At 61.8% G+C, this 56908-nt stretch carries 50 protein-coding genes and 1 pseudogene (1 of these 51 cut by a window edge); 27 read left to right on the top strand and 24 right to left on the bottom strand.

Features of this window, described 5'->3' with window-relative positions:
* The 4 genes from JKL45_RS17155 to JKL45_RS17140 all read right to left on the bottom strand — a co-directional run.
* Positions 1-436: the start of an OpgC family protein gene (locus JKL45_RS17155; protein WP_201862800.1), read on the bottom strand. It extends 731 nt beyond the left edge of the window; the window shows 436 of its 1167 coding nt (coding positions 1-436); the start codon lies at positions 434-436; the stop codon falls past the left edge of the window.
* A 574-nt stretch (positions 437-1010) separates the two neighbouring features.
* Positions 1011-2543, bottom strand: a complete 1533-nt coding sequence (locus tag JKL45_RS17150) for an acyl-CoA carboxylase subunit beta (RefSeq protein WP_201862799.1) — start codon at positions 2541-2543, stop codon at positions 1011-1013.
* Positions 2544-2745: 202 nt separating this feature from the next.
* Complete coding sequence (locus JKL45_RS17145; RefSeq protein WP_201862798.1) at positions 2746-3528, bottom strand: ATP12 family chaperone protein; 783 nt, start codon at positions 3526-3528, stop codon at positions 2746-2748.
* A 77-nt stretch (positions 3529-3605) separates the two neighbouring features.
* The gene (locus JKL45_RS17140) at positions 3606-6776 is read right to left on the bottom strand and encodes a tetratricopeptide repeat protein (RefSeq protein ID WP_201862797.1); all 3171 of its coding nucleotides are present in this window, start codon (positions 6774-6776) and stop codon (positions 3606-3608) included.
* 259 nt (positions 6777-7035) lie between these two features.
* On the opposite strand from JKL45_RS17140, the gene JKL45_RS17135 reads away from it, so the two are divergent.
* A complete protein-coding gene (locus JKL45_RS17135; protein WP_201862796.1) occupies positions 7036-8814 on the top strand; it encodes a glycosyltransferase family 2 protein in 1779 nt (592 codons plus the stop codon).
* Here the strand turns inward: JKL45_RS17135 and JKL45_RS17130 are convergent.
* Together JKL45_RS17130 and JKL45_RS17125 are read right to left on the bottom strand one after the other, a co-directional pair.
* Positions 8811-9128 (bottom strand): STAS domain-containing protein, encoded by a 318-nt coding sequence (locus tag JKL45_RS17130; RefSeq protein ID WP_201862795.1) that lies wholly within the window; start codon positions 9126-9128, stop codon positions 8811-8813. The two genes, JKL45_RS17135 and JKL45_RS17130, sit on opposite strands and share 4 nt — an antisense overlap.
* 8 nt (positions 9129-9136) lie before the next feature.
* Positions 9137-9922, bottom strand: coding sequence for a PIG-L deacetylase family protein (locus JKL45_RS17125; protein ID WP_201862794.1), 786 nt, complete (start codon positions 9920-9922; stop codon positions 9137-9139).
* Between the two features lie 329 nt (positions 9923-10251).
* Here JKL45_RS17125 and JKL45_RS17120 point away from each other — a divergent pair, with 329 nt between their 5' ends.
* The gene (locus JKL45_RS17120; RefSeq protein WP_201862793.1) at positions 10252-10716 is read left to right on the top strand and encodes a hypothetical protein; all 465 of its coding nucleotides are present in this window, start codon (positions 10252-10254) and stop codon (positions 10714-10716) included.
* 8 nt (positions 10717-10724) lie between these two features.
* Here JKL45_RS17120 and JKL45_RS17115 read toward each other — a convergent pair whose 3' ends face one another.
* Genes JKL45_RS17115 through JKL45_RS17105 form a run of 3 tightly spaced genes read right to left on the bottom strand, consistent with a single transcriptional unit; the run spans position 10725 to position 13517 of the window.
* Positions 10725-11168, bottom strand: coding sequence for an ATP-binding protein (locus JKL45_RS17115; RefSeq protein WP_201862792.1), 444 nt, complete (start codon positions 11166-11168; stop codon positions 10725-10727).
* A gap of 32 nt (positions 11169-11200) precedes the next feature.
* Positions 11201-11536 (bottom strand): STAS domain-containing protein, encoded by a 336-nt coding sequence (locus JKL45_RS17110; RefSeq protein WP_201862791.1) that lies wholly within the window; start codon positions 11534-11536, stop codon positions 11201-11203.
* Positions 11523-13517 carry a PP2C family protein-serine/threonine phosphatase gene (locus JKL45_RS17105; RefSeq protein ID WP_201862790.1) on the bottom strand — a complete coding sequence of 665 codons (1995 nt, stop codon included), beginning with the start codon at positions 13515-13517 and terminating at the stop codon, positions 11523-11525. Before JKL45_RS17105 ends, JKL45_RS17110 begins: the two co-directional genes overlap by 14 nt.
* Before the next feature lie 69 nt (positions 13518-13586).
* On the opposite strand from JKL45_RS17105, the gene JKL45_RS17100 reads away from it, so the two are divergent.
* Positions 13587-14612, top strand: coding sequence for an endo-1,4-beta-xylanase (locus JKL45_RS17100; protein WP_246498612.1), 1026 nt, complete (start codon positions 13587-13589; stop codon positions 14610-14612).
* Positions 14613-14786: 174 nt separating this feature from the next.
* Entirely contained in the window at positions 14787-15287 is a 501-nt protein-coding gene (locus JKL45_RS17095) for a GAF domain-containing protein (protein WP_201862788.1), read from the top strand.
* Between the two features lie 28 nt (positions 15288-15315).
* On the opposite strand, the gene JKL45_RS17090 is transcribed toward JKL45_RS17095, so the two are convergent.
* The 3 genes from JKL45_RS17090 to JKL45_RS17080 all read right to left on the bottom strand — a co-directional run bounded on the left by JKL45_RS17090 (position 15316) and on the right by JKL45_RS17080 (position 18116).
* The gene (locus JKL45_RS17090) at positions 15316-16173 is read right to left on the bottom strand and encodes a PCC domain-containing protein (RefSeq protein WP_201862787.1); all 858 of its coding nucleotides are present in this window, start codon (positions 16171-16173) and stop codon (positions 15316-15318) included.
* A 49-nt stretch (positions 16174-16222) separates the two neighbouring features.
* Positions 16223-17026, bottom strand: a complete 804-nt coding sequence (locus tag JKL45_RS17085; protein WP_201862786.1) for an SDR family NAD(P)-dependent oxidoreductase — start codon at positions 17024-17026, stop codon at positions 16223-16225.
* A gap of 79 nt (positions 17027-17105) precedes the next feature.
* On the bottom strand, positions 17106-18116 hold the full coding sequence (locus JKL45_RS17080) for a TRAP transporter substrate-binding protein (protein ID WP_201862785.1): 1011 nt from the start codon (positions 18114-18116) through the stop codon (positions 17106-17108).
* Between the two features lie 411 nt (positions 18117-18527).
* Here JKL45_RS17080 and JKL45_RS17075 point away from each other — a divergent pair, with 411 nt between their 5' ends.
* From JKL45_RS17075 to JKL45_RS17050, 6 genes are all read left to right on the top strand, one after another.
* On the top strand, positions 18528-19337 hold the full coding sequence (locus JKL45_RS17075) for an IclR family transcriptional regulator (RefSeq protein WP_201862784.1): 810 nt from the start codon (positions 18528-18530) through the stop codon (positions 19335-19337).
* A 40-nt stretch (positions 19338-19377) separates the two neighbouring features.
* Entirely contained in the window at positions 19378-21003 is a 1626-nt protein-coding gene (locus tag JKL45_RS17070; protein WP_201862783.1) for an acyl-CoA synthetase, read from the top strand.
* A gap of 124 nt (positions 21004-21127) precedes the next feature.
* The gene (gene hydA / locus JKL45_RS17065) at positions 21128-22585 is read left to right on the top strand and encodes a dihydropyrimidinase (RefSeq protein ID WP_201862782.1); all 1458 of its coding nucleotides are present in this window, start codon (positions 21128-21130) and stop codon (positions 22583-22585) included.
* Positions 22586-22654: 69 nt separating this feature from the next.
* On the top strand, positions 22655-24103 hold the full coding sequence (locus JKL45_RS17060; RefSeq protein WP_201862781.1) for an amidohydrolase family protein: 1449 nt from the start codon (positions 22655-22657) through the stop codon (positions 24101-24103).
* Positions 24104-24110: 7 nt separating this feature from the next.
* Entirely contained in the window at positions 24111-24782 is a 672-nt protein-coding gene (locus JKL45_RS17055; RefSeq protein WP_201862780.1) for an aspartate/glutamate racemase family protein, read from the top strand.
* A 51-nt stretch (positions 24783-24833) separates the two neighbouring features.
* Positions 24834-26285, top strand: a complete 1452-nt coding sequence (locus JKL45_RS17050; RefSeq protein WP_246498611.1) for an amidohydrolase family protein — start codon at positions 24834-24836, stop codon at positions 26283-26285.
* A gap of 80 nt (positions 26286-26365) precedes the next feature.
* Here the strand turns inward: JKL45_RS17050 and JKL45_RS17045 are convergent, their stop codons facing one another.
* A complete protein-coding gene (locus JKL45_RS17045) occupies positions 26366-28003 on the bottom strand; it encodes an amidohydrolase (protein WP_201862779.1) in 1638 nt (545 codons plus the stop codon).
* A 224-nt stretch (positions 28004-28227) separates the two neighbouring features.
* Between JKL45_RS17045 and JKL45_RS17040 the strand changes: the two genes are divergently transcribed.
* From JKL45_RS17040 to JKL45_RS17030, 3 genes are all read left to right on the top strand, one after another.
* Positions 28228-29229, top strand: a complete 1002-nt coding sequence (locus tag JKL45_RS17040; protein ID WP_446685710.1) for an amino acid ABC transporter substrate-binding protein — start codon at positions 28228-28230, stop codon at positions 29227-29229.
* Between the two features lie 66 nt (positions 29230-29295).
* Entirely contained in the window at positions 29296-30468 is a 1173-nt protein-coding gene (locus JKL45_RS17035) for an amino acid ABC transporter permease (RefSeq protein WP_201862777.1), read from the top strand.
* A gap of 3 nt (positions 30469-30471) precedes the next feature.
* Positions 30472-31584, top strand: coding sequence for an amino acid ABC transporter permease (locus JKL45_RS17030; protein ID WP_201862776.1), 1113 nt, complete (start codon positions 30472-30474; stop codon positions 31582-31584).
* 27 nt (positions 31585-31611) lie between these two features.
* On the opposite strand, the gene JKL45_RS17025 is transcribed toward JKL45_RS17030, so the two are convergent.
* The 3 genes from JKL45_RS17025 to JKL45_RS17015 all read right to left on the bottom strand — a co-directional run bounded on the left by JKL45_RS17025 (position 31612) and on the right by JKL45_RS17015 (position 34317).
* Positions 31612-32907 (bottom strand): NAD(P)/FAD-dependent oxidoreductase, encoded by a 1296-nt coding sequence (locus JKL45_RS17025; RefSeq protein ID WP_201862775.1) that lies wholly within the window; start codon positions 32905-32907, stop codon positions 31612-31614.
* Positions 32908-33206: 299 nt separating this feature from the next.
* Positions 33207-33887 carry a TetR/AcrR family transcriptional regulator gene (locus JKL45_RS17020; protein WP_201862774.1) on the bottom strand — a complete coding sequence of 227 codons (681 nt, stop codon included), beginning with the start codon at positions 33885-33887 and terminating at the stop codon, positions 33207-33209.
* A gap of 208 nt (positions 33888-34095) precedes the next feature.
* A complete protein-coding gene (locus JKL45_RS17015) occupies positions 34096-34317 on the bottom strand; it encodes a hypothetical protein (protein ID WP_201862773.1) in 222 nt (73 codons plus the stop codon).
* Positions 34318-34573: 256 nt separating this feature from the next.
* On the opposite strand from JKL45_RS17015, the gene JKL45_RS17010 reads away from it, so the two are divergent.
* Positions 34574-35647: an SDR family oxidoreductase gene (locus tag JKL45_RS17010; protein WP_201862772.1), complete on the top strand. Its 1074-nt coding sequence runs from the start codon at positions 34574-34576 to the stop codon at positions 35645-35647.
* 54 nt (positions 35648-35701) lie between these two features.
* Complete coding sequence (locus JKL45_RS17005) at positions 35702-36106, top strand: nuclear transport factor 2 family protein (protein ID WP_201862771.1); 405 nt, start codon at positions 35702-35704, stop codon at positions 36104-36106.
* A gap of 57 nt (positions 36107-36163) precedes the next feature.
* Here JKL45_RS17005 and JKL45_RS17000 read toward each other — a convergent pair whose 3' ends face one another.
* Positions 36164-36511, bottom strand: coding sequence for a hypothetical protein (locus JKL45_RS17000; protein WP_201862770.1), 348 nt, complete (start codon positions 36509-36511; stop codon positions 36164-36166).
* 9 nt (positions 36512-36520) lie between these two features.
* Positions 36521-36769, bottom strand: a complete 249-nt coding sequence (locus tag JKL45_RS16995; RefSeq protein WP_201862769.1) for a hypothetical protein — start codon at positions 36767-36769, stop codon at positions 36521-36523.
* A 145-nt stretch (positions 36770-36914) separates the two neighbouring features.
* On the opposite strand from JKL45_RS16995, the gene JKL45_RS16990 reads away from it, so the two are divergent.
* The 3 genes from JKL45_RS16990 to JKL45_RS16980 all read left to right on the top strand — a co-directional run bounded on the left by JKL45_RS16990 (position 36915) and on the right by JKL45_RS16980 (position 41400).
* Complete coding sequence (locus JKL45_RS16990) at positions 36915-38759, top strand: adenylate cyclase (protein ID WP_201862768.1); 1845 nt, start codon at positions 36915-36917, stop codon at positions 38757-38759.
* A gap of 206 nt (positions 38760-38965) precedes the next feature.
* Positions 38966-40405, top strand: a complete 1440-nt coding sequence (locus JKL45_RS16985; RefSeq protein WP_201862832.1) for a DUF1254 domain-containing protein — start codon at positions 38966-38968, stop codon at positions 40403-40405.
* Positions 40406-40590: 185 nt separating this feature from the next.
* Positions 40591-41400, top strand: coding sequence for a hypothetical protein (locus JKL45_RS16980; protein ID WP_246498609.1), 810 nt, complete (start codon positions 40591-40593; stop codon positions 41398-41400).
* A 266-nt stretch (positions 41401-41666) separates the two neighbouring features.
* On the opposite strand, the gene JKL45_RS16975 is transcribed toward JKL45_RS16980, so the two are convergent.
* Complete coding sequence (locus tag JKL45_RS16975) at positions 41667-42164, bottom strand: DUF4142 domain-containing protein (RefSeq protein ID WP_312896979.1); 498 nt, start codon at positions 42162-42164, stop codon at positions 41667-41669.
* Positions 42086-43221 (bottom strand): IS3 family transposase gene (locus tag JKL45_RS16970; protein ID WP_201862765.1). Its coding sequence is split into 2 segments (ribosomal slippage): positions 42086-42957 and positions 42957-43221, totalling 1137 coding nucleotides; the frame shifts between segments, so codons are not numbered across the junction. The genes JKL45_RS16975 and JKL45_RS16970 overlap by 79 nt, the downstream gene beginning before the upstream one ends.
* Between JKL45_RS16970 and JKL45_RS16965 the strand changes: the two genes are divergently transcribed.
* The gene (locus JKL45_RS16965) at positions 43220-43804 is read left to right on the top strand and encodes a fumarylacetoacetate hydrolase family protein (RefSeq protein ID WP_201862764.1); all 585 of its coding nucleotides are present in this window, start codon (positions 43220-43222) and stop codon (positions 43802-43804) included. The two genes, JKL45_RS16970 and JKL45_RS16965, sit on opposite strands and share 2 nt — an antisense overlap.
* 596 nt (positions 43805-44400) lie before the next feature.
* The gene (locus JKL45_RS16960) at positions 44401-44793 is read left to right on the top strand and encodes a tetratricopeptide repeat protein (RefSeq protein ID WP_201862763.1); all 393 of its coding nucleotides are present in this window, start codon (positions 44401-44403) and stop codon (positions 44791-44793) included.
* Between the two features lie 336 nt (positions 44794-45129).
* On the opposite strand, the gene JKL45_RS16955 is transcribed toward JKL45_RS16960, so the two are convergent.
* Both JKL45_RS16955 and JKL45_RS16950 read right to left on the bottom strand, forming a co-directional pair.
* The gene (locus JKL45_RS16955) at positions 45130-45858 is read right to left on the bottom strand and encodes a transporter substrate-binding domain-containing protein (RefSeq protein WP_246498607.1); all 729 of its coding nucleotides are present in this window, start codon (positions 45856-45858) and stop codon (positions 45130-45132) included.
* 92 nt (positions 45859-45950) lie between these two features.
* On the bottom strand, positions 45951-46796 hold the full coding sequence (locus JKL45_RS16950) for a lactonase family protein (RefSeq protein ID WP_246498605.1): 846 nt from the start codon (positions 46794-46796) through the stop codon (positions 45951-45953).
* 220 nt (positions 46797-47016) lie between these two features.
* Between JKL45_RS16950 and acnA the strand changes: the two genes are divergently transcribed.
* The 7 genes and pseudogenes from acnA (at position 47017) to JKL45_RS16915 (ending at position 54208) form a co-directional block, all read left to right on the top strand.
* Positions 47017-49686 carry an aconitate hydratase AcnA gene (acnA, locus tag JKL45_RS16945; RefSeq protein WP_201862760.1) on the top strand — a complete coding sequence of 890 codons (2670 nt, stop codon included), beginning with the start codon at positions 47017-47019 and terminating at the stop codon, positions 49684-49686.
* Between the two features lie 98 nt (positions 49687-49784).
* Entirely contained in the window at positions 49785-50705 is a 921-nt protein-coding gene (locus JKL45_RS16940; RefSeq protein ID WP_201862831.1) for a Bug family tripartite tricarboxylate transporter substrate binding protein, read from the top strand.
* Between the two features lie 68 nt (positions 50706-50773).
* Positions 50774-50920 carry a hypothetical protein gene (locus tag JKL45_RS16935; RefSeq protein WP_201862834.1) on the top strand — a complete coding sequence of 49 codons (147 nt, stop codon included), beginning with the start codon at positions 50774-50776 and terminating at the stop codon, positions 50918-50920.
* A 119-nt stretch (positions 50921-51039) separates the two neighbouring features.
* On the top strand, positions 51040-51246 hold the full coding sequence (locus tag JKL45_RS30825) for a tripartite tricarboxylate transporter TctB family protein (RefSeq protein ID WP_376771046.1): 207 nt from the start codon (positions 51040-51042) through the stop codon (positions 51244-51246).
* 11 nt (positions 51247-51257) lie between these two features.
* Positions 51258-52756: pseudogene (locus tag JKL45_RS16925) on the top strand (tripartite tricarboxylate transporter permease).
* Between the two features lie 112 nt (positions 52757-52868).
* Positions 52869-53789 (top strand): GntR family transcriptional regulator, encoded by a 921-nt coding sequence (locus JKL45_RS16920; protein WP_201862758.1) that lies wholly within the window; start codon positions 52869-52871, stop codon positions 53787-53789.
* 32 nt (positions 53790-53821) lie between these two features.
* The gene (locus JKL45_RS16915; RefSeq protein WP_201862757.1) at positions 53822-54208 is read left to right on the top strand and encodes an acyl-CoA thioesterase; all 387 of its coding nucleotides are present in this window, start codon (positions 53822-53824) and stop codon (positions 54206-54208) included.
* A gap of 453 nt (positions 54209-54661) precedes the next feature.
* Here the strand turns inward: JKL45_RS16915 and JKL45_RS16910 are convergent, their stop codons facing one another.
* Both JKL45_RS16910 and JKL45_RS16905 read right to left on the bottom strand, forming a co-directional pair.
* On the bottom strand, positions 54662-55717 hold the full coding sequence (locus tag JKL45_RS16910) for an IS110 family RNA-guided transposase (RefSeq protein ID WP_201862756.1): 1056 nt from the start codon (positions 55715-55717) through the stop codon (positions 54662-54664).
* Positions 55718-55850: 133 nt separating this feature from the next.
* Entirely contained in the window at positions 55851-56702 is an 852-nt protein-coding gene (locus JKL45_RS16905; protein WP_201862755.1) for a sulfite exporter TauE/SafE family protein, read from the bottom strand.
* Positions 56703-56908 lie beyond the last annotated feature (206 nt).

Raw genomic sequence — 56908 nt, 5'->3', positions numbered from 1 at the left:
GGGGCAGGATGTTGAAATAACCCAGCTGATGGCCGAGCAGGAGAATACCCGTAATGCCGCGCGCCGTATCGTCGAACACGGCGCCGCGGCCATGAACCTCAAGCATCCCGACATCGTTGCTGGCCACATAGCCGACAGAGAACAAAGCTACTGCCGCGCCGGTCATGATAAGATGCATGCGGTAGAGTTCGAACGACCGCCGGAAGCAGCGCCTGATGACGCCGAGAACATCACCCTTTGGTAGCCGTGGATAGTAGACGAGCGCAACAGAGAGGCCCGAGATGAACACGAAGGCTTCGGCCGCGTCGGAGAAACCGTAGTTTCGCGGCGTCAGATGCTCGAGGATGTTCCCCGGAATGTGATTCACGAAGATGATGACGAGGACGAGTCCGCGCCAGAAATCGATCACTGTACTGCGGCCGCCCTTGGCGTGCATTCCCGATCCTCTTAGTTTTTAGGTGACGGCAGAACGCCGGAAACGGCCATGGGATCCGAAGATCGTCATCAACTCTTCGAGACAGATTCGGCCCGCTAACGCGGTATCACAAATCCCCGACTCCGAGGCAAGCGTGACAGAGCACCGCGCGTGATCGCTTTGACGAGCAAGGACCTGCGCGCTAACCTTCAACTCTGCTCCTGCTTTCCCCTTTCAAACTCAAAAAGGAATAACCGTGCGAAGCTGCATTGTCGCGCTATTCGTCGTCACGTTCATGGCTGCTGTGGCAGGCTCAATCGGCATAGTGCGTGCTGAGGAAACGCGCTCTCAGCATCAGGAATGGATCCGCAAGCTGGAGACGCCGGGCGGCACATTTCCCTATGTTCTTGAGGTGGAGGCAGAGCCTGCCGACTCATCGATAACGGCACCGAACGGAACAACTCTGCAGCACAGGAACTGGCTGAGAAAGCTGGAGACGCCGGGAGGGACGTTCGGTTCCTCCCTCTAAACAGCAAGGCAGCCCTGGAACAATCTTCCGGGGCTGCCTCGGATCGTGAGCGGAAGCTCTTGGCTCTCAAAGTGGAATGTTGTCGTGCTTCTTCCAGGGCCGCTCGGTCTCCTTGTGCCGGAGCATCGCCAGAGCGCGCGCAATCCGCCGCCTCGTCGAATGCGGCATGATCACCTCGTCGATGTAGCCGCGCTCGGCGGCAACAAACGGTGACATGAAGCGGTCTTCGTATTCCTTGGTGCGGGCTGCGATCTTCTCCGCATCGCCAATGTCCTGGCGGAAAATGATCTCCACCGCACCCTTGGCGCCCATCACGGCGATCTGCGCGGTGGGCCAGGCGTAATTCACGTCGCCGCCGATGTGTTTTGAGGCCATCACGTCATAAGCGCCGCCGAAGGCTTTGCGCGTGATCACCGTCACCAGCGGGACGGTTGCTTCCGAATAGGCGAAGAGCAGCTTGGCGCCGTGCTTGATCAGGCCGCCATATTCCTGTGCGGTGCCCGGCAGGAAGCCCGGCACGTCCTCGAAGGTGACGATCGGGATGTTGAAGGCATCGCAGAAGCGCACGAAACGCGCGGCCTTGCGCGAGGCATCGGCATCGAGCACGCCAGCCAGCACCATCGGCTGGTTGGCGACGAAGCCCACCGTGCGGCCCTCCACGCGCCCGAAGCCCGTGATGATGTTTTTCGCGTAAGCTTCCTGGATCTCGAAGAAGTCGGCTTCATCCACGACCTTCAGGATCAGCTCCTTCATGTCATAGGGCTTGTTTGGGTTGTCCGGGATCAGGGTGTCGAGGCTGTCGTCGGTGCGATTGGGCTCGTCGAAGCTCGGGATCTCCGGCACGCCGTCCATGTTGTTGGCGGGCAGGAAGTCGATGAGGCGGCGCACCTGCAGCAGCGCTTCCACGTCATTGTCGTAGGCGCCGTCGGCGACCGACGACTTGGTGGTGTGGACCTTGGCGCCGCCCAGTTCCTCCGACGTCACGGTCTCGTTGGTGACGGTCTTCACCACGTCGGGACCGGTGACGAACATGTAGGAGCGGTCGCGCACCATGAAGATGAAGTCGGTCATGGCGGGCGAATAGACGTCGCCGCCGGCGCAGGGGCCCATGATGACCGAGATCTGCGGGATCACGCCCGAGGCGATCACGTTGCGCTTGAACACCTCGCCATAACCGCCGAGCGCCGCCACGCCCTCCTGGATGCGGGCGCCGCCCGCATCGAACAGGCCGACGATGGGCGCGCGCATCTTGAGCGCCATGTCCTGGATCTTGGTGATCTTCTGGGCGTGGGCCTCGGACAGTGAGCCGCCAAAGACGGTGAAATCCTTGGCGAAGACGAAGATCGTGCGGCCGTTGACGGTGCCCCAGCCGGTGACGACGCCGTCTCCAGGGATCTTGGCTTTATCCATGCCGAAATCGGTGGAACGGTGCTCGACGAACATGTCGAACTCCTCGAAGGAGCCCTTGTCGAGCAGGAGCTCGATGCGCTCCCGGGCGGTCAGCTTGCCGCGGGCGTGCTGCGCCTCGATGCGCTTCTCACCGCCGCCGAGGCGGGCCTGCGCGCGCCGCTCCTCAAGCCGTTCGAGCATGTCTTTCATGGCTGGACCCTGACTCCCGGAAAAAATGATCCCCCGCTTAGCACAGCCGTGCCTGTGTCAAAATCCCACTATGGGTGTGCGCTCCACAGCACTTCTCAGATCAACCGGCGCGAGTCGGGAGCGATGTGTTTCTTTATTACAGAAACAAGCGCCTGACAGAGCAGGCCTGAGCCGCCGTTGCCTGTCGCGCCGGCGGCTCTTTTCATGCCTGCGCCAGGCGATAGACCAAGGATGCGGCCCGGAAATCGGCCTCACGCCGACGACGGCGCTCCATGGCCTCGTAGTCCTCGCCCCAGACACTTTCCTGGTAAAGCTCGTCCACATGGGCGGCTGCCCAGGCGTGGTCCGTATCGAGTTGGCCTGCCGCATGGGCAAGCGCGATCAGCACCGAGCCGGATAGGGTCGTCATGACGTGCAGCGCGGCAAGCGCAAACGGCGATCGGATTTGCTCGATAGCCCGGCGGATGGCCGCGATTGCCTCCTCCGGCTGCGCCACATGCATTACGCCCTCGCCTAAGGCAAAGCGGGCGCCATGGGCGTCCCTCGCCCAGTCGAGCACTGGGCTCCAGGCCTCGTCCTGAGACTTGGCCAAACGCTCGGGCTCGCCGGCTCGGTAATAGACGAGGTCCGATCCGGCATAGCGGACGAGATCGTCGACCACCTCAGCCTTTCGAGGCGCGACGCCATCGATGGCGGAGTTGACGATGCGGGTGACCGGCATGGTGGAAGGGTCAATCTCGCCACCCTGCCCCTGCCATTCCGCCGCCAGGGCTTCAGCCAGCGCCCGAGAGGGCGCGGCTAGGGGCTGCTTGCTCGGCGTCTTTGCCGTTCGGCCATCGAGGGTGAGATGGAACAGGCCGTCCCGCTCCTCGACGCCGGCTTCCTTGTAGAAGCGCTTTGGCAGGGTGGGTTTCATGCCGGCCTGAGCGGCCCGCATGGGGTTGGGCTCCTCGTCGGAGGGGAACCAGTCGCGTGAGTCTGTCATGTGGGCAGAAATAGTCTTTCACGCCGCAATCTGCGAGGGATGCTACGAAAATTCCTGAGGGTTGACGCGTAACCCGCCTACCACCGGATCCTCAACTCCCCACCCAAGGACCAGCGGCTGAACGGCTCGTCGTCCTCTCCGGTATCGAAGTTGCCATCGTTTTCGGACGAGCGTGCGTAGGAGACGAGGTGGCTTGCGTAGAGGGCAAAGGTCGCCTGCGAGGTGAAATCGTAGTTCAGGCGCGCGGCGGCGTAAGACACGAAGCCTCCTTCGCCGGGCTCGCTCCAGCCATATCCGGCAGCCCCCTGAAGATCGAACCACCATCTCTCGGCCAGGGGGCCGTAGAAATGGACGCTTGCTTCCAGGGACTGGTAGCGCTTGGGATTCCAGTAGCCGTTATCGACCACCTCCGCGAACTGGAAGGCCGTGTAGCGTGCGCCCAGCCAGAGATAGGGATTGGCCGTGAAACGCTTGGCGAATTCGACCTGACCCCAGGCGCGCTCATTGCCATCGGAGTAGTGGCTGTAGATCGCCTGAGCGGCAAAGCGAGTCGCATTGTCCGGCGTCACGATCGCCTTGAGGCCGAAATCGTTCGCCAGGATATCTTTCACGATCGAATACGTGTTCTCATCCGCGTAGCGCCGCGTCAGGTTCAGGTCGAAGCGGAGCAGATCGGATGGAATGAGGCTTAGAATCGTGTCGTATGTCAGCGTGACGTCCTGATCGTCGTCCCCGTCGGAAAGATTGCGTTGAGACTCGTCTTCAACGTTCAGGAAGATCGATGACTTGAGCTCGACATGATCGCCGAACCTGTGCTGACCCGCGATGCCGATGCTGGCGATGTCGACGCTCGGAAAATCGCCGCCCCGCAAGCGCAGAAATCGAGCCTGAGGGCCGAGCTTCGTCAAGCCGTCATTGAAGGTCAGTTCGTGGGAGCCCTGCAGCGACCAGATCGCGAGGTCGTCCGAGCGGCGGGCGTACCAACTCTCGATGCGCGTCAGGGGCCGGCGTTCTTGATAGAGCTGATCGAGCAGCGCCTGGGCGCCTGCGTCACCAGGCTTCTGCGCCAGAACAGCCTTCGCATAGTCCTCGGACAGATCCGGGCGCCCCATCTCCCGCCGCGCCTGAGCGGCGATGAAGAGCGTGGCGGGATTCTGGTCGCCGCTGGCCAGAAGAGGCTCGAGCCGGGCCAGGGCCGCCCGCGGCAAGCCCATCGACCTCTCGGCGGTCGCAGCGCCGCGGATCGCTTCCACATTGCTGGGCTGGAGTGAGAGCACTACCTCGAAATCGGCTAGGGCCGCCCTGTGCTCAGTAATGTCGTTGAGGGCGTTGCCGCGGCCGATAAGGGCATCGACATCGTTTGCGTTCGACGCGAGGATTTCGCTGAAGACCGGGATTGCAAGCTTCTGCTGACCGCTCCAGGCCAACGCACGGGCGAGGCCGAGTTGGGCGTCCCGCCGCTCCTGGGCGGTCAGGTCAGCGCGCTGAAGCACCTCCTGGAAAAGCGGAATCGCCCGCAACGGCTGGCCCGCATAGAGCATCTGCTCGGCGTATTCCCGCAACAGTTCCCGGCGACGCCCCGGCATGACGGTCAAGGCGCGCTCGAAGAGGTTCACCGCTTCCGCGTTGCGGGTCTGCCCTGCGGCCTGGCGCGCGGCACCGACGAGGGCATCCGAGAACGCCTTGCGGGCCTCCTCGTCGCGTGGATTTTCTCGGAACAGCGGCTGCCAGGCGGCGATAGCCTCGCGGAACTGGTTGCTCCAGAGGAGCGCGAAGGCAAGGCCGCGCCGCACGCGCCGGCGCTCCGCCTCGGGGCGCTGGCCATCGCGCAGCGCCTCGCGATAGAGCGGGACCGCACCGGCCGGATTGCCGGAGTAGGCTGTCTGATCGGCGTATTCCGGCAGGAGTTCCTGGCGGCGCTGCGGAGCGGTCTCGATGGCTCTTCGGAAGAAGGAAGCGGCATCGGCATTGCGTGTGCGCTCAGCTGATTGACGGGCGGCACCCACATAGGCGTCGGAGAGCGTCTTGCGGGCCTCTGCATCGCTCCGGTCGGCCTGCAAGATGCCGCCCCAGGCCTCGATTGCCTGCTCGAACTTGCTGCTCCACAGGAGCGCGAAGGCCAGCGAGCGGCCCGTCTGCTGACGCTCGGTGGACGAGAGATCCCGACGGGCGAGAACCTCGCGATAGACCGGAACCGCTCTGGCCGGCTCACCGGAAAAAGCGAGCTGGTCGGCATATTCCCGAGCGATCTGGCCGCGCTTTGAGGGATCGAGCGAAATCGCCCGCTCGAAAAGTGAAGCCGCCTCCTTGTTAGCGCCGCGGCCGGCAGCCTCGCGGGCCGCCGCGATCGCCGCATCGGCCGGCGAGGCTGGAGCGGCGGGTGCTTGGGGTTGCGTTGGAGATGGGATGGGCTGCGAAGGCTGCACCGCCTGTGCGCGGCTCCTCTCGGCGCCGGCTCGGGCTTCCGCCAGCCCCTGCCGGACCTGAGCGTCATCGGGAACTGCCCGGAGCACATCCTCAAGGGCCGCCACAGCAGCCGGAAACTGGCCGCTCCATAGCAGCGCAAAGGCCAGCCCTCGCCTCAGGCGGCGCTGCTGATCCTCGGAGCGGCTGCCATCTCGCAGGGCTTCCTGATAGAGCGGCACGGCCTGCGCTGGCTGGCCAGCATAGGCGGTTTGATCGGCCAGTTCCGGCAGCAGCTCATGGCGGCGTTGCGAGGCGGTCTCGATGGCCCGGCCGAAAAGCGTCCTGGCATTTGCATTGTCGGAGCGTTCGCCTGCCTGTCGGGCTGCTCCGACCAAGGCATCGGACAAAGCCTTCCTGGCCTCGTCACTGCCGGAATCAACCCTGAGACGAGCCTCCCAGGCGGGAATCGCCTCCTGGAACCGGCTGCTCCACAGGAGAGCGAAGGCCAGGCCCCGGTCGGCCCTTTCACGGTTGGTAGTGTCGAGGGCCGGATCTGCCAGGCGCTCACGGTAAAGCGGCACGGCATCGGCCGGGCGGCCTGCATAGGCAACTTGATCTGCATATTCGAGCAGGAGTTCGTTTCGGCGTTCGGGAGCAAGTGTAAGGGCCTGCTCGAAGAGACGAGCGGCTTCACGGTTGTCATTAGTGGAAGCAGCCTGCCTGGCCTGCTCCACGACCTCCTGGGCCGATTGGGCCAGAGCGGGTGATGCGGCCAGCCCGAACCCACAGAGGAAAACGAGGCTTGCGAACCGGATACGAAGGGCAAGCCTACGCTTATGCATCGTCTCAGAATCTCGAATCACAAATTCAGGAGGGGCAGTATCTGGATTTTGCCCTTATGGCAGGTAAAGATCGGATCTGGCGAGGGCTTCGCCGCACCTAACTTTCTTTCCTAGAAAATAGCCTATTCTTATCCCCAGACCAGAGGCATCTTGCCTCCAGCCTATCTTCCCGGAGCCGTCTTTCTTGTCCCGTCCCTTGTCCCGATTTCAGAGTCAGACGCCCTGGACTCCGCTTCCGTATTCGCCCTGGCATGAAACAGTGTGGCAGTTTCTCTGCACGGCGAGCCTCGTCTTCGGCACGTGGTATATCGGCTGGCGATGGTTCTACTCCATCAACTACGATGCTCTCTGGTTCTCGATCCCTCTTCTGATCGCCGAGACGGGCTCCTTCATCGGCCTTGTTCTCTTCACGGCAAATCTCTGGAGTGCCCAATCTCCCGTGCGCGCTCCTCTTCCGGTGACTGTCCGCGATTGCACCGACGATGCGGACGTGACCGACAGGCCTGTGTCCGTCGACGTTTTCTTCGCCACCTACAGCGAGGATCCTGAACTCGTTCGCGTCGGTCTGCAGGCCGCCAAGAAGCTCACCTATCCTCACCCGATCGATCTGCGGGTTCACGTCCTCGACGACGGCAAGCGCCCGGCCATGGAAGCGGTCGCGCGGGAAGAAGGGGTGAATTATCTCACCCGCTCCGACAACGTGGGCTTCAAGGCCGGCAACCTCAGAAATGCCATGGCGTCCACGTCCGGGGATTTCATCCTGATCTGCGATGCCGACATGCATCCGTTCCCTACCTTCCTAGAAGAGACGCTCGGCTATTTCCGGGATCCGAAGGTTGCCTGGGTGCAGACTCCGCACTGGTTCTACGACATTCCACCCGGAATACCGCTGCCAGCCGCACTCGGACGCCGGCTCGGTGGTTTCGGGAGGGGCATTGGACGAGCTTTCGAGCGCGTGTTCGGGCCGGTTCAGGTCGGGGAGGATCCGTTCGCAAACGATCCACAGCTTTTCTTCGACGTGATTTTGCGCCGGCGCAACTGGGCGAATGCGAGCTTCTGTTGCGGCGCGGGTTCGATCCATCGGCGCGAAGCGGTCATGGAGGCGGCACTTCGCCAATGGTCCGATCAGGTCGCCGCCGCAGCTGGGCGCAACGAGAAGGCCGCCCGCCAACTGACCGGCGAGCAGGCTATCACCGATTCCATCAGCGATGTAATGCGCTGGCAGAGCGCCCTGGAAGAAGAGTTCCAGCCCTACAAGTTCCACGTTTCCGAGGACATCTACACGTCCATCGTCCTGCACAGCGACCGCGAGCGCGGTTGGAAGTCGGTTCTGCACCCGGTCGTTCAGGCAAGGATGCTGTCGCCCAACGACCTGCTCAGCTGGACGATCCAGCGCTTCAAATATGCCGGCGGCACCCTGGATATTCTCGCCCATGACAACCCTCTGTTCCGGCGCGGACTGACGCTGCCGCAGAAGCTCATGTACGGGTCGACCTTCTACTCGTACCTGGCTCCACTCTGGAACATCATCTTCCTCGTTTCACCCATAGTTTTCCTGTTCTCTGGGGTCGCTCCGGTCTCAGGCTACTCGCTCGATTTCTTCGTGCATATCGCGCCGTTCCTGCTGCTCAACGAGCTTTCCCAGCTCGTCGCCATGTGGGGCAACTCGAATGCCAAGGGCCGCGCCTGGTACCTCGCCATGTTCCCGCTGAATATGCAGGCGTTATGGGCCGTCGTGCGAGGAAAAAAGATCTCGTTTCCAGTCACGCCCAAGGACAGGCAGGTCGGAACCTACGGTCGTCTCGTCAGGTGGCAGATTGCCTTGGTCGTCGTCACCATGGCGGGTCTCGCCTGGGGCTGGCTGGCCTATGGGACGGGACGCGAGGGCTATACGCTTGGGGCGATGATCGCCAACACCCTCTGGGGATTCAGCAACGCCCTGTCGATGCTCCCGGTAATCCGGGCGGCCTATTGGCAGCCTGATCCTGAATTCGAGGCCGCTATTGTTGAAGGCGCTCTGCCGTCGCAGGCGTCTTAAGCCCATACCTCATCAAGCGTGTCGGACGTGACGAAAACGCGATCGAGGGTCGTGAGGCGCAGCAGACGCTGCGCCTGGGGGCTAGGCGCGACGAGGCGAAGATCGCCCTCGGCTTTGCGAGCAGCCTTGAGGCCGGACACCAGGGTGCCGAGCCCGGTGCTGTCGATGAACGAGACTTCGGACAAGTCAACGGCAAGACGGCTTTTCCCGTCAGCCACGGCATCCTTCAGGTGAGCCAGGACACGAGGAGCTGCGGCGGCATCCAACCGCCCTGACAGGCGAGCCAGGGCAATCCCCTGCTCCGTGTGTTCCATTTCAACAATCATCTCGAGCCACCATACGCATGAACAGGCCAGAATCGCTCAGCGGGTCCGGCATCGCCGCCCGTCTTTAGCGCAAAGTTTGTAACGGCAGCCCTGAAATCCGATGTGAACCGGAAGATCACAGGAACCTGGGATCGGTAGCAGGCGATCGAATCGAGGCGTTTCTGCAGGGTCTTGGCGATGGGCACAATGACAGGTTCGCCAACCGCATCACCCAGCGTCGTCAGTCGTGCCTCGACTCCGGCAGGTGTGTGGATCGCATAGGGGCAATCCTCATAAGCATAGACCTTGACTCCAGCGGATGCGAGGTGTCGGCCGGTCTCGAACACCAGCTGATGGTCTACGTGTAAGCCAATGCCCAAGGGAACAAAGACCTGCATGTCGCTACGCCATTCCGGCAGCTGGCGCATTTCCTCTGCCAGATGAGCGGCGAGTTCCAGCTCTTCGGCCTTCAAGGCCCCGAAAAGCTCGGGATCGGACTTGTAGCGCTGTCCGCGGTAGATGGCATCCGGCAACCCGAGCCAGCGGACGGAGGAGCCAAGAGCCCGGGCAGCCTCCGCGTCCTCGGCACGGCGAACGGCCAAGACCTGCTCCGCATCCTTGACCTGCCACCGCTCATGTTTCCAGGCGGCGAACTCTCCAATCATCTCATCGACCAGTTCGCTGGCGAACACCGTGACCATGCGTGGCTCATGCCCGCCCTCGGCCAGGAGGGCCAAGGTCCCACCGCAGGAGAGCGGAACGTCATCGTAATGCGGTTGGATGAAAAGGGATGGTCCAAACATACGACCGCTCACAGGCCTCCTTCACTCGATCTGTCCGACCCTTCCGCCTCACCTGAGTTCAGAGAACTCTCCAACGGCTGGGCGACGACTCGTCCCTAACGGATTAACCCGATTTGAGGAGGATCGCACCAGAATGCCGCTGCCGGATCATGGCATTGTGACCGGAGAATAAATGTTACTATGTTTCAAAAGGACAAGGGATGCTCGCCTGCCCATCTCTGGCGACCGCATCTCTCTTGCCTTGTCAGGTGCAGGGCGATTAGGTTTCGGGCCTCTTCTCACGGCAGAGCCGTGTCGTATCGCGTACCAAGCTTACCGGAGGCTAAACGTTGACTTTCAGAGAAGGCCTCCTCAAGGCCCGAGGGCAGATCACCTTCATTGCGGCACTGACGATCTCGACGGGAATCATCATCTATCTCGAGTCCCTGGATACGGAGGAGCGGATCCAGGGTCGCGTTTCGACCGAGCTCGCTCGCCAGCGGAATGCTCCTCCGAGCATTTCGCCTGCGGTCGAGGCAAGGGTGAAGGCCAACCTTCAACGGTCGGAAGAGATGTATTCCGCCGAGCCGAATGCCGCAGCCTCGCGAGCGGCTTTGCTGACATCACTCGCGTCTGCCGTTCAACTCAGCATTCTGAGGCCCGAGGACGGCCTGACGCGGGCCCAGAGGGTGATTGCCGACATGGAGCGCCAGACAGGCGAGGTCACGCCCGTTCTCGTCTCAGCGCTGGGAGCAACGGCGGTCGCCTTCCCTTCCCTGCAGGACAGGATCGCAACCGTCGCCTCCGCACCGTAGGTCAGGGCTTATCGCGAGAGTGGGGCAATCCGCTTGACCATGCGCAGGCGGTTCTCGGATTCGCTTGAGTGATACTCGACCTCATCCATGTTCATGCGGATGAGGGCCAGACCCATACCCCCCTCGGGGATATCGGCAAGATCGGTTTCGTCGAAGTCGAAACGATCCTCCGAGGCGTTGTCCAGGACCTGGGTCGGCATGGGGGGAGCATGATCGATGACCTCGATCATAACCTGGTCGGCCTGAAGCCCGACCGCGACCTGGACGTCCTTGCCACGCTCCCCATGGTAGCCGTGCTTGATGACATTGTTGATGGCCTCGACGAGGCTGAGTTCAACGGCATCCTGGTCGTCTGGGCTGAGCAGGTCCTCGCATAAGGCACGAACGGCCCGGGCGAGGAGCGACACCTTGTCGAGGTCGCTGTCGATGGAGAGGCTGATGGAGGAGACCATCGTGGCTCTTTCTGCGCTCTGGCGGCGAGGGATCAGGCGGAAAGCTGTTCGACCGCAGTGTCCACATTCGGGTGAAGGGCAAAGACCCGGTCCATGCGGGTCAGGGTAAACAGGCGGCTGACAGCGCCTGTGGCGCCTGCAACCGCAAGACTCCCCTTTGGGCCGAGACGCTTGAGGCAGGTGACGAGAGCCCCAAGGCCGGAGCTGTCGATGAAGTCGACTTGGCTCAGGTCGAGGACGATCTGGTTCTGTCCGGCCTCGATGCACCGTGTTATCTCATCCTTGAATTTCGGAGCCTTGCTGGCATCGATCCGCTTTTCCTCAACTCGGACGACGAGAACATTATCGCGTAGATCAGTGGACAGCATTCGCAGGGATCCTTTCGGCTAAGCGTTCCAGCATGAGAACGCTCAAGTCATCGTCCAGGGTTTCAGAGCCCCGCCAGTTCCGCAAGACATCATCGAGCTTGCCCAGCAGCATGGAGCTTGGCTCCCCGGCAGTGTCGTGCACGAGGGTGCGCAAGCGAGCCTCAGAAAATTGCTCGCCGTCCTGATCTTCAGCCTCGACAAGCCCGTCAGAGTAGATGAAGAGCCGATCGCCGGGCCCGAGATCGAACTCAAGCCTTTCGTAAGACGCAGCAGGGAGCATCCCGACGGGAAATCCGCCCTCGCCTATCATCTCGACAGCGCCATTGGAACGGATCACCAGCGGCGAAGGATGCCCCGCCTGGACAATGCTCGCGCGCTGCGAACGGGAATCGATCTCTCCTAAGATCATCGTGAAGTACGGCAGATCCTCCGGCCATTCATCGTTAATCTGGACGGCGATCTCCTCCAGGGGCGTACCTTGCGTCCGAGTTAGGATGGCCTGCGAAAGGGCATGGTGGCAGGCAACCGACACCAGCGCGGCGGCCGCTCCATGGCCGGCGACATCGACCTGGAAGAACCCAACAGCGCCGTCTGTGCGTCGCACCACGTTATAGGTGTCGCCGGCGATGAGGCTCGATGGGCGGAACAGGCCGTGATACTCCACTCCGTCGATCCGCGAGGACAGGGGCAGCATCGTCTGCTGGATCACGGCTGCGGCCTCCAGATCCTTCTGAAGCTGGCTATAGGCTTCACGAAGGCGGGCATGGAGCACCTGCTTTTCGTTCTGTGTCCTCTGCCGCTGAATGGCATTGGCCTTGAAGACCCGAAGCGCATCGTTCATTTCACCGATCTCGTCAGCCCGGGCGAGACGCGGCAGGGGAATCTCCAGGTCATTGTCGGCCAGCCTGAGCATGGCCTGACTAAGGCCTTCCAGAGGCCGAACCACCCTTCGGCGCACGACCAGGATGCTCGTGAGAACGGCGGCAGCCCCCAGCAGGAGCAGGGCCGACCACAGGGTTAGCGACCGTTGAGTTCGTCTGAGCTCAGCCTCAAGCCGTTCCCGCGTACTGCCAAGGAGTTCCCGCTGCATCAGAGCGATGTTGCTCAGCGTCCGCCCGGTCAGGTCATACCATTCAGCGGGAGCCAGCGTGGGCGGCACCTTCCCAATAAGCGCCGCAAGCAAGGACCTTTGAAGCGGCGCGAAGGTCGAGCTGTAGTTCTCATGGGTCCTTGAAACAACGTCCTTGACGCCCTCGCTTAACGGCACAGTCATTTGGCCGTCTATGAGTTCCCAAGCCAGTGCCGCACGACCGGCATTCTGACTAATTGCGTCAATCTCAAATCCTCCGACTCCGGACGAATTCTCGAGGGCTCGGCTCATCAAGGCCTGGTTTCGGGCGATGCTCTCACTCAGGATGGCACCAAATGCTCTCAGATTAGCCTCGGTTCTGAGAACCGGGTCGAGCGGCCTCTCCCGCTGCAGAATGGTCATCCGGGACGATTGCAACTCCTCCACGAGGCGATTGGCCTCTTGGAACCAACGCGGGGCGAACTGATCCCCTCTTGTGCCCTCTGCAAGTCCGAGAGACTGATCTGCCTGCTGCCGCAGGGTCCCGATTTCCTGACGGATGCGCGACACGGTTGCGAGGCTGTTGTTGGTGTTGCTAAGGGACGCCTGGGTGGCTGTAATCTCGTTCTCGGCTGCGTTCAGCAGGTCGTCCACCTGTCGCCGCACGTCGCGGAGTTCCGCAATACCACCGGCCTCGTTCCTCTGCCCGATCAGCAGCACGTATGTCTGGCTGCGCTCATTCGCGAGAGCTTCCGTTCCAAGCAGAAGCCGCTCCCGTACCGTATTCGACGCCACCATCCTTTCCGCCGTCTGATATCCGAGGAGTTCGTCACGAATCTGGAACGCGACGGCAACCAGCAAAGCAGCGCCGAGGAATGCCGTCAGGATCAACAGGATGTGGCGGATCTTCATCGATGGGGTCTATAGCGGGATCGTGTTGGACGGAAGTTTTCTGTGATATCATTCAAGGAGAGGAATGAAATGCACCATGGGCCAAGGAAGAGCAGCTTGTCGAGCGCTGCTGCTCAAAATGGCCTGCTTTTCGGCACCGCTCTTTGCACCTCCCATCTTCTATCGCAACCTCTCACCCGGGCAATTCTTCGTGAGTGTTCTATAGTTACGTCAGAATACGAGATGAAATGGGACGCCATATGCCAGGTTCCGGAACTCCCTGACTACGCGTCCGCCGATGGCTTGGTGTCCTTTGCATCCGACAATAGTCTGGCCCTTCATGGGCACACCCTTTGGTGGCATGAAGCCATTCCATCAGCCCTTCGGAATGCGGCCGACAATCGCTTCCGGGAAGCCGCACTGGAGCACCTGAGAGCAACGGTGACACGATATGCCGGGCAGATGCATTCCTGGGATGTGGTGAACGAGCCGCTGGAACCTGCCCACGGGCGGGGAAATGGTTTGCGGGAAACACGCTTCGCCGCGGCCTTTGGTCCCGATTATATCGAAACCGCCTTTCGCGAAGCCGCATCCCTGGACCCGAGGGCCGTTCTCGTTCTCAACGAAATGGGGCTCGAATACACCTCACCAGCGGCCGAGCAGAAGCGCCGACAGATGCTCGCCCTGCTCGAGCGGGAAAAAGCCAGAGGCACCCCGATCGCTTGCCTCGGCATCCAGTCTCACCTGACCGCCCTGGAGCAGCCCAGGGACCATCAGGAGCTTCGAGCCTTCCTTCGCGAGGTTCGGGCCATGGGCCTGAGCGTCATGATCACCGAAATGGACGTGTCGGATCACCTCTGCCCCCGAGACCGGAAGCAGCGCGATACCATCGTGGCCGAAACTTACCGAGCCTATCTCGATCTCGTCCTCGACGAGGCCGAGGTCCTCGCCGTAAGCACATGGGGGCTGTCCGACGACCGAACTTGGCTGAATGGCTTCCGACCTCGGCCCGACGGCGCTCCGCAGCGGCCGCTGCTTTTCGATGGTGCGATCCGAAGAAAACCGGCTTGGCACGCGGTCAAGGATGCACTTGCGACGAACCGAACTGTGACCTGAGATCCCACGGGCTCCATAATAGGACCTGATTAACCCCAATAGGGTACTGGTAACGTCAGCGCGTTACGTTCAACTTAGACTGGGCGTCTCACCGCCTGAATACTCCAACTCCCGTCCGCCAATAACCCTTCCAATAAGTATGCTTCAGGAATGGAGCACTTGAGACCACGAGCAATGTCCTTCCCGATCGGCCCGAACGAAGCAGAGCGCCTGAAGACCCTTCTTGAGACCGGTGCGCTCGATGCTACAGTGGATCCGGCGCTAGACAGGATCTGCCAGGAGGCTCGACAATACTTCGACGCTCCCATCTGCACACTCACTCTGCTGGACAAGGCCCGGCAGCGCATCAAGGCGGCGCAGGGCCTGGAGACGGGCGAGACGCCGAGGGACGCGGCCTTCTGCAACTATACGATCCTGAGCGATGAGGTCTTCGTCGTCGAAGACGCCTTGGCGGATGAACGCTTCAGGGATAATCCCTTCGTCACTGGAACTCCCTTCGTGCGGTTCTACGCCGGGGCTCCCTTGATCTTCCTGAAGGATATCAGGCTGGGCGCCTTGTGCTTGATCGACACGAAACCCCGCTCCTTCTCGCGAGGCGACAAGGCGGAGCTGAAGCTCTATGCCGACAGGGCTGTCCGGCACATCGCCACATCCGAATTCGAGAAAATACGCTGATCCCGCCTGGGAAAACACCTCCCAGGCTTCATACCTCAACTGCCTCGATGACGAGTTCGAAGGTGACGCACACGGGATTGTCGCCTCGGACGATTTCTCCTGAGGAGATACCGCCCTCCAGATCGACAACATCGACCACAAGCCGCGCGTGAGCCTGCCCATCGTTACTCTGCACTGCGCCATGGCGGATCAGCACCTCGGTCGCGTGTGAATTCACGCGAGTTCCACCGACAAAGCGCACCTCGTTCAGGCTGCCGATGCCATAGACATTGGCTCTTGTAATTCCATGCCGCGAACAGATGTCTTCGACGGCGAGGATGATGTCCTGATTGGGCCGGACCTTTGCAACCAGCGCGCCTTTTCCTGCCATTGCAGGATCTGCCCCGGCCCTGTGAGCCGGCTCGAACAAGGTGAAGTTCGTCTCCTGATCCGGAACAGCCTCAAAGGTGGCATCCTTGAACCCGATGCCCGTTACCTCGATGGGTTCCGCGACCACGGACAAGGGAGCAAGCATGTGGCCCATACGCGTTCCCTCGGACGTGTCCCAGACGCCGTGGCAATGGAGGAAGGTTTTGCCGTCCCGGATTCCGACGACGGCACAGGCGCGAGTCACATTTACCAGCCCGGCCGGTTCGAAGGTCTCGCTGTACCAAGCGACATAACGCGGATCAGAGGATGTGGCCGGCTTCACATAGCGGAACGGCTCGCATCGGCCGCCCCGGAATTCAACGAAGCCGCCGATACAGTCGGCACCGTTCATGCCTGCGGCAACGGCCTCATCGACCGTCAGGCCTGGCTCCAGCACGAAACGGAGCGGAACGGCAGACCCGGTGACGGCAGCAATGCGCTCCGATGCAGCGGGCCCAGGATGATCGATGCGCCTCATGGTCAATCAACACTCCCGCAGCATCATTCCGCACCTATAACCTGTTCCGTCAACGGAACTCGGAGACGGCGCAGCTCTGTCCGCCGTCCACCGGAAGGCAAACGCCTGTGATGAACTGCGCTTCTTCTGACGCGAGGAAGACCGCCGCGTTGGCCACATCCCAGGCCGTTCCCATCCGGCCCATCGGCACGGCCGCATTGCGCGCAGCCACCATGTCCTCGACGGAGGCGTATTGGTTGGAAATCTGCCGGTAGATCAGCGGCGTGTCGATGAGACCAGGCATGATGCAGTTGGCCCGAATTCCTTGACGGGCGTATTGCATCGCAAGCGCCACCGTCGCCTGGTTCACTGCCGCCTTGGTGGCGTAGTAGGCGAAATAGGGATAGCCCGTCCATCGGATCGCCGCGAGGGAAGAAATGTTGACGATGGCACCGCCTCCCTGGCGAAGCATGTGCGGGATCACCGCCTTGGCGGTGCGATAAACAGGCCCGATATTGAGCTTCAACGCTGCCTCGAACTGCTCCTCGGTCAGCTCGACCGGTCCACCCATATGGGTCACGCCCACATTGTTATGCAGGATGTCGATGCGACCGAAACTCGTGATAGCCTGAGCGACCGCATTCTCGACCGAACTCGTTGCGGTGACGTCCGCAGCAAGCGCGACAGCCTCGCCGCCCTCCTGTGCAATGAGCGATGCCGTTTCTTCCGCCGCCTCCTGGACGAGATCGATACAGGCGATGCGGGCTCCCTCGCGGGCATAGGCAACCGCCGCCGCCTTGCCGTTGCCCCAGCCGGCTCCTGAGGATCCAGCCCCGAAAACGATGGCCGCTTTTCCCTTCAGACGGTCGACCATGCAGTTCTCCAACGCGTCCGATCAGGTCCACAGGAAGCATGATACGACCGGCGGAACCCGCCGGTCGCGACGGTGGAGATCAGGCGAGGCTGGTGCCCACGGCTTTCTCGAGGATGGCCCAGGCCTCGTCGCCATACTTCTTCTTCCACTCGGCATAGAAGCCCGCCTTGCGCAGCGCCTCGCGGAAGAGGGCCGGATCAGGATCGTTGAATTGCATGCCCTTGGAGACGAGTTCGTCCTTAAGGCCGGCATTCAGCTTCGCCACGTCGGCGCGCTCTTCGACGGCGGCAGCATTGAGGTGCTTGGCGACGATCGGGCGCAGCTCCTCCGGCAGCCGCTCCCAGGCGCGGCGATTGGCCAGGAACCAGAACCCATCCCACATGTGGTTGGTCATGGACGTGAATTTCTGCACCTCGAAGAGTTTTGCAGTCGATATGATCGCAAGCGGGTTCTCCTGCCCGTCGACAATCTTCGTCTGCAGCGCTGTATAGACTTCTGCGAAGTTGATGCTGGCCGGGGCAGAGCCGAAGGCGGTGAACATGGACGTCCAGAGCGGACTTACCGGCACACGGATCTTGAAGCCCTTCAGATCGTCCGGCGTCTGAATCGGCTTGTTGGAGCTCGTGGTCTGGCGGAATCCGTTGTCCCAGATCTTGTCCATCACGACCAGATTGGCCTTGGTGATCTGGCCGCGCACATAGGCGCCGAGCTCGCCGTCCATGGCCTTCCAGACGCTGTCGTAGTTCGGGAAGGCGAAACCGATCCCGCTGATCGAGGCATTGGGCACAAGGGTGGACAGGATCAAGGGCGATAGGGTGAAGAACTCGACTCCGCCCGAGCGGACCTGGCTCAGCATATCCGTGTCCGAGCCGAGCTGGTTGTTGGGGAAGATCTGGATCTCGACCCGTCCGCCCGTTTCCTGCTTGATCCTGTCGGCGGCTTCCTTCGCCCGCAGATTCATCGGGTGCGTGACAGGCAGGTTGTTGGCATATTTGTAGGTGAATTCGGCCGATTGGGCACGAACTCCGAAGCTGCCGACGAGTGCGGCGGATGTGGTGCCCTGCAGCAGGGTCCGGCGTGAAATGATCATGTTTCTCTCCCTCATACTTGTTGTTTAAAGCGACTTAAGGCGTTCTCCCGTGTCACAGGAAGGCGGTGGAGATGCTTGGAAGCGGGGCGACGGTGGCGCCAGCGACAACCAAGTTCAAATACAGCGTAACATCTCTCACGCTCCAATCGAGGGAACCGGGACGGCCTGCACGCAAGGTTGAGAGAACTTCACGGCGGCTCCCTCAACGATTATCCTGCTCTCTCCGGTTCGGGCCACAAGAGCAACAAATGACCTGCGTCAGGTCCATCTTATGGATCTTTGTTTCTCAGATGATCGCAAAAAGATACACGTCTTGCGAACCATTGCAACATAGGTCGAAGCGATCTAGCCTGAGAGAAAGGATAAGGACCACCACTATCGGTCCATCATGTGGACCGATGGATTTGTGCCATGGATGACGCTTCCTTGACGACTGGAGATCTGTCAGGCTCGCAGAGCGTAGACAGGGCTCTGCGCCTGCTGGCGCTCGTCGGGCGAGAAGCGGAACGCGGAGTTCAACTGAGCGATGTCGTTGAGGAGAGCGGCCTCAACAAGCCGACGGCGAGGCGACTTCTCCTTGCGCTCATGCGGGCCGGCCTTGTGGAACAGGAGGCGCGGACACGGCGCTATTATCTGGGGGAGGAAGCCTATGTGCTCGGCACCCTCGCGTCTCGCCGCCATGGCCTGCTGGAGCTTTCGCTCGAGAGCCTGCGCAGCCTCTCCGATGTCACGATGGATACGAGCTTTCTCTCCGTGCGGCGCGGCAATTATGCCGTTTGCCTGCATCGGGAGGAAGGCACCTACCCCGTGCGCACCCATGCGCTGCAGGTTGGAAATCAGCATCCTCTCGGCATCGGCGCCGGCTCGCTCGCCATGCTGGCTTCCCTCGATGACCATGAGGTGGAGACCATCATCGCTGCGAACAGGAAGGCTCTCGAGATCCACTATGCCTATTATCCATTGGAGCAGATCCGTGGCGATATCGCAGCGGCGCGCCGGCAGGGTTACGCGCTCAATCCAGGGCGCATTGTCGCCGGTTCCTGGGGCCTCGGCCTTGCGATCAGGTTCCCGGACGGGCGGATCGCCGGCGCGCTGAGTCTCGCGGCCATCGACAGCCGCATGAGCGCAGGACGGCAGCAGGACCTCGTCCGCCATCTCAGAGCTGAGGTCGATAGTATCGAGAGCAAGCTCCGGAAGATGTTTCTGCCCGTAGGAGCCTGACCATGTGCATCCACCACCCCGTCCATTCGGAACGATCCTCATGAACAGCACCCCTCCCCTCATCACGCCGGCAACGAAGCGGGTCATGAATCTATCCCACATCCTGCGTCAGGCCGCACGTCGGCACGGCAAGGAGATCGGATTCGTCTGGGGCGAGCGCACATGGAGCTGGGCCGAGCTTGACCGACGTGTCGATGCCATGGCGGCGGCGCTCGCGGCAAAGGGCATCGGGAAAGGTGACCGGGTGCTGGTGCAGTCCAAGAACTGCAACCAGATGTTCGAATCGATGTTCGCCTGCTTCCGGCTAGGTGCCGTCTGGGTGCCGACGAACTTCCGCCAGACTCCGGATGAGGTCGCCTATCTGGCCCAGGCGAGCAGCTCCGTAGTCATGATTTGCCATGGCGACTTTCCGGAGCATGCCGCAAAGGTCCGCGAGGCAGCACCAGCTATACGGTTTCAGATCTCCATCGGCCGTTCGAGCATCGGAGACAACTATGACGATCTGGTCGAGCATCATCTGGGGCAAACGATGTCGGCAGTGGCGGTGGAGCACGACGATCCCTGCTGGTTCTTCTTCACCTCCGGAACGACGGGACGTCCCAAAGCTGCTGTTCTGACCCATGGTCAGATGGCCTTTGTGATCACCAATCATCTCTGCGACCTGATGCCGGGCACGACAAATGCCGATGCATCCCTGGTGGTTGCGCCTCTGTCCCACGGTGCCGGCATCCACCAGCTCGTGCAGGTGGCACGAGCCGCCAAGACCGTGCTGTTGTCGAGCGAACGCTTCGACGTCGACGAGGCCTGGGCGCTCGTCGAGATGTGGCGCGTCACGAACATGTTCACGGTGCCGACCATCGTGAAGCTCCTGACGGAACACCCCTCGGTCGACGCGCACGATCACTCGTCTCTGCGCTACGTGATCTATGCGGGCGCCCCCATGTACCGGGAGGACCAGAAGCACGCGCTGAAGAAACTCGGAAAAGTGCTGGTGCAGTATTTTGGTCTCGGCGAGGTCACCGGCAACATCACCGTGCTGCCTCCCTGGCTCCATGATCCCGAGGATGGCCCCGACGTGAAGGTGGGCACCTGCGGCTACGAGCGCACAGGCATGCAGGTTTCGATCAAGGACAATCAGGGGCGCGAGGTGCCGGCGGGCGCGACAGGTGAGATCTGCGTCTGCGGCCCGGCCGTCTTCGCGGGCTACTACAACAACCCGGAGGCTAACGCGAAAGCCTTTCGGGACGGCTGGTTCAGGACCGGCGATCTCGGCCATGTAGACGAGGAGGGCTTCCTGTTCATCACCGGTCGCGCCTCGGATATGTATATTTCGGGCGGCTCGAACATCTATCCACGCGAAATCGAGGAGAAGATCCTCACCCACCCGGCTGTCGCCGAGGTCGCGGTATTGGGCGTGCCTGACAGGACCTGGGGCGAAGCGGGCGTGGCCGTCTGCGCTTTGCGACTTGGTCAGTCGCTCAGCGAGGGTGAACTCCTCGCTTGGCTTGATGGCAGGATAGCCCGTTACAAGCTCCCGAAGCGCGTGTTCTTCTGGGATACCCTACCGAAATCGGCATACGGAAAAATCACGAAGAGAACCATCCGAGAGGAACTCGAGGCGAAGAGATGTCTCGAAGCCAACCGCCCTTCCGAGACTTCGCCCTAATAGGCGGTTTCTAGCAGTGATATGAAAGTAGGCCCCTTGCTGAGCTTCACTCTATCTGCCTAGATTGCATGCAGAACAGAGCTTGAACAATATCACAATACCAAGCTTCAGGGAGCGACCCCTCGTGTACGATCTGGTCATCAAAGGCGGAAGGCTTGCGACTGTCGAAGGCGTAGCGACCGCTGATGTTGCGATTCATGGTAGCCAGATTGTAGCACTGGGCAGGAACCTTCCAGACGGACGACGCAACATTGATGCGACAGGTAAGCTGATCCTGCCCGGGGGCGTTGATGCCCATTGCCATATTGAGCAGCTCTCAGGCGGCGGGCTGATGAACGCCGACACCTTCGAGTCGGCGACCCGCTCGGCTGCCTTCGGCGGGACGACGACTGTCATCTCCTTCGCAGCTCAGCATCGCGGCGACAGCCTGCGTGAGGTGGTCGAGAATTACACGCGCCTTGCTGCAGCCGGTGCCGTGACCGACTACGCTTTCCATCTCTGGATTTCCGACCCGACGCCGGAAACACTGGAACGCGACTTGCCGGAACTGATCCAGAGCGGGCACAGATCGATCAAGATCTTCATGACCTACGATCGCGTTCGCCTTCTCGACGAGCAGGTTCTGGATGTCATGATGGTGGCCCGCAAGTATGGGGCCCTGGTCTGCGCCCATGCCGAGAACCATGGGATGATCAAGTGGATGGCCGACAGGCTTGTGTCTCGCGGCTATATCGAGCCCAAGTTCCACGGAGTAAGCCACCCGCGCGTATGCGAGATCGAGGCTTTCGAGCGGCTCATCCGCTTTTCACAGCTTCTGGATCAGCCCATCATGCTGTTCCATGTCTCCACTGTTGAAGGTGCTGCCGTCATTCGCCGCGCCCGTGGCGAAGGCATCAAGGTCTTTGCCGAAACATGCCCGCAATACCTGTTTCTGACGACGCAGGATCTCGACCGGCCGGGTCTGGAGGGCGCCAAATGGATGTGCAGCCCTCCTCCCCGCTCGACGGAGGATCAGAACGCCTTGTGGCGCGCACTCGAACTCGGTGATCTTCAGGTCGTCTCCTCCGATCACGCGCCCTACAGGTTCGATGAGAGCGGCAAGCTTTCCGCCGGTGCCAATCCGGACTTCAAGCAGATCGCCAATGGACTGCCGGGACTTGAGACACGTTTGCCGCTGCTCTTCGACGCCATGGTGAGCCAGGGCAGGTCGAGCCTGGAGAAGTTCGTCGAGCTGACGGCGACGGCTCCGGCAAAGATCTACGGCCTTCACCCGCGCAAGGGCGCCATCGCTGTGGGAGCAGACGCCGACATCGCGATCTGGAACCCTGATCGCCAAGTCATGCTCACCGATGACGGACTGCACGACAATGTTGGCTACAACCCCTTTTCCGGCCGCATGCTGCGTGGCTGGCCCGAGACTGTCCTGCGCCGGGGTGAAGTGATCATCGCCGATGGGACGCTCCAGGCCACGCCTGGGTCAGGCCAGCTGCAGCTGCGTGAGGCTGCCGCATCGATGCGGCCGACCGGACGCCTGAGCCCGGAATTCAACCCACAGACCAATTTCGGGGCACATCTTTTGTGAGCACGCGGCCGAGACCAAGCGGCCCTCCAACCCACCAACATTCCTCTCTTTGCATCGGTTCACCACATCATGACTGACACAGTAACGGTTGTCCGAAAAGCCGCTTGGGTGGTCGCCTGGGACGAAGGCGCATCGAGACACGTCTACATGCAGGATGCCGATGTGGCCTTCTCCAAAGCAGGGATTCTTTATGTCGGCCCTGCCTACGACGGCCGTGCCGATGAGGAGATTGCCGGCGCTTCCATCATGGTGATGCCCGGCTTTGTAAACGTGCACTGTCATTCCGGAGACGAGCCCATCGCCAAGGGGCTGTTCGAGGATGCCGGCACCGCAGCTCTCTGGGGCAACGCACTCTATGAATACTCAGCGCTGATCGATTCCGATGACGACGCCAAGGCCGCCTGCCAGACGGTGATGCTGGGCGACCTGATGCGCAGCGGCGTCACCACGCATCTCGACATCGCATCACCTCACGCGCAATGGCTCACCCTGGCGGCGGAAAGTGGATTGCGGGCCTATCTCGCTCCCGGCTTCCGCGAAGCCCAATGGCGCATGGCCGGCAGCCATCGTCTCGACTTCGAATGGAACGAGGCCAGAGGACGGGAGCGCTATGCTGAAGCCCTCGCCTTCGTGGACCGGGCACGTGCTCATCCCAGCGGCCGCATCGATGGCGTGATCGCGCCGTCGCAGATAGAGACCTGCTCGGAGGAGCTGATCAAGGAGGCGGTGGCTGAAGCGCGCCGTCGCGGGATGCGGATCACCATCCATGCGGCGCAGACCATGGCCGAGCACGAGGAACTGCTTCGACGAACGGGAGAGACGGCGCCGGCCATGCTGGAGCGCCTCGGGATCCTGGGACCGGATCTGATCCTCGGGCACTGCATCTTCCTTGATCATCATTCCTGGACCCGGCAGCGCAGCCGCGACGATCTCGACCGGCTCGCCCGAAGCGGCACCTCGGTCGCTCACTGCCCCGTCACCTTCGCGCGCAGCGGCATGACACTGGAAAGCCTCGGCGGCTATCTCCGTGCAGGCGTCAATGTCGGCATCGGCACAGACAGCTATCCGTTCAACATGCTCGAGGAAATGCGCGAGGCTATGATCTGCTCGCGCGTTGCCGGGCGCAGCGTCTTCGACCTCAGTACGGGTGATCTCTTTTCTGCCGCTACGGTTGGCGGAGCTAAGGCACTCGGCCGTAGCGATATCGGGTGCCTGACGCCCGGTGCCAAAGCGGACCTGTCGCTCGTCGACCTGAGCCACCCGGCCATGCAACCGATCCACGATCCGTTGCGCAACCTGATCCACTGCGCCGCAGAGCGTGCCATCCGCGATGTCTATGTGGACGGTCGAGCCGTCGTGAAGAATCGCCGGGTCGCCAACCTGGATTACGACGGGGCGATCCGAGAACTCCAGGATGCCCAGAGGCGCGCCTCCCGAAGAGCGGAGCAGGACGATCCGCAGGGTCGCCCCCTGTCTGTTCTGGCGCCCTATTCATTGCCCCTTGCGGCCCGGGGATGAAGCAACTATGAGCTCTTCGGTCTATGTCATCAATCCAAATTCTTCGCAGGCGGTCACGGCAGCAATCGGTGCAGCCGTAACGCCCCTGAGAAGCACCGACGGGCCTGACATCATATGCCTCTCGCTGGCCGAGGGGCCACCCGGGATCCAGTCGCAGCGGGATGTAGACGGCGTCATCATGCCGATGCTGCGCAAGACCTCCGACCTGGAGGAGAGCGCAGGCGCCTTCGTGATTGCGTGTTTCTCGGATCCGGGTCTCCATGCCCTGCGCGAGCAGAGCCGCCGCCGCGTCTTCGGAATTGCTGAATGCGGTGTGCTGACGGCGCTCACCCTCGGGCAGCGCTTCGGCGTCATCGCCATCCTGCCGACCTCCATTCCAAGGCATCTCCGCTATTTCGGCGCGATGGGCGTCATGGACCGCTTCGCGGCCGACCTTTCCATTGGGCTCGGTGTTGCGGAGTTGTCGGATGAGGGGAAAACCCTTGGCCGCATGATCGAGGTCGGGCGGACGTTGAAAACCACTCACGGAGCCGACGTCCTCGTGATGGGATGCGCCGGCATGGCGCGCTATCGCGCTGCCCTTGAGGAAGCCGTAGGGATTCCTGTCGTCGAGCCAACCCAGGCCGCCGTCGCCATGGCGGTCGGTCATGTCCGCCTTTCGCAGGCTCTCGCGTCCTGACGGCACTCACACTCTTCTCATCGACCTTTCCCTGTCTCTGTGGAGCTTTCTATGACCGACACCGTCGCAAAGATGACCCTCTTCCGAAATTGTGACTGGATCGTCGCCTGGGACGAAGCAGCCCGCTCTCATGTCTACCTCCGCAACGCCGATTTCGTGATCCGGGGATCGGACATCGTCCATGTCGGGAGCGGCTATTCCGGCACAGCCGATGAGGAGGTCGATGCCAGCCGGATGATGATCATTCCCGGCTTTGTGGATATTCACAGCCATCCCGGACATGAACCCGGCTGGAAGGGCATGCTGGAAGAGCTGGGGAGTCCACGTCTCGGTCAGAGCTCGCTCTATGAGTTCATGCCGGTGTTCCAGATCGGCCCTGAGTACACGCGCCCGGCGCTTCGCGTCGCTGCATCGGAGCTCCTGAAGAGCGGCGTCACCACCATCTGCGACCTCGGCAGGCCGCGCGAGACCTGGGCTGACGAATATGCGGAAACCGGAATTCGCGCCGTTCTCTGGGGGATGTTCCGCTCCGGCCCCTGGAAAACCACCAATGGCCACTCGGTAGAATACAATCTCGATCCGGCGACGGGAGACCGGCTGCTGCGCGAGGCGATCGAGATCGCCGATGCGGCCTCAAAGCACCCGAGCGGACGCATCACCGGCTACTTCACGCCAGCCCAGATCGACACCTGCACGGAGGGACAGATCCGCGACGCGCTTGATGCTGCCCGCGAGCGTAACCAGCCGATCCAGATCCATGCCGCGCAGAGCATCGTCGAGTTCCAGGAGATCATGCGCCGTTATGGCTGCACACCCATCGAATGGCTCGACAAGATCGGCGCCCTCGGACCGGACACGATCATTGGTCACTGCATCTTCCTGAACGACCACCCCTGGCTGCACTGGCCGCATGCCAACGATTTCGAGCGCCTGCGCGACAGCGGGGCTCAGGTCGCACATTGCCCTGTGGTCTTCGCGCGGCGCGGCATCGCCCTGAACACCCTCAGCCGCTATATGAAGGCAGGCATCCAGGTCGGCATAGGCACGGACAGCTTCCCCCACAACATGCTCGATGAACTCCGCATGGCCTGTTACGCTGGCCGGATCATTGCAGGGAGCTTCACGGCATCGACCACGCGGGACGCATTCATGGCAGCCACGGCCGTTGGCGCCGACATGATCCGCCGCCCGGACCTGGGTCGTCTTGCCCCCGGCTGCAAGGCGGATTTCTCGGTCGTCGACATGAGCAATCCCTACATGCAGCCCGATTACGAGCCTATCCGCAGCCTCGTGTACTCTGCCAATGATCGAGCCATCAGGGATGTCTATGTGGACGGTCGTCAGGTAGTTCGCGACGGAGAGGTTCTGGACTTCGACATCGGCGGAGACATCGAGATGCTGCGCCGAGGCCAAGCCGAAGCGATTGCGTCGGCGTCCCAGCGCGATTGGGCGGGACGGGAACTCGAAGAGCTGAGCCCCCGCGTCTTCCCCATCCGCAATTGAGTGGCAGGTCCATGAAGCAAGAAAGGCCCCGAGTGATCTCGGGGCCTTTCTTATTGGCGTCTATTTCCAAGACAAGTCTATCAGCGGGCCGTCTCTCCGTGACGGTCGAACACCACTTCGCCTCCGCGGATCGTGAGATCGCAGCGGGTATCGTTGAGGATTTCCTCAGGCGAAGTCGTCAGAAGATCGCGGGAGAACACAGCAACATCCGCCGCAAGACCCGGCACGAGGCGGCCCCATTCATGCTCGGCCTTGTTCACATAGGCGCCGAACTCCGTGAAGGCGGTGATGGCCTGCTCGATGGATACCACCTCCCGCTCATCCATGACTGTGCCATGGGAAGTCTTTCGGGTGAGCATAGAGAAGAAGTTCGGGAAGGGATTGATGTCGCAAACAGGCGCGTCGCTGCCGGCGGCAGGCTTGAAGCCGAGATCGATCCAGGTCTTGAGAGGATAGGATGGCTTTGCCCGCTTTTCCCCCACGACGGAGACGTATAGGTCCCCGAAATCGTAGATGAACACAGGCTGCGGCACCGGCTGAACGCCCAGGCGCTGCATGCGAGCATTCTGGTCGGCCCGGGCATAGCCCGCGTGCTCGATCCTGTGGCGCCGGTCGGCATCTGGCATTGCTTCGAGAGCCAGTTCGAAGGCATTCAGCGTCTGCTCGATGGCCGCATCGCCGATGGCATGAACAGCCAGCTGATAGCCTTTGGCGTGATAGTCATGCACAAGGTCGTTCATCTCGTGGTCGTGCAAAAGCATCAGGCCCGTGGTCTTCGGGTCTCCAACATAAGGCTCGCTCATGGCGGCCGTCCGGCCACCGGCGCTGCCATCCGTGAAGATCTTCACCGGACCGACGCGCAGCATAGAATCGCCTGCGCCCGTCACCACGCCATCAGCATAGGCCTGCTCTACGATACCGCCTGGACCTCCAAGCAGGCACTGGGTCGTTCGCACGGGAAGGCGTCCGAGGCGTTGGGCTGTGCGATAAGCAGCGACCTCGCGGTAGCCTGCCCTCATGCCGACACCCGCATCCATCACGCTGGTGATCCCATAGGACAGGCAGGCGCGGCCGGCATCGTCGATGGCCTGAACGAGTTCCTGATCCGTCGGCTCCGGCAGCACGGCCTTGAGACGGTCGCGTCCGGTCTCGGCCAAAAGGCCCGTCAGGCGCCCGTCCCGCTGCTCGATGGCACCTCCCTGCGGAACGGGGGTCGATTCGTCGATCCCTGCAAGCTCCAGCGCCTTCGAGTTGCAGATCGTCACGTGGCCACACGCTCTCACGATCGCAACCGGATGATCGGGGGCCACGGCATCAAGCTCTTCGCGCAAAGGGTGGCGCCTGACGTCGAGTTCGAACTGATCGTATCCGCGCCCCTGAATCCACTGGCCGGGCGGCGTAACCGAGGCACGCTGCCTAACTCTTTCGAGTAAGGCCGTGAGAGTTGGCGCAGATGCAGCGCGCACATCCACGTGCCCCATGATGACCCCGTAAGGGAGAAGATGCATGTGCGAGTCGCACAATCCAGGAGTGGCAAGGCGGCCCGCGAGATCGATCACGCGTGTCCGCGGTCCGATGAGAGGCTCCATGTCGGCTGCCGATCCCGCCGCTAGAACCTGCCCAGCCCAGAGCGCAATCGCTTCGGTCACCTGCTCTGAAAGGCCGCGGAAGATCCGGCCATTGGTGAGGACGATATCGGCTTTGGGCAGGATCGGCATGATAACTCGCGAATGATGAGCGGCAGCGAACGTCGCCACGGAAGGTACGCGACTGTGCATCCCTTTTGGTCAACCGGCAAGTTCCGGAACGGCTTACGTTGGGAAATTCTACCCTTGAAACTCGGGTTGGTTAGGGTCTAGCTTTGACGGGTAGCGGCCGGATAAGGCGCACGGAAAGAGGGAATACAATGACACAATCCAGATCTTTGACCCGTTGGCTTGCAATGGGCCTCATTGCTGGTGTCGCCGCCGTCTCGGCTGCGCCAGCATCCGCCCAGGCGACGCTCGACACGGTCAAGAAGCGCGGCAAGATCCTTTGCGGCGTCTCGCCCGTCTCACCCGGCTTCTCCTATGCCGACGACAAGGGCGCGCGACGCGGCTTCGATGTCGACGTCTGCCGAGCAATGTCGGCGGCAATTTTTGCAGATCCCGACAAGGTCGACTTCATCCCGCTGAACACGAATGTTCGCTTTCAGGCCGTTCAGTCTGGTGAGGTCGACGTCCTGTCCCGCCAGAACACCTGGAGCTTCTCACGCGACGCATCCCTCGGCCTCGATTTCGGGCCGGTAGTGTTCTACGATGGTCAGGGCCTGATGGTATCGACCAAGCTCAACGTGAAGAGCGCCGGCGAACTTGCCGATGCCGCGATCTGCCTCCTGCCGGGCACGACCACTCTCCAAAACCTCGAGGATTTCTTCCGCCCCCGAAACATCAAGTATGAATCCGTGGTGTTCGAGAACTCCGACGAATGGCGCAATGCGTTCTTCAACGGCCGCTGCGATGCCATCACCTCGGATCGCTCGGATCTCGCTTCCGTGCGCGCCATTGCCAACAATCCCTCGGACTACGTCGTCCTGCCCGAGACCATCTCGAAGGAGCCGCTCGCTCCGACGGTTCGTCAGAACGATCCGAACTGGCGCGATATCCTGAGCTGGACGATCTACTTGCTCGTGGCTGCCGAGGAGAAGGGCATCACACAGGCTAATGTCGACGAACAACTCAAGAGCCAGGATCCGGAAGTCCAGCGCATGCTCGGCGTGAATGGCGACCTCGGAAAGATGCTCGGCCTCGACAACAAGTGGGGCTACAACGTCATCAAGTCGCTTGGAAACTATGCCGAACTCTTCGAGCGCAACCTCGGCCCTGAGACGCGTCTCGGCCTCTCACGTGGCCCAAATGAGCTCTGGAACAAGGGCGGCCTGCTCTACTCACCGCCGTTCCGGTAGTCTGAGATCTGCGGGCGGCCTTGAGGCCGCCCGCTTCGTCTTCAGCATTTCCCGGAAAGGGTCATCATGCGGGCAGATTCGATGAGCGCGACGAGGCTCCTCTACAATCTTCGCTTCCGGGCGATTCTTTATCAGGTGCTCGCTGTCGGGAGCATCGTCCTTCTTGGTCTTTATCTGTTTTCGAACGTCTCGCAGAAGCTTGCAGAGCAGAACATCGCCACGGGCTTCGGCTATCTGAGCCGCGAGGCCGGCTTCGTCATCAGCCAGACGATGATCGACTACAAGCCAACTGACACCTATGGTCGTGCCATTCTGGCCGGCATCGTCAACACGGTTTGGGTTTCGGCCTGGAGCGTCGTGCTTGCATCAATTCTGGGCCTCGTCGTCGGCATCGCGCGCCTGTCGCGCAATCCCTTGCTTGCTCTTCTCGCCTTCCTCTACGTGGAGGCGCTGCGGAACGTCCCTCTCCTGCTCTATCTCTTCCTCTGGTACGCCTTGATCGTCACCGGCCTGCCGACTGTCCGGGAAGCATGGGAAATCCTTCCTCATGTCTTCATGAGCAACAGTGGATTGACCGTTCCGTCCCTGGTCTGGACCCGTGCTCACACGATCATTTTCGCCGCGCTCGTTCTCGGAGGAGGCCTGGCGGTTGCCCTTCGCCGCCACACGATCGCAGAGCGCATCAAAACCGGCAAAGAGCGAACCACATGGCCTTTGATTGCCTTTGCACTCCTGCTGCCGCCTGCTCTTTCGTTCCTGATCATGCAGCCTGAGTTCACAGTCAGTCTTCCCGAGAAAGGGCGCTTTCGCCTGACCGGCGGCTCGCAGCTCACGCCGGAATTCACGGCTCTCCTCATCGGCCTTGCCCTCTCCGCCTCGGCCGGCATCGCCGAGATCGTGCGAAGCGGCATCTTGTCGGTGCGTAAGGGCCAATGGGAGGCGTCACGCGCCCTTGGTTTGAGAGACGGCCTGACTATGCGGCTGGTCGTCCTTCCTCAGGCTTTGCGGGTCATCATTCCTCCCCTCACCAGCAGCTACTTAAGCCTCTTCAAGAACTCGTCGCTTGCCATCGCAATCGGATACCCGGACCTTGTGATGGTCTCAAACACGACCATGAACCAGACCGGTCAGGCGATCGAAGGCATCGCGATCTTCATGCTGGTCTATCTCGGTCTATCGATTGCAATCTCCCTGTTCATGAACTGGTACAACAGCCGCGTCGCGCTGAAGGAGCGCTAGGTCATGACGACTGCAACCGACATTGCCGAAGCGCAATTGAAGATGCCGATTCGGCGCGACCCGGGTGTGGAACGCCGCCTGCTCCATCGGACGCTCAAGCCCCTTATCGGGACCCCGGTCAATGCATTGATCACCTTGGTCTGTCTCTGGCTCATGTGGCTCGGGATCAAAGGCTCCTATGGCTGGCTCGTGACCCGGGCCGTCACCGAGGGGGGCGCCCAGGCCTGCAAGGTGGGGCAAGGTGCCTGCTTTCCCTATTACGAAGCCAAGCTCCGTTTCATGGTCTTCGGGGTCTATCCTTACGACGAGCATTGGCGCGTTGCGCTCGCGATGATTCTGTTCCTCGGCGCGATCGCCATCACAATGATCCCGCGTTTCTGGAACAAAAAGCTCCTCGTTCTCTGGGGTGGCACGATCCTGACCACTGCGGTCCTGCTCTGGGGCGGAATTTTCGGACTTCCCTATGTGCCGACGACGCAATGGAGCGGCCTGCCGCTCTCGTTTCTGCTCTCGGCCGTTGGTCTGGCCTTCGGATTCCCCCTTGGGGTCGTGCTCGCCTTGGCCCGTTCTTCGAAGCTCCCTGCCATCCGGGTGATCGCCATCGTCTTCATCGAGGTGATCCGAGGCGTGCCGCTCATCAGCATTCTGTTCATGGCGTCGGTCATGCTGCCGCTTTTCATGCCGAGCGGGATCACCGTGGACAAGCTGCTGCGGGCTCAGATCGCGATCATCATTTTCGCCGCGGCCTATATAGCAGAAGCCGTGCGCGGCGGGCTGCAGGCGATTCCAAGGGGGCAGCACGAAGCCGCCAGCGCCATGGGGCTGCATTATTGGCAGTCCATGCGCCTCATCGTACTGCCTCAGGCGCTGAAGATCGCGATTCCGCCTCTTGTGAACATCTCCATCGGATTCTTCCAGGACACGACTCTTGTCACGATCATTGGCCTTCTCGATTTCCTCTCCACCGTGCGCACAGCAATGACGGATCCCAATTGGGTGGGTATTGCCGTGCTGGAGGGCTATGTCTTTGCGGCCGCCGTATTCCTGGTTTTCTCCTACGGGATGGGCGCCTATAGCCGTTTTCTGGAGCGCCGGATGCGCCTCGGGCACGACTAGCGGATCCTGCGGAGCCGGAGGTCCACGTCAATCAACGCGGGCGGCTCGACGCTCCTTGGCGAGATCCATGGCCTGGTAGGTCCAATAGGTGAGCTGTGCCGCGGCAACGCCGAACGGACCTCCATTCCACCTGAGACTAAAGGGTTCATAAAGCCGGTAGCGATCGCTTGATTTGAGGATCCCCTCCGCGATCACGCGCCCTCCGATGGCCGTCGTGTTCAGGCCGCGCCCGCCGAAGCCGAACACATACCAGACTCCCGACTGAAGCTGCCCGATGAGCGGCATCAGGTGACGAGCATAGGCCATGAGGCCCGACCAAGCCGTTTCCACACGTACGCCTTCGAGTTGCGGGTAGGTAGAAATCATCGTCTTCTGCATCATCTGAGCGAGGCGACGAGGCTCGGTGGTACGCGTCGTAATCCGGCCGCCCCAGAGAAGGCGCCGTCCGTCGTCGACGAGGCGGTAGTAATCCCCAGCACGCCGGTTGTCGCTAATCGCCATCGACGTGCGCACCGCCTCGGCGAGCTTTTCGGGTGCTGACTCCGTCAGCAGCACATAGGTTGCAATCGGCAGGATACTTCGACGCAAGCGAGGCACCAGATCGTCCGTATACCCTCCACCGGCCAGAACCACGTCTCGCGCCCTCACCTCCCCTTGCGATGTCCTGACAGTTTTCTCCGCCCGGTCGAGATCGCATCCAGTGACCCGGGATTGTTCGAAGATGCGCCCACCCAAGGCCTCGATAGCCTTTGCCAGGGACCGGGCATAGTTGAGAGGGTGAAAGTGAAAGCTCGCAGGGTCGTAAAGTGCCTGATGATATTTCTGCGAGCGCAAGACGCCTCGTACAGCATCGGTCGGCATCACTTCGAGGTGATAGCCGAACTCCCTCTGCATCATCTCGCAATTCCGCTCAAGGCTATCCGGATCATCATACCGGAGCACGCTCAACTTGCCGTGGACCCGCTTGTTGTCACCCAGGGCGAGGCTTTCGATGTTCTCCTCGACAATCCGGGCGCCCTCGATCGAAAGGCGGTGCAAAGCCTGCGCCTGCTCGGCTCCGACCATGCGGACGATATCGGCATGACCTGTCGCATACCCGGGTCCAACAAAGCCCCCGTTCCGCCCTGACGCTCCCCACCCGACCTTTTCAGCCTCCAAAACCGCTACGGAGCGCCCCGCCCGTGCCAGATCGAGTGCCGCCGTAAGCCCCGCAAGTCCACCGCCGACGACAGCGACGTCGACGGTCACTGCTCCCTCAAGAGAAGGCCGTTGCGACCCATCAGCGAGCGTGCGGGCGTAGTAGGTATCCCCGTATCCATTCATCAAACGCCCCGCTCCGTGATTTCACACGAGAACGTAACGGGAGAAGCCTCTACTGCAAAGGCAATTTGGGCATTCATGTACTTGACCGCGGTCATTCGGCGCCGTTAGCAGATCGATAGTAGATGCCACGCTTGTCGTCACTTGGGTAAAGCTCGCTGCAGCATTGACCCTGTTTTCCGAGCGCGAAGCGATTTTGGCCAAGGCCGCCCGTGCCGCCTAGTGGATGTCTTAACGCGCAAAATGGACCCTGAATCTAGCGGTAAGTTTTTCGACAAGCACTCACTGGCAGAGAGTGTCTCTTAGGAGGGATTCTTCGGCTCCACGAGACCATACCTTGATGCGATAATCATCTGGCTCATAAAGAGGCGCAGCGCCCTGCGAACGGCGATGGCAGGCGGTTCGGATGGATGCCACTCCGGAAAATGACCATCAATGGCCATGCGTGCCAAGCCATAGACATAGGCACGCGCCGCCAGAACGAGATGATCCACATCGACCCCCGAGGCAAGCTGGCCCTGTTGTTGGGCTTGGACCAACAGGTCAACCATCGTCTCACGAATGGCTCTGTTCTGGTCGCGCAGACTAGAGGAGGCCTCGAAGTCGATCAGGGTGCGGGAGCTGATGATCTGGAAATGCGTGGGATTGGCCAACGCCCATTCGAGATAGGCCTGCCCGATCGCCTCGAAAGCGACTGCGGGATCTGCGCTATGTATTTCCGACACGGCTTTGGTGACAGCCTGGGTCAGCCGGTCCATGGCCTGTTCGGCAACAGCCGTCAGAAGTGCAGTTTTTGACCGAAAGTGCCGGAACGGCGCCCCCGGTGAGACACCGGCGCGCTTCGCCACCTCGCGCACGGACAACTGCTCGATCCCGCGCTCCTGGATGAGTTCCACGGTTGCTGCAATGAGCACTTCGACCAGATTGCCATGGTGATAAGGCTTGGGCTGGTCGCCTGCGTTCGTGACAGATTTCTTGGCCATGCCTGATCGATACCATGCCGCAATGTAATCAGCGATTATTTTCTATTGACCTGGTCTCCCTCACATGTAATCACTGATTACACTACAGATGGAGAACCACATGTTTCGCCCTGCCTTGATAATCAGCTTCGCTCTCCTGGCGTCGCCGATCAGGTTGGCTCACGCCGAAGACCGCCCCAGCTTGGAGATCGTTTGGCCGCAACCTGATTCATCCATTGACCTTGGGAATGATCCTGAGAAAGCGATAGGCATCGTGGTGAAGAGCAACTTCACACTGCTCCCTGCGGGACAATGCGGCACGAACCGCCAATGCGGCCATGTCCATCTGAAGATCGATCCGGATGGAGACACGTGCAACATCCCGGGCAAGCCCTTCAACAGCATGAACAGCGACTTCGGAGGGGATCTCATCAAGGCTCGCTTTGGCCATTGCTCAAACACTGCCGGCAAGCACGTAATCGGTGTCCTCCTTGCCGATGATCACCACAAGCCCGTTCTCGTGGACGGCAAACCGGTGACTGCCTTGGTAACTGTCATAACGAAGTGAGCCAAGTGGACACCGCGTCGGAAAGGCTGACGCGGTCAAGGCTATAGTCCCGCACCCAGCATGGCGAAGCCGTTCTCGTCACAATCACTCCGCTGTCTAATTTTGGAAGCCGCCGCAGGCGCGGCCGAAAGGAGTTCTGATGACCATTGCGCCGGAGGGCAGCGCTAGCCCTAGGAATACAACTGTACTGGTGACGGGTATCGGCGGCTTTCTCGCGGGCCACATCGCTTTGCAGTTGCTTGAGCAAGGGTATCGGGTACGAGGAAGCTTGCGGCACATCAGCAGGAGCGATGCAATACGCGATGAACTTGGGTCCCATAGTGACAGCGGTGTTGCGGAGAACCTCAGTTTTGTGCGGGCCTATCTTGATAGTGATGACGGTTGGGCTGCTGCTGTCAAAGATTGCCGGTATGTCATTCACACGGCGTCACCCTTCCCCCCAGGCTTCCCCGACAATGAGTATGAACTGATCCGGACAGCCCATGATGGTGCGTTGAGAGTGCTCCGTGCGGCACACCAGGCTCATGTCAATCGTGTCGTCATGACGTCTTCCGTAGCGGCCACGAACCATGGCGGTGGCCAGGCGCCCTTCACCGAGGAACATTGGACCGACCCGGAGAGCCCCCGTGCGACTCCCTATTACAAATCGAAGACACTGACAGAGAAGGCGGCTTGGGCCTTTGCGCGGGAAGTCGGACTTGACCTCGCCGTCATCAATCCGAGCGTCATCCTTGGGCCCTTGCTCGGCACGAAGATTGGGACGTCCGTGGGCTTGATCCATCACCTGATGTCAGGGCACTTCAAGGGCATTCCACGCTTTGGCTTTTCCGTTGTGGATGTACGCGATGCCGCGGATGCCCACATCCGTGCGATGACGAATCCAGCCGCCGGCGGTCAACGCTTCATTGTTGGCGGAAGATTTTTCTGGCTCAAGGATCTAGTGGCCGTTCTTGCGCGCTCCTTTCCCAACCATGCCTCCCAACTGCCGATCCGTGAAGTCCCCGATGACGTCGTCAGAGACATGGCGAAGTCCGATCCAAACGCACGAACGATCATTCACGAACTCGGTCGGGATCTGAGCGTCAGCTCAGCAAAAGCAAGACGCATCCTGAACTGGAGCTCACGACCGGACGAGGAGTGTATCCGGGCCAGTGCACAAAGCCTCATAGATCTGGGATTGATACCCGTCGAGCGAGCGATCCAACAAGCCTGACCCACCCATTCTAACAGAGATCAATCGATCTCTTTTCCAATGTGGAGAACACACATGACAATCCCGACCATTCGCGAGATCTCGCCAACCAGCGAGGCCGATCTTCTCCGAGACACGGAACGAGCAAGGCTTCGCGCCCTGGTCAGCGCCGATATTGATCAGGCGCGACAACTTCATGCCCCAGACTTCCAATTGATCACGCCAATCGGTGTGGCTCTTTCAAAGGAAGACTACATGGGCGCGATCGCCTCCGGGCAGCTTAAGTACGTGACATGGCAGCCAGGCGACATTACCGTGCGGCTATACGACGGAGTGGCTATTCTTCGTTATCGCGCTCAGCTCGAAGTTGTCTTCGGCGGCCACAAAATCCCCCTCAGTGACTACTGGCACACCGACACCTACGAGAACCGCGATGGAGAGTGGATGGTCGTCTGGTCGCAAGCCACTGCCATCCGATAGCTAAGTTCTTCGTAGAGATGACGGAATGGCTCGCAGTTTCATGGAACGCCACTTGTTCTAGTTAGGCGTACGCCGACGTCGCGGCTCGGCCGCTGGAGTGTTCCCCTGGGCCATCTGCAAGCACGTGAGCATGTCGACGTAGCTGGGCGTGCCGCCAATCTGGGCCTCCTCCGCGCAAGCTTGGCGGTGGGCTGCAGCCGCGCCGCTCCACATTTCCTGGAGCTGGCGTTGCGCATCCCTTTCGTCCCTCATGCAGCCGTCGAACGGATTGGCATCCTCCGCAAGCAGGCGAGGCGCGGCACGGCAGGTTGCCTCGACGTCAAGCCGGGGGAGCTGCTGCGCCGCGGCCGTGCACATCAGGAATACGCCGGACAGGAGCAGGCAATTCGGCAGACAGGCTCTCATGGCAATCCCCTATCCTTTTGCGCGTCGATCCAGTTCGGCCGCGAGTTCGGCCGCGAGGTCCCTCACGAGGATCCGGTACTCGGCGCAGCGTGCCGCCCCCACGGGAGAGGTTGAGCGTTCCCACCGCACCAGGGCTGCCTGTGCCTCGGCAAGATCCTCGCAGAGCGATTGAAAGCTCTCGTCCATCCGGGCCAACTCCTCGATTGCATGTCCCCGGTCCGGGAAGCAGGCGATGGCGGCCTGGACGGCGTGGTGCATGGCATAGCCCCGGTGCCGGGATCAAACAGCGCGGGTGCGCTGTCACACGGTTGCCAGCATTGACCCATACCGCACGCATGGGGAGTATGTTACGGTAGGTTACGGAAAGAGGCGTCTCGTACGCCCACGGACAACGGACCGATCCATGCTCGGCAGAGGCGAAGGCACTGTCGGTGCCTCGCCGCAGGCGCAGTCGCCGCCCGCGGCGGAGGACGTGCGCGCCCAGCTCGATATCCTTTTCGCCAGCCCCGAGCTCGATGCTCCCGCGCGGGCTCGCAGGTTCCTGCGCTATGTGGTCGAGGAGACGCTCGCCGGTCGCGCTGACCGCATCAAGGCCTATGCCATCGGCACCGAGGTGTTCGAGCGAAATTCGGACTTCGATGCCCAGGGCGACCCGGTCGTGCGAATCGAGGCCGGACGGCTGCGCCGGGCCCTGGAGCGCTACTATCTCTCAGGCGGCCGGTCCGACCCGGTGGTCATCACCATCCCGAAGGGAGCGTACGTCCCGCACTTCGCCTGGAGCAAACCGCCAGCTGGCGAAGTTCATGCTGCTCCGGCAACGACTTCTGCCACGCTCACCGGGCCAAAAGGGCATGCTGGCAACTCGCCGCCGCAGAACTGGACGGCGTGGCTCGCCTCTGCCTCCATCGTGGTCCTCCTTCTTGCCGGGCTTGTCTTGTGGGCCCTGTGGCAGACCAATTTGGCTCATACGCCTCAAGCGTCGGCCCACCTGCCCCCTGGGGGACCAGCCCTCGTCGTGATGCCATTTGCTGCACTGGGGGAGTCTCCAGCGGCCAAGACCTACGCCGACGGATTAACCGAGGAGGTGCTGAGCCAGTTCGCCCGCTTCAAGGAAATCACCGTCATCGGGCGTGAGACGTCTCATAGCATCCCGCCGGGCACCGATATCGCCCGCATCCGCCATGACCTCGGCGTCCGCTACGTGCTGGAGGGAAGCGTCCGGGCTGCAGCGCACCGCCTTCGCATTACGGGCCGGCTCCTCGATGCGGAGACGGGCGCCGTCCTGTGGTCGCAGACCTATGACGAGGATTTGCAGGCCCGCGATCTTTTCACGATCCAGGACGATGTCGCGCGCAAGGTCGCCACCGCGGTGGCGCAGCCCTACGGCATCATCCAGCGAGCCCACCAAACCCGAGCCGGAGCCCGCCCGCCCGGCGACCTGGAAGCCTATGAGTGCACCCTGCGGTTCTACGACTACCGGGCGGCGCTGTCCGAGGAGAGCCATGCCGCGATCCGGACCTGCCTGGAGCGGGCTGTGGCGCTCCATCCGGATTTCGCGACCGCTTGGGCGATGCTGGCCGTCCTGTACCTCGACGAGGACCGGTTCGGGTTCAATCCAAGGATCGGATCTGCCACGCCTATCGAGCGTTCTCTCGATGCCGCCCGCCACGCCACCCGCCTCGATCCGGAGAACGTGCGGTCGCTCCAATCCCTGATGATGGCGCTGTTCTTCGCTCAGCAGCCTGCCGAGGCGCTGGAAGTCGGCGAGCGGGCGGTGGCGCTCAATCCAAACGACACGGAGCTGCTCGGTGAGTTCGGGACCCGGCTGGGTCAAGCGGGGGCTTGGCATCGCGGCGCCGAGCTGCTGGAGCAGGCGCTCGCCCGCAACCCGGGCCATTCCGGCTACTACAGCGGCACGCTGTCGGTCTATGCCTACATGCAGCACGACTACGTCCGTGCCGAAAGCCTGATCCGGCAGGCGGCGCTGGAGAAGTTTCCGCTCTATCACTTCGTTGCCGCCGTGATCTATGCCCAACTCGGCAAGGCTTCGGAAGCCGCAGAAGCCCGTGACGAGTTCCTGCGCATGCGCCCGACCATCTTCGAGCGCTGGGACGACGAGATGGCCAAGCGGAACTACCGGCCGGAGGACGCGGCCCATTTTGCCGAGGGAGCGCGCAAGGCCGGCTTCCCGGTGCCGGGCCGAACGGCCGCGGAAGCGACGCTCCAGGCAGTGCCGCCCAAGCGCTGACCATCCTCACCTCCCCGTAAACTACATGATGCTACAGGCGCGACGCTCTGTCCGTTGCTAGCGTCCGGGCAGTAGGCACGGCAACCCGAAGGACTGCACTCACTGGTGCCGTTGAGCCGAGGAGGCGCAGGTCAGGACCGTCTGCCATGCCGGGTAAGTGTCGCGCAGTCCTTAGATCCCATATGCAACGGAGAATTGTCATGACGATGAAACTGACCCGGCGCCAGGCGACTATCGGTGCCTTGACCCTACTTGCTGGGACCTCCGTAAGTACGGTTAGTGAAGCTCACCTTGGTGAGCTGTTGGGCATCGACGAAGGCCTTGAGGACTTCTGGCTGGCGACCGATGCCTATATCTACGGCTACCCGCTGGTCACCATGGAGATGACGCGCCGTGTTATCACCAACGTGGCAGCCCCCGAGGGCACGCGGGCGCCGATGGGTCAGGTCATCAAGCTGCGGCAATACCCCGATCCCTCCTTTAAGGACGTGACCGCACCCAACGCCGACACGCTCTATACGACTGCGTTTTTCGACGTCGGTAAGGAGCCCTGGGTGCTCAGCCTGCCCGACATGAAGGACCGCTACTTCCTCATGCCGATGCTCGACGGCTGGACGAACGTCTTCCAAGTTCCCGGCAAGCGCACCACGGGAACCGGTGCCCAGACCTATGCCATCACCGGGCCCGGCTGGAGCGGCACGCTGCCGGCGGGCGTCAAGCAGTACAAGTCGCCGACCAATATCGTCTGGCTGCTCGGCCGTATCTACTGCACCGGCACGCCGGAGGATTACGCTGAGGTGCATGCACTCCAGGATCAGGTCAAACTGGTGCCGCTCAGCGCCTACGGCAAGCCGTACACGCCGCCCGCCGGAAAGGTCGATCCCTCCATCGACATGAAGACCGCTGTGCGCGACCAGGTGAACCGCATGGACGCGGTGGCGTACTTCACCCTGCTGGCGGAACTGATGAAGACGAACCCGCCGTCGGCGGCGGATGCCCCTGCGCTTGCGAAATTCGCCCGGATCGGGCTCGTGCCCGGTCAGGACTTTGACGCCGGCAAGCTGCGGGCCGACTTCGCCAAGCGCATTCCCGAGATCGCCAACGACCGGATTATGATCCAGTTCAAGATCAACAAGGACGTCCACGACATCGATGGCTGGGGCTTCACGACGAAGACCGGCATCTATGGCACCGATTACCTGATGCGGGCCCTCGTCACGGCGATCGGCCTCGGGGCCAATCGCCCGCAGGACGCCGTCTATCCGACGTCGCAGAAGGATGGTGAGGGTAAGGTCTATGACGGGGCCAACAAGTACGTCATGCGCTTTGCCAAGGGCCAGTTGCCGCCGGTGGAGGGCTTCTGGTCCCTGACCATGTACGACGGCGCTTACTTCTTCGTGCCCAATCCGATCGATCGCTACTCGGTCAGCGCGCGCCAGGACCTGAAGCCCAACCCGGACGGCTCGGTCGACCTCTACATCCAGAAGGACTCCCCGGGGGAGGACAAGGAGTCGAACTGGCTGCCCGCCCCGGCCGGGAAGTTCATCCTCATGCTCCGGATGTACTGGCCAAATGAGACCAACCCGTCGATTATCGACGGCACCTGGACAATCCCACCGGTCAGGAAGGTGTCCGATCGGGCGTAGCCCCACGCCGATCCGACCCTAGGATGGCGGGTGACCTCGCTCAGCGATCCCGGGGTCGGCGGTAGCCGGCACGGTACGAACCCTGGAGGATGATCATGCAGACCGGCACCCTGAGATCTCGTCGTGCGGTACTCGCGTTCCTTTGTGTGATGCTCGGGACAGCCGGAACCGCATGTGCCGCAGACATGGGTCCGATCCGGGAGCCGGTCGCCGACGCGCTTCCCATGCCGCCCTCATGGAGCTTCCGCTTCGTGCCGTATGGCTGGCTCACCGCGCTGAATGGCACCCAGACCGTGCGTGGACGCTCAGTGAAGGTCGACGCGAGTTTCATCGACATCGTCGAGAAGAGCGATGCGCTCGTGGCTCTGATGGGCGACTTTGAAGCGAGAAACGGACCCTTCGTCCTGCTGGGCAACGTGGCCTGGACCAAAATCGGCCTTGGGCGCGACAACATCCGGAACCGCACGCCAGCACCCGGCGTGACCGGCACGCTCGGCACGTCGCTTGGTCTCAATATCGAAATGACCATCGCCGAGGTCGGCGCCGCCTACGAGGTGGCACGCTCCGGGCCGCTGGCCTTCGACGTTCTTGGCGGCGCTAGGTACTGGTACCAGCAGGCCGATCTTTCGCTGGACGTCACGGCTGCTGTCAGTGTCGGCGACGTTGAAGTAGTCGGCACTCGGGCATTCGCGCGCTCCGGCTCCGTCGACTGGCTCGATCCGATCATCGGCGCACGCCTGCGCTATACGGTGGCGCCCGGACACGAGCTTGTCCTGCGCGGTGACATCGGCGGGTTCGGCGTCGGGAGCGACTTTTCCTGGCAAGCCATCGGCGCCTACGGCTTTGAGCTCGGCACCTACCAGGGCATCAGCTTCTCGGGCGTGATCGGCTACCGGGCGCTCTATGTCGACTATGCCCAGGGCGAGGGTCGACAGCGCTACGAGTTCGAAATGCTCCAGCACGGACCCGTGCTCGGCCTCAGCGCACGGTTCTGATCAGCGATAAGTTTGTACGCAACGGCGATGCGGCAGGATCCCGGAATGGGGCATGTCCAAGTTGAATCAACCCGGGAAGTTTGCTGGATCGTTAGGAAGGTCAGCAATTGAATCCTTGAGCCGACGCCAGATCTTCTTCCGGTGTGTGCCGGGAACGGACCTTTGTAGCGAGCCAGTGGCCTTCTTGTCTGAGATGGACAAGCGGATGTTGGCATACGCGACGACCGTCCAGTAGCCCCCTCCTGAGCGAACCTTCATGGGTCTGCTCAAGGCTTGATGGCATCGTACATCGTCTGCGCACCCTTAAGCCGCTGCTGCAACTCGGGAAGCGCCTGAACGGCGAATTCCTTGATTTCCTGATGTGGGCTCCGGCTTGCGGCTTGATAGATGCCGATTTCCCGATCAAGGGCCTGCACTTGGATCTCTGCGTAGCGTCGGCTCAGTTCAAGGGCATCGAGCGGCTCCAGGTTCTCGATGATGACCTGATGCTCGAATTCCTTCGTAGCCGGGAGTGGTATGCTGCGCTCTCTCCCGAAGGCCTCAAGCCGTTGCAGAAGGCCTGCGCGGAAATCGGCCGCTGCCGCCGCGTATTCCTTGACCTCCGGTCTCGTGTCGCGCCCGGCCGCCAACCTGGCAGCCTGCGCCTGGAGGTGGCCTGCCCCGAGTTGGTGATCCGGGTGTGATGTTAATTCAGGATTGGCCGCGGCGCGAGCTTGGAAGCTGGTACCAAGACCTCTGGTGCGGGTGGCCGATAGCCCAAGGATGAGTGCGGACGCACCGTGTTGTAATGCCGGCGCCAGTTCTCAATGATCACCTGTGCCTCCTGCAAGGTGTAGAAGATCTCTCCTTTCAGCAGTTCATCTCGAAGCTTTGAGTTGAAGCTCTCACAGTAGCCGTTCTCCCATGGGCTACCCGGCTCAATGTAAGCCGTCTTGGCTCCTACGGCTGGGATCCATTCACGGACCGCTTTGGCCACAAATTCAGGGCCGTTGTCGGAACGAACATGACCTGGAATGCCACGCAGGATGAACAGGTCCGAGAGCACATCGATCACATCGACCGCTTTCAGCTTCCGACTCACTCGGATGGCCAGGCATTCGCGCGTGAACTCGTCAATGAGGTTGAGCATGCGGAACTTGCGCCCGTCATGGGTGCGATCCTCGACGAAGTCATACGACCAGACGTGGTTCGGATACTCCGGCCGCAGCCGGATGCACGAGCCATCGTTGAGCCAGAGCCTTCCTTTCTTGGGTTGCTTCTGTGGCACTTTCAGCCCCTCCCGTCTCCAGATCCGCTCGACCCGCTTCTTGTTCACCCACCAACCGGCATCCCGCAGAAGAGCGGTGATGCGCCGGTAGCCGTAGCGGCCGTACTGGGTGGCCAGAGCGATGATGTCCGCAGTCAAAGCTGCCTCATCCTCCGGCTGTCTAGGGATCTTGCGCTGTGTGGAACGGTGCTGGCCCAGGATCCGGCAGGCCAGCCGCTCCGAGACACCATACTTGGCGATCACGTGAACCACACAGGCGCGACGGCGGGCGGGGCTTACCAGTTTCCCGAGGCCGCCTCCTTGAGGATCAGCTTCTCCAGGGTGAGATCAGAGACAGCCCGGCGCAAACGGGCGTTCTCCGTCTCCAGCTCCTTCAGCCGCTTGACCTGATCGGATTTGAGGCCGCCGTACTCGGAGCGCCAGCGATAGTACGTGACCTCCGTCACGCCGATCTGCCGGATGGCCTCTGCCACGGTCCGACCTTGTGCGGTCAACACGTCCACCTGCCGCAGTTTGGCAACGATCTCTTCGGCCGAGTGCCTCTTCTTGCCCATGTCTCAGTCCTCCTTCGGCTCAAAAGCCATACTTCAGGGAGGATCACTTTTCAGGAGGCAGACCAACAGCATCGTGCAGGATGGAAGCTCAATTCCTTACCCGACCATGACGGAAAATTACCATTATGAGCTTGAACTGGTCGTCGCGATCAAGAAAGGCGGAAGGGACATCCGCGTTGCCGATGCGCTTGATCATATTTATGGCTACGGCATCGGCCTCGACATGACCCGTCGCGATCTTCAGATGGATCTCGGCAAGAGTGGCTTGCCCTGGGAGGCCGGTAAGTCCTTTGACGAGTCATGTCCCTGCAGCCCTCTTCACCCCGTCGAGCAGGTCGGGCACATCTCGGAAGGCTTCATCCGTCTCACGGTGGATGGCGAGACAAAGCAGGATTCGGACCTGAAGTTGATGATCTGGAAAGTGCCGGAAATCATCACGAACCTGTCCCAGTATTTCATGCTACAGCCAGGCGACATCATTCTGACCGGAACCCCTGCCGGCGTCGGCCCGGTGCTGCCAGGTAACGAACTCGCGGGCACCATCGACAGGCTGGGAGCGTTGACAGTGCGGATCAGTGGCTAACGAACCCTCCTTGGTGGAATGAGTATTCAAGCACGGGCGAACAGTGGCCCGTGCGTGGGTAGAATGAAAATCCCAATTAGTTTGTATGTTACCGGCATTCCAAAAGTAGGTCCAAGAAGCTCCCTATATCCCGTGCTGAATGGCTGCACATGGGCAGGAGGCGATGACCCATGCCTTCACAGGAAGGTCCAGTGTTCCCTGCTTGAGCAGACACTCGGCCTACTTCCGAGAAGTGCAGTTCCCTCACTTTCCCGTAGACGAGGATACGAACGACACAATAGGTGCGAGGCGGCAGAAGGCTCCGCCGCCCGCCACTCGTGATGGCCTGATGCCTTCGCAAGCGCGCTCTATCGCACAGGCGGTCTCCTTTTCCAGATCGCGAGAGAACTCCGGGCTCATGTTCGCTTCCACGCCAAAAGTCATGCCGCCCTTGATGGCCTGAAGCTTCAGCACCTGCTCTCGCCAGATCTGACGTCAGATGATCACGGTACCCTCGGCATGGATACCGAGCACCCAGACTACGCCTACCCCCATGATCTTATGAGCTGGCCTTACAGGAAGATGTGGGACATCGTGGATTTGACCGGCAGCGGGAGTTGGTCAGGTTCGCTGAAGAGCATGTCAGACGGGCAGCCCTACTGGATGAGCTGGAAACTTGGCTTCGCCTCGCGACTGGTCTCGTCCACTCTCGGCGGAGAGAGCCCGAGCAAGCCATCGCTGCTCTCGAAACGGCCATCAAGATCAACCCTAACTTCGCGCCGGTCCATGCCTACTTGGGCTATACCCTGGCAATGAGCGGCAACCATGGGGCAAGCATCGAAGCCCTTGATCGAGCAATACGCTTGAGCCCGCGTGATCCGTTCCTCACGAGCGAGTACGCTACGATCAGGCCGATGGCCGATCTCGCTGCCGGAAATTATGAAGAGGTCATCTTGGTGACAAGGCGTTTCATCCTCGACCGTCCCAACTATATAGGGCGCACAGGATGATGGTGGCTTCATATGGCACGCTAGGGAAGCTGGACGAGGCAAGGGCTTCACTGTGCCAAGTGCTTCGGCTTCACCAGGCTTTCCGCATATCCAGGTGGAAGAGACAGGGGCCTATTCCGACGTGGAAGTAAGATCCAGGTATGCAGAAGGGTTGCGCCGAGCCGGTCTACCCGATTAAGCCCAGCCGCTCGCGCCCACTCGGGATTTTGAACAGTGCCCTGACCTTCAAGACCATGGGGCAACATTGCGTCAACTCACCTTAGCTTGTGCACAGTTCGCGACGATAAAGAACATCGATAACGTCCGGTTTGGTTCACAACTTCACATTCCAGCTGATCAGACCGTGCACTTCTTCAGGAACGTGATCCGGCGGGTGCGACCGTCGCCGTTTCCATGCCGTGAGCATCGAAGGCCCGGCGAACGGTTCCATCGCCCGTCAGATCTTCGATCATGCCACTGATTATCTCCAATGCTTCGGCTCGGCCTTTCGGCACTGCCACCGGAGTGCCAGCGGCATGGAAATGACTGTCCAGCATCCGTGCGCCCGGGAAACCGCGGGAGCAGGCTCCGGAGGGATTCCTTCCCGAGGGCGAGCGCATCCACCTCGCCATTGCGGAACCTTTCGAGAGCCTCATCAAGGCCCTGGAGCCCGATGGCCGATGTGTTCTTCAGAGATTTGCGTGCACTGCGGATCGTGGCGATATTCTCAATTCCATAGGCTCGGACGCCCTTGCGATCTACCTCCTCGATGCTGGTGATCGGCGATCCCGCCGGAACCATGTAGGTGCTTTCGCCGAGAAAGTAGTTCGGACCGAAGTCGACAAGCTTCTTTCTCTCGGCATCCACGGGAGCGAACGACACATCCCAGGTTCCTGATGAGGCAGTCTCGATGATCTCTCCCGAGCTCGCGCACTCGACGAGAGTCAAGGGAACGCCAAGGCCTTCGGCGATGTGCCTGGCGAGATCCACCGTCGGGCCGCGGGGCTCACCCGCTTCTGCATCCCGCCTCGTCCAGACCGCAGAGATTGCACTGCCTACTGCAACCGCTATCCGCAGGCTTCCCATTGGGGCCAGACACTCGCGCGTTCTCTGTCGACATTCGCCATGAGACCATTTCCTTTTCGAATTCAGCGTGCCCGGACGCCTCGAGCACGCACCTACACCGTGGTCGCGAAGACGATGCATACGGGGCTGCTGGTTCGGACGGACACCTCCTCATGCGACAGCATTCCGGTCTGCTGATCGACCCTGAAGGCTACGATATTGTCGCTGTCCTCGTTGGCAATGAACATCCATGCTCCGGATGGATCGAGTGTGAAGAAGCGGGGAGTTCTGCCATGGCTCTTCTCCCAGTCGGTATTCGTCAACCGGCCCGAAGCCGGATCAACGGAGAAGATGGCGATGCTGTCATGCCCCCGGTTTGACGCGTACAGGAACCGCCCATCCTTCGACACCATGATCTCGGCAGCACGGCTGTGGCCGACGAACGTGTCTGGCAGGGCGCTCACAACCTGAAACGGTGACAGACTGCCGTATCCGGGATCGCGCCGGTAGGCCGTGACGGTGGAGTCGAGCTCGTTCACGACATAGGCAACGGCACCATCAGGATGGAACGAAACATGCCGCGGTCCGGCACCCTCTCGGGCTGGAGCCGGCAGCGCATCCATCGCGAGCAGTTTGCTCGTTATGCCATCAACCCCGAACGTAAAGATTTGATCGAGTCCCTTGTCCGGGACGATGACGAAGCGCCCGCTGGGATCGAATTCGACCTGATGGGGCTTGGCGAAGGGCTGCTCAACACGATACGGGCCAATCTGCCCCTCAAGGACGACCAGATCCACAAGCTTTTCAAGCGAGCCGTCCTCGTGCGGCGGCAACACCGCTAGGCTCGACGTGACGTGGTTGGCCACGATGAGGAAGCGGTTGCCGGGGTCGACGCTCAGGTGAACCGGGTCCCTGCCTGCTGTGGTCTCCTGATTGGCTTTAAGAGCCCGCGAAGTCATTGCTCCCAGGTGATTTCCTCTCATCCCGGCTACGGCATCGGCCTCTCGGCACGGAACAACAATTAACATATCTCTAACTTTAAATGCAATTATACTTGCATTTATCAGTAGTATTATGCAAATTAAGTTCTGCGATGGGCGCGTCCGATTCACCAAGAACCAGGCCGCAAACCATTCACAGGAAACGCAGGAGGGTCCGATTACAAAGACCGCCGACATCATGAGCGCTGGCCAACGTCACCGCATGGTCGATTTACCGGCGGCGGCGGGCGCCGACCTCGAGCGGCTGCCGCACATCTTGCGCATCATGCTGGAGAACGTCTTGCGCAATACGGGCGAGGATGCTTCCCGGGCCAGGGCTGCGATCCTTCACTGGCTAGATACTGGACGAAGCGAGGAGGAGATCCCGTTCCTGCCCGGCCGCGTCCTGATGCACGACACCACCTGCGGCCCGGCCCTGGTGGACATCGCCGGCATGCGCGTTTCCTTGGCCGAGGCAGGGCACGACCCGAGCCGGCTCAATCCTGTTCTGCCCGTAGACGTCTCGACCGATCATTCCCTCGGTGTCGACGTGTTCGGTTCTCGCGATGCCCTTCAACGCAACATGGAACGTGAGTACGGGCGCAATGCCGAGCGCTACCGCTTCATGAAGTGGGCCACGCGCGCCCTGACCGGGTTCCGCGTCCATCCGCCCGGCACCGGGATCATGCACACGCTCAACCTCGAGCGTCTGGCGAGCGTCGTCACCACCATGGAACGGGACGGTGTGTCCTGGGCCATGCCCGACACCCTGATCGGCACCGACAGCCACACCCCGATGATCAGCGGCATCGGCGTGCTCGGCTGGGGTGTCGGCGGCCTGGAGGCGGAGAGCGTGTTCTTCGGGATGCCGGTGATGATCCGTGTGCCGGAGATCGTCGGCGTCCGCCTCACCAGCCGCCTCCGGCAGGGCGTGCTAGCGACCGATCTTGCACTCACCGTGACCGAGCGCCTGCGCCGGATTGATCTGGCGGACCGTTTCGTCGAGTTCTTCGGCGAGGGCGTCTCGACGCTCTCCGCCGGCGACCGCGCCGTCGTCGCCAACATGACCCCGGAGTTCGGCGCCAATTCCGCCTTCTTCCCCATCGACGATCAGACCCTGCGTTATTTGCGCGAGACCGGCCGTTCCGCCGAGCACGTTCGCCTTGTCGAGGATTACGCCAAGCGGCAAGGCCTCTGGTTCGACCCGGAAGCCGTTCCCCGCTTCACGGACGTGGTCGCGATCAACCTTGACGAGGTCGAGGTCAGCCTCGCCGGCCCCCGCCGGCCGCAGGACCGCATTCCAGCAGGCCAAACCGTCGAGGCAATGGCACCGATGCTGGCGGCCCGGCCTGCCCCGGCATCAGCCGATCAGCCCGGCAATGGTGCCGTGGCCATCGCGGCGATCACCAGTTGCACCAATACGTCCGATCCAAGGCTCCTTGTCGCCGCAGGTCTTGTGGCACGCAAGGCACGCGCCTTCGGCCTTACGCCGCCGCCCTGGGTGAAAACCTCGCTGGCGCCGGGCTCGCCGACGGCCGAACGCTACCTGCGGCGCGCTGGATTGCTGGAGGACCTGGAAGCCGTCGGCTTCGGCATCGTCGGCTACGGCTGCACCACATGCATCGGCAACTCCGGCCCGCTGCCTGATGTGATCGACCAGGCTATGGCTGAACGCGGGATCCTTCCCGTCGCCGTGCTGTCGGGCAACCGCAACTTCCCGGGGCGTGTGCATCCGCAGCTCGAAGCGGGCTTCCTCGCCTCTCCTCCTCTTGTGGTCGCGTTTGCATTGGCCGGCGACGTCAACCGCAACATCGTCGCCGATCCGATTGCCCGCTCGGCGTCAGGCGAAGACATCCGGCTGGCCGATCTCTGGCCCACGGGCGACGAGATCGATGCGGCGCTCGCCATGGCCATCGATGCAGGCGACTACGACACGTCGTACGACGAGGCCGAGGCCAGCGACACCTGGCGGGTGCTTGATGCTCCCGGCACTCCGCTGTTTCCCTTGAATGAGAGCTCGACCTACATCCGGCGCCCACCCTTCGCGGGCTTCGGCAAGGGCACACTGCTCGGCACCTATGCGGCCCATCCCCTGCTCGTGCTTGGCGACGACATCACAACCGACCACATCTCCCCGGCCGGCGCCGTTCCGCCGCGAAGCGAGGCGGCGGAGTATCTGGTCGAGCGCGGCGAGAACCCTCGTGACCTGAACGTCTTCGCATCCCGGCGCGGCAATTGGGAGGCGATGGTCCGCGGCTTGTTCACCAACAAGTCCGTGTGCAACCTCCTCGATCCACAGATCGCACCGGGCTTCACGATCCATGTCGGCTCCGGCGACCACCTGCCTCTGTTCCGGGCCGCCGAGCGATACGCCGATGAAGGCGCCTCTGTCGTCGTCGTGGCGGGTGAGCGTTACGGCATGGGCTCGTCCAGGGATTGGGCAGCCAAAGGCGTGGCGCTGCTTGGCGCCCGCGCGGTGCTGGCCTCCAGCTTTGAACGCATCCATCGCTCCAACCTGATTGGCATGGGCATCCTGCCCCTACGCCTTCCGGCGGAGCGCCATCCGAACGATCTGCACCTGCGTCCGGGCGATCAGATCCTGATCGATGCTGATCCGGCGAGGATTAGCCCGCGCTGTGCGGTGCCCGTCAGCATCCGTCGCGCCTCTGGCGAGAGCGAAGCCTTCATGGCTACGGCCGCCATTGAGACCAGCCTCGAGGTCGAGATCCTGCGCGGCGGCGGCATCATCCCCCTCATCCTGTGTCGCGTCGTCAGCGCGGAGGCCACAAGCCGCGAGACGCCCGCATCCGAGACCACCGGCGACGGTGAAAACCTTCGGCGAGAAGCCTCGCCGAGTATCAGGCGCTGAGCGGCAACGTCCGCTTCGTGTTCATCATCTCACGCAACCCAAGGGAGGAACTCGTGAGCCACTTGACCAAGACAATCCGCGGCGTCGCTTTTGCCACCATGACCCTCGTCGCATCATCGGCCTTCGCGCAGCAGGAACTCAAGATCATCGCACCGGCCGGACCCGGCGGCGGCTGGGACTCGGCCGCTCGCTCGATCCAGCAGGTGCTGACGCAGACGGGCCTCGCCAAGAGCGTGCAGGTGGTCAACGTCACTGGTGCCGGCGGCACCGTGGGCCTGGCCCAGTTCGTCAACCAGGCAAAGGGCGATCCGAGCCAGCTCATGGTCAACGGCATCACCATGGTTGGCGCGATCCTCACCAACAAGTCTCCGGTCACCCTCGATCAAGTCACTCCGATCGCACGCCTGACCGGCGATCCGCTCGTGATCGTGGTGCCGGCCAACTCGCCGATCAAATCAGTCAGGGAACTGGCCGATGCCGTGAAGGCTGATCCGGCGAAAGTCACCTGGGCCGGCGGCTCCGCAGGCGGGGCGGACCACATCCTGGCAGCCCTGTTCGCCAAGGCGGCAGGTTCCGATCCGTCGAAGGTCAACTACATTGCTTTCTCCGGGGGCGGCGAGGCACTCGCGGCCATGCTCGGCGGGCGCGTGACGGCTGGCATCTCCGGCTACGGCGAGTTCGAAAGCCAGATCAAGGCGGGCAAGCTGCGGGCGCTGGCGATCTCGTCCGGCAAGCGCCTCGCCAACGCCGATGTCCCCACCCTCAAGGAGCAGGGCTTGGACGTCGAGGTGGTGAACTGGCGCGCCATCGTGGCCGGCCCGGGCATCACGGCCGAGCAGAAGAAGTCCCTGACCGACACCGTCGAGAAGGTGGTCAAGTCGAAGGAATGGGCCGAGATCCTCAAGCAGCGCGGCTGGGAAGACTTCTATCTCGCTGGGGAACCCTTCACCGCCTTTCTTAAGGAGGAGCAGGTTCGCGTCGGCGATGTGCTCAAGTCGGTCGGTCTCGTGAAGTCCTGACAATTGACACCTGGGGAGCCCATGCGGGCTCCCCTTTTCCGGCTTCAACGTCACAGGATGATCTTGCAATGTCGCTGCTTGCAAAGCGGCGCGCGGACAAGCGCGCGCTGGTGGTCGGTCTCGCACTGTTCGTATTCGCCGCGCTGGATTGGCAGGACGCGGCTGCCCAGACCTTATCGGCCACCTACGGGATCGGGCCTGCGGCGATGCCGTAGGTGGTCGCGGTGGCACTTGCCACCCTCGGTCTGGGGCACATTGTGGTGGCATTCAGGGATGGGCTGCCCGTCCCGGAGCACGCCGATGGGTCGCGATCGGTTGGATCGCACTCGGCCTGGTGGCCCTGCTGCTCTGCATCGCGTTCGGTGCCGGTTTCATTCTCGCAACGACCACCCTCTTCGCCGTCACCTCACGATCGTTCGGTCGGCGCGCGCTGCTGGTCGATGCCACCATTGGGTTCGTCCTCGGTGTCGCAATCCATTTGCTGTTCAGCAAGCTCCTGACGCTGTCCCTGCCGGCGGGGCCACTTGAGCACCTGTTCTGAAGGAGCCTGCCATGGACTCGTTTGTCTTCCTCGGCCAGGGTTTCCTGGTTGCCCTTGAGCCCTCGAAGCTGCTGTTTGCGGCTGTCGGCGTTCTTCTTGGCACCGCCGTTGGCGTGCTGCCCGGCATCGGTCCGGCCCTGACGGTGGCGCTGCTCCTGCCCGTCACCTTCAAGCTCGATCCCACCGGCTCGCTCATCATGTTCGCAGGCATCTACTACGGCGGCATGTACGGAGGGTCGACGACCGCGATCCTGATCAACGCGCCCGGCGAGAGCGCTTCGGTGGCAACCGCCATCGAGGGCAATAAGATGGCCAAGGCGGGCCGCGGCGGTCCGCCTTGGCAACCTCCGCCATCGGCTCCTTCGTTGCGGGCACGATCGCAACCATCGGTCTTGCGTTCCTGGCGCCGTGGCTGGTGGAATTGGCCGTCAACTTCGGCCCTTGGGACTACTTCGCTCCCATGGTGCTCGCCTTCGTGACGGTGTCTGCCACCTTCGGCGACTCGCCCTTGCGTGGGCTGACGAGCCTGACGATCAGACTGATGCTGGGCCTCGTCGGGATCGACAAGCTCACCGGACAGGCCCGTATGGCCTTCGGGATTCCCGAGCTCTTCGATGGCATCGAAGTCACGACGCTTGCCGTCGGCCTCTTCGCTGTGGGTGAGGCCCTGTACGTGGCGTCACGCTTCAAGAGCAATCCCGAGGAGATCGTGCCCATTAAGAGCTCGCTCTGGATGGCCCGGGAGGATTGGCGGCGGTCATGGAAACCGTGGCTGCGGGGAGCGGCATTCGGTTTCCCCATTGGGACGCTGCCGGCCGGTGGCGCCGAGGTGCCCACCTTCCTGTCCTACGTAACCGAGAAGAAGCTTTCGAAGCATCCGGAGGAGTTCGGCCATGGAGCCATCGAGGGTGTCGCCGGTCCCGAAGCCGCCAACAACGCCTCTGCGGCGGGAACGCTCGTCCCGCTGCTCACCCTCGGTCTCCCGACTTCAGCTACGGCGGCCATCATGTTGGCCGGGTTCCAGCAGTACGGGCTTAACCCGGGTCCCCTCCTGTTCACTGAGAACCCGGCCCTGGTCTGGGGATTGGTGGCCAGCCTCTTCATCGCCAATGCCATGCCCCTCGTCCTCAACCTGCCTTTAGTTGGGCTGTGGGTTCGGTTGTTAGCAATCCCGCAACCGTGGCTCTATGCGGGCATCCTCGTGTTCGCTGCCATGGGCACGGTTGCAGCCAAGCCTTCTGTGGTCGAGGTCGGGATGCTGTTCGTGTTCGGCTTCCTGGGCTTGCTGATACGCCGCTGGGACTATCCGGTTGCTCCCATGGTGGTCGGCCTCATCTTGGGACCCATGGCCGAGGCTCAGCTCCGGAGGGCCATGCAGATGACTTTGGGCGACCCGATGGTCTTCCTCGAGAACCCAGGCTCGGCCACGTTGCTGTCCCTGTCTGCGATGGCGCTTCTGGCACCGTTTGTCATGAAGGGGCTGAGCCGGTTCCGAGCAGCCGAGGACTGACAGCGTGAGGGGCGAGGCTCTCTCGGCCTCGCGTCCCGGAGTACCGGGATCTCGACAAATCGGTTAAGGAGAAGGTGGAGCCATCTTGAAGGTCGAATGCGAGGGTATGTTCATGAGTTCAGCCGGGGAGCGCACGGTCAACGGAAAACGCGAGTTGACCGAAGGTCTCGCCGCACAGATCTTGGAGCATATCCGAAGTGGCGCGTTAGCCACAGGAACGCACCTCACTGCACAGGAACTAGCCGAGCGGTTCAGCGTCTCGCGCTTTCCGGTCGGTCAGGCGTTGCAACTGCTCGCCGCTAAGGGCGTCCTGACGCATCAGCGCAACCGCGGCTACTTCGTGTCGGACGTGAAGGACGTGTCTCCCGAGACCCTTGGCCTATCCACCAAGGATGATGCTTCCGAGGTCTACTTCAGGATTGCGGAAGACTACCTCCAAGGCCGCCTGCCTGAACCGGCCTCCGAGGCGTACCTCAAGGAATCCTACGGGATCAGCAAGGCACAGTTAAATGCGGTGTTGGGCCGTATCGCCCAGGAGGGCTGGGCCGAACGTCGCCCTGGCTACGGCTGGTCGTTCTCGCCGATGCTGACAACGCCGGAAAGCTTGGAGCAAACGTATAGGGTACGTCTAGCGCTCGAACCCGCCGCGTTGCTGGAGCCGACCTACCGCCTTGATCGTGACATCGCCGCCCGCTGCCGCGAGGCAGAGCTCCGCCTGCTCGGCGGCGCCATCGAGACGGACAGTGCCGCCGCGCTCCATGAGCGGGGCGTGCGGTTCCACGAGGCGATCATCGGCGCATCCGGCAATCCGTTCTTCCTAGATGCGGTCCGGCGCATCAACCGCGTCCGGCGCCTGCTCTCCTATCGCTCAATGGTCGACCGCAAACGCTACCGCCAGCAATGCGAGGAGCACCTCCAGATCCTCGACCTGTTGGAGCGGGAGCGGAATGAAGAGGCCTCGCAGGCCCTGCGCCGCCATCTGGAGCACACCATCGGAAATCTCCAGGAAATCAGGCCGATCCTGGAGCACTGAGCGAGACGGCTGGAGCTAGGAAGGGAGCCATCATGAGCGTTGAAATCCCCGGTGCGCGCGAGGCTGTGATCCGGACGATTGCAATGCCCTCGGATACGAACCCGGCGGGGGACATATTCGGCGGCTGGCTGATGGCGCAGATGGACTTGGCTGCCGGGAATGCAGCCGCTCGGCGTGCTCGAGGGCGCTGCGTGACTGTCGCAGTCGACGGGATGGTCTTTCACACCCCGGTTCATGTGGGGGACGAGGTCTCGGTCTACGCCGACCTGATTTCCACGGGACGGACGTCCATGAAGTTCCAGGTTGAAGCCTGGCGCCGATCCCGTGACGGGGACGAAGAGATTAAGGTGACTGAAGCAGTCTTTACGTTCGTTGCTATCGACAGCGGCGCCCGACCTCGCCCACTGCCCCCAGGTTGAACTCTTGCTTCTCTTAGCTGCCGAAGGTCGGTTGTGGGTCAACCCAAGAATTTTCGGTATTCTTTAGAAGGTCAGCTATTGAGTTCTTGAGCCGACATCGGGTCTTCTTCCGGAACGTACCAAATGTATGGTCCGGCCGTGCGTCGCAAGATGATGTTGGCGGACTGACGAACGTGAAAGCTGCATCAATGTATTCGGCCTCAGGGTGGAGCCTCAGCTCCGGGCCATCATGGGTATCCGCGCGCATCCAAGGCTGACTAGCGGAAAGACCTCTGTGGGCCATCATGGCACCCAGTCTTGTGGTTGCGCCGGGCAGACCGTTCGTCCATCTCCTTCGTCATCTCGCAGACCTCGGCGGGAAACTGCTGGTTATCTGACGGATGTCATTGTTCAATCCTCAGGGTTGATGGTTCACGCGAACCCATTCCGGAAAGGCTCACGAGCAAGTTCGCCTCAGACGGCATGAGAAGCACTCCTGGGCTGATAGGCGTGGCCGCGCGCCAGCACCGCCCAGGCAATGCGAGCGAGTTTGTTGGCGAGGGCAATCACCAGCATGTTGCGATGCAGCCGTCGTCCCGCGGTCTCAATCCAGGGCCACAGGCCGAGCCTGGCTCCGTGCGGTCGACGGACCAGCACGACGTGCGCGGCCTGCACGAACAGGGTCCTTAGGGACTTGTTGCCGCGCTTCGAGATCTTGCCCAGGATGGTGCGGTCGCCTGTCGACTCCTGCTTCGGCACCAGCCCGAGCCAAGCCCCGAAGTCCCGCCCCTGCTTGAACCCAGCCCCGGTGCCGATCGCCGCCACGACAGCCGACGAGATGATCGGTCCAACGCCCGGCACGCTCATCAGGCGCTGACAGTGCTCATCTTCAGCCGCCAGCGCCTCGATCTCGGCTGAGACATGGGCGATGCGCTCGTCGAGCCGACGCCAATCCTCAGCTAAATCGGCGATGAGATGAACGATGCGCAGCGACAGAGCGTCAGAGGACGAACTCAGGATGCCTGGCAAGGCCTGCCGCAACGGCACGAGCCCTTGGCGTACGGTGATGCCCCGCTCAAGAAGGAAGCCGCGGATCTGGTTGGTCACGCCGGTGCGCTGACTGACCAGACGCGAGCGGACCCGGTGCAGAGCCAAAAGGTCCATCTGCTCGGGCGTCTTGATCGCTACGAACGACATGGTGGGCCGCTGCACCGCCTCGGCGATGGCTTCGGCATCCCGGTAGTCGTTCTTATGGCCCTTGAGGAAAGGCTTCACGTACTGGGCCGGGATCAGACGCACGTCATGGCCGAGTGCCTGAAGCTGGCGACCGATGTGGTGGGCCCCGGCACAGGCCTCCATGCCGATCAGGCACGGTGGGATGTTGGCCAGGCGCTGCGTGAGCTGGGACCGGGAGAGCTTGATGCGCAGCACGATGGCGCCGCGCTGATCCTGACCGACGAGGTGGAAGCTATTCTTGCCCAGATCGATGCCCAGGGTGGCAATAGCGGCAGAGGCAGAAGACCGTGACATGAGACGTGCTCCTTACGTGGCTCGAAGCCCCACAGCTTACAAACAAGCGGGGCAGAAGCACGGCCGGACCATCCCATTTGCGGTCATTCCGGGTGGAAGGCATTGTAGAGAATTCATCAGCCCGGCACATAACCTAGGTGAGGAGGCTTGCGGCGAAGCGGGCGCAGACCAGCAGCAGGAAGATGCCGAAGGCCACCTCAAGCCGGCGCTTGGAGAGGCGATGCGCGAGGCGTGCGCCCACGGGGGCCAACCAGGTGCTGGTGGGGATGAACAGCACGAAGCCGAGAAGCGAGACATAGCCGAGTGCCAGCGGCAGCTGGAAGGCCACCACGTCGGGATAGTCGGCCATGTGCGGCCACCCGGCATAGATGTAGCCGATGGCGCCGGGGATCGAGATGAGGATGCCGAGCCCGGACGAGGTCGCCACCGCCTGATGGATCGGCCGGTTGTAGAAGGTCATGAACAGGTTGGAGAGCTGCCCGCCACCGATGCCCATCAGGGCCGAGAGAATGCCGATCAGCCAGCCATAGGCGATCATGATGGGCTTTGCCGGCATGTCGAGGCCGAAGCGCCAGGTGTCCTTGCCGAAGAGCAGGCGGATGGCCGAGATGCCGGCCACCACGACGAAGACGGCCTTGAACAGGTCAGCGGGAGCATAGCGGGCGATGACGCTGCCGATGGCGACGCCGATCACCACGGGCACGGCCCAGACGCGCAGGATCGTCATGTCGACTGCGCCCTTGGCCCGGTGTGTGTTGAAGGAGCGGATGGAGGTCGGGATGATGATGGCCAGCGATGTGCCGACGCAGAGCGGCATGCGCACCTCTTCCGGCACCTCCAGGATGCGGAACAGTTCGTAGAGGATCGGTACGGCTACAGCACCGCCGCCGACGCCGAACACGCCTGCCAGCAGGCCGGTGATGGCACCCGCTGCGAGAAGCGCCACCACGAGCCATGCCAAGTCGAAAAGAGGGATGCCAAACACGAGAAGCTGCCTTATCGAGGATGAGAGGCAGCCCTCCGCCCCCTTGAATGAACGGCCGGTTGTCTGAACCGACGCGCCGCACATACGCCTCTCTCCACAGGTGGGGAGAGGAATTTTGTTTCTTAGGCCGCCATAGCTTTTTTGAGGTTTTCGTCGATTTTGTCGAGGAAGCCGGTGGTGGAGAGCCACTTCTGCTCGGCGCCGAC

It is taken from the genome of Microvirga soli, assembly GCF_016734765.1.
Classification (GTDB): Bacteria; Pseudomonadota; Alphaproteobacteria; order Rhizobiales; family Beijerinckiaceae; genus Microvirga; species Microvirga soli.
Note: the sequence above shows the minus strand (reverse complement) of the source record. Positions and strands in the feature narration are given on the sequence as shown.

Bases quoted from the DNA above. Each gene is read 5' to 3' on its own strand.
- JKL45_RS17150 (WP_201862799.1), bottom strand. From the start codon at position 2,543: ATGAAAGACATGCTCGAACGGCTTGAGGAGCGGCGCGCGCAGGCCCGC.
- JKL45_RS17145 (WP_201862798.1), bottom strand. From the start codon at position 3,528: ATGACAGACTCACGCGACTGGTTCCCCTCCGACGAGGAGCCCAACCCC.
- JKL45_RS17140 (WP_201862797.1), bottom strand. From the start codon at position 6,776: ATGCATAAGCGTAGGCTTGCCCTTCGTATCCGGTTCGCAAGCCTCGTT.
- JKL45_RS17130 (WP_201862795.1), bottom strand. From the start codon at position 9,128: ATGGAACACACGGAGCAGGGGATTGCCCTGGCTCGCCTGTCAGGGCGG.
- JKL45_RS17125 (WP_201862794.1), bottom strand. From the start codon at position 9,922: ATGTTTGGACCATCCCTTTTCATCCAACCGCATTACGATGACGTTCCG.
- JKL45_RS17115 (WP_201862792.1), bottom strand. From the start codon at position 11,168: ATGGTCTCCTCCATCAGCCTCTCCATCGACAGCGACCTCGACAAGGTG.
- JKL45_RS17110 (WP_201862791.1), bottom strand. From the start codon at position 11,536: ATGCTGTCCACTGATCTACGCGATAATGTTCTCGTCGTCCGAGTTGAG.
- JKL45_RS17105 (WP_201862790.1), bottom strand. From the start codon at position 13,517: ATGAAGATCCGCCACATCCTGTTGATCCTGACGGCATTCCTCGGCGCT.
- JKL45_RS17100 (WP_246498612.1), top strand. From the start codon at position 13,587: ATGCACCATGGGCCAAGGAAGAGCAGCTTGTCGAGCGCTGCTGCTCAA.
- JKL45_RS17095 (WP_201862788.1), top strand. From the start codon at position 14,787: ATGTCCTTCCCGATCGGCCCGAACGAAGCAGAGCGCCTGAAGACCCTT.
- JKL45_RS17090 (WP_201862787.1), bottom strand. From the start codon at position 16,173: ATGAGGCGCATCGATCATCCTGGGCCCGCTGCATCGGAGCGCATTGCT.
- JKL45_RS17085 (WP_201862786.1), bottom strand. From the start codon at position 17,026: ATGGTCGACCGTCTGAAGGGAAAAGCGGCCATCGTTTTCGGGGCTGGA.
- JKL45_RS17080 (WP_201862785.1), bottom strand. From the start codon at position 18,116: ATGATCATTTCACGCCGGACCCTGCTGCAGGGCACCACATCCGCCGCA.
- JKL45_RS17075 (WP_201862784.1), top strand. From the start codon at position 18,528: ATGGATGACGCTTCCTTGACGACTGGAGATCTGTCAGGCTCGCAGAGC.
- JKL45_RS17070 (WP_201862783.1), top strand. From the start codon at position 19,378: ATGAACAGCACCCCTCCCCTCATCACGCCGGCAACGAAGCGGGTCATG.
- JKL45_RS17060 (WP_201862781.1), top strand. From the start codon at position 22,655: ATGACTGACACAGTAACGGTTGTCCGAAAAGCCGCTTGGGTGGTCGCC.
- JKL45_RS17055 (WP_201862780.1), top strand. From the start codon at position 24,111: ATGAGCTCTTCGGTCTATGTCATCAATCCAAATTCTTCGCAGGCGGTC.
- JKL45_RS17050 (WP_246498611.1), top strand. From the start codon at position 24,834: ATGACCGACACCGTCGCAAAGATGACCCTCTTCCGAAATTGTGACTGG.
- JKL45_RS17045 (WP_201862779.1), bottom strand. From the start codon at position 28,003: ATGCCGATCCTGCCCAAAGCCGATATCGTCCTCACCAATGGCCGGATC.
- JKL45_RS17040 (WP_446685710.1), top strand. From the start codon at position 28,228: ATGGGCCTCATTGCTGGTGTCGCCGCCGTCTCGGCTGCGCCAGCATCC.
- JKL45_RS17035 (WP_201862777.1), top strand. From the start codon at position 29,296: ATGCGGGCAGATTCGATGAGCGCGACGAGGCTCCTCTACAATCTTCGC.
- JKL45_RS17030 (WP_201862776.1), top strand. From the start codon at position 30,472: ATGACGACTGCAACCGACATTGCCGAAGCGCAATTGAAGATGCCGATT.
- JKL45_RS17025 (WP_201862775.1), bottom strand. From the start codon at position 32,907: ATGAATGGATACGGGGATACCTACTACGCCCGCACGCTCGCTGATGGG.
- JKL45_RS17020 (WP_201862774.1), bottom strand. From the start codon at position 33,887: ATGGCCAAGAAATCTGTCACGAACGCAGGCGACCAGCCCAAGCCTTAT.
- JKL45_RS17015 (WP_201862773.1), bottom strand. From the start codon at position 34,317: ATGGCCAAAGCGAGCCTTGATGAGATCCCCTCCGAAGTCGCTGTTCAT.
- JKL45_RS17010 (WP_201862772.1), top strand. From the start codon at position 34,574: ATGACCATTGCGCCGGAGGGCAGCGCTAGCCCTAGGAATACAACTGTA.
- JKL45_RS17005 (WP_201862771.1), top strand. From the start codon at position 35,702: ATGACAATCCCGACCATTCGCGAGATCTCGCCAACCAGCGAGGCCGAT.
- JKL45_RS17000 (WP_201862770.1), bottom strand. From the start codon at position 36,511: ATGAGAGCCTGTCTGCCGAATTGCCTGCTCCTGTCCGGCGTATTCCTG.
- JKL45_RS16995 (WP_201862769.1), bottom strand. From the start codon at position 36,769: ATGCACCACGCCGTCCAGGCCGCCATCGCCTGCTTCCCGGACCGGGGA.
- JKL45_RS16990 (WP_201862768.1), top strand. From the start codon at position 36,915: ATGCTCGGCAGAGGCGAAGGCACTGTCGGTGCCTCGCCGCAGGCGCAG.
- JKL45_RS16985 (WP_201862832.1), top strand. From the start codon at position 38,966: ATGAAACTGACCCGGCGCCAGGCGACTATCGGTGCCTTGACCCTACTT.
- JKL45_RS16980 (WP_246498609.1), top strand. From the start codon at position 40,591: ATGGGTCCGATCCGGGAGCCGGTCGCCGACGCGCTTCCCATGCCGCCC.
- JKL45_RS16965 (WP_201862764.1), top strand. From the start codon at position 43,220: ATGTCTCAGTCCTCCTTCGGCTCAAAAGCCATACTTCAGGGAGGATCA.
- JKL45_RS16955 (WP_246498607.1), bottom strand. From the start codon at position 45,858: ATGGGAAGCCTGCGGATAGCGGTTGCAGTAGGCAGTGCAATCTCTGCG.
- JKL45_RS16950 (WP_246498605.1), bottom strand. From the start codon at position 46,796: ATGACTTCGCGGGCTCTTAAAGCCAATCAGGAGACCACAGCAGGCAGG.
- acnA (WP_201862760.1), top strand. From the start codon at position 47,017: ATGAGCGCTGGCCAACGTCACCGCATGGTCGATTTACCGGCGGCGGCG.
- JKL45_RS16940 (WP_201862831.1), top strand. From the start codon at position 49,785: ATGACCCTCGTCGCATCATCGGCCTTCGCGCAGCAGGAACTCAAGATC.
- JKL45_RS16935 (WP_201862834.1), top strand. From the start codon at position 50,774: ATGTCGCTGCTTGCAAAGCGGCGCGCGGACAAGCGCGCGCTGGTGGTC.
- JKL45_RS16920 (WP_201862758.1), top strand. From the start codon at position 52,869: ATGAGTTCAGCCGGGGAGCGCACGGTCAACGGAAAACGCGAGTTGACC.
- JKL45_RS16915 (WP_201862757.1), top strand. From the start codon at position 53,822: ATGAGCGTTGAAATCCCCGGTGCGCGCGAGGCTGTGATCCGGACGATT.
- JKL45_RS16910 (WP_201862756.1), bottom strand. From the start codon at position 55,717: ATGTCACGGTCTTCTGCCTCTGCCGCTATTGCCACCCTGGGCATCGAT.